Annotated in this window: 63 protein-coding genes and 2 tRNA genes (2 of these 65 cut by a window edge); 35 read left to right on the top strand and 30 right to left on the bottom strand. The window is 39.3% G+C overall.

Features of this window, described 5'->3' with window-relative positions; all coding sequences use genetic code 11:
- The 8 genes from F7B60_07320 to F7B60_07285 all read right to left on the bottom strand — a co-directional run.
- Positions 1 to 184: the 5' portion of a DNA-directed RNA polymerase subunit L gene (locus F7B60_07320; GenBank protein ID MCE4615318.1), read on the bottom strand. The gene continues 98 nt to the left of window position 1, outside the view; 184 of the gene's 282 nt are visible here — the first part of the coding sequence; the start codon lies at positions 182 to 184; its stop codon lies beyond the left edge, outside the window.
- Positions 185 to 186: 2 nt separating this feature from the next.
- Positions 187 to 840, bottom strand: coding sequence for a DUF2067 domain-containing protein (locus F7B60_07315; protein ID MCE4615317.1), 654 nt, complete (start codon positions 838 to 840; stop codon positions 187 to 189).
- Between the two features lie 58 nt (positions 841 to 898).
- Positions 899 to 1,516, bottom strand: a complete 618-nt coding sequence (locus F7B60_07310; GenBank protein MCE4615316.1) for an exosome complex RNA-binding protein Csl4 — start codon at positions 1,514 to 1,516, stop codon at positions 899 to 901.
- 2 nt (positions 1,517 to 1,518) lie between these two features.
- Positions 1,519 to 1,719, bottom strand: coding sequence for an RNA-protein complex protein Nop10 (locus tag F7B60_07305; protein ID MCE4615315.1), 201 nt, complete (start codon positions 1,717 to 1,719; stop codon positions 1,519 to 1,521).
- A gap of 21 nt (positions 1,720 to 1,740) precedes the next feature.
- On the bottom strand, positions 1,741 to 2,550 hold the full coding sequence (locus F7B60_07300; GenBank protein ID MCE4615314.1) for a translation initiation factor IF-2 subunit alpha: 810 nt from the start codon (positions 2,548 to 2,550) through the stop codon (positions 1,741 to 1,743).
- A gap of 56 nt (positions 2,551 to 2,606) precedes the next feature.
- A complete protein-coding gene (locus tag F7B60_07295) occupies positions 2,607 to 3,119 on the bottom strand; it encodes a CDP-2,3-bis-(O-geranylgeranyl)-sn-glycerol synthase (protein ID MCE4615313.1) in 513 nt (170 codons plus the stop codon).
- Complete coding sequence (locus F7B60_07290; GenBank protein MCE4615312.1) at positions 3,101 to 3,487, bottom strand: hypothetical protein; 387 nt, start codon at positions 3,485 to 3,487, stop codon at positions 3,101 to 3,103. The genes F7B60_07295 and F7B60_07290 overlap by 19 nt, the downstream gene beginning before the upstream one ends.
- Positions 3,488 to 3,678: 191 nt before the next feature.
- Positions 3,679 to 4,161: a hypothetical protein gene (locus F7B60_07285; GenBank protein ID MCE4615311.1), complete on the bottom strand. Its 483-nt coding sequence runs from the start codon at positions 4,159 to 4,161 to the stop codon at positions 3,679 to 3,681.
- A 98-nt stretch (positions 4,162 to 4,259) separates the two neighbouring features.
- Here F7B60_07285 and F7B60_07280 point away from each other — a divergent pair, with 98 nt between their 5' ends.
- Positions 4,260 to 6,131, top strand: a complete 1,872-nt coding sequence (locus F7B60_07280; GenBank protein MCE4615310.1) for a hypothetical protein — start codon at positions 4,260 to 4,262, stop codon at positions 6,129 to 6,131.
- 9 nt (positions 6,132 to 6,140) lie between these two features.
- On the opposite strand, the gene F7B60_07275 is transcribed toward F7B60_07280, so the two are convergent.
- From F7B60_07275 to F7B60_07265, 3 genes are read right to left on the bottom strand one after another with little or no spacing between them, the layout of a single operon-like run.
- Positions 6,141 to 6,785, bottom strand: a complete 645-nt coding sequence (locus tag F7B60_07275; GenBank protein ID MCE4615309.1) for a uracil-DNA glycosylase — start codon at positions 6,783 to 6,785, stop codon at positions 6,141 to 6,143.
- Positions 6,772 to 7,854: a glycosyltransferase family 2 protein gene (locus tag F7B60_07270; protein ID MCE4615308.1), complete on the bottom strand. Its 1,083-nt coding sequence runs from the start codon at positions 7,852 to 7,854 to the stop codon at positions 6,772 to 6,774. The genes F7B60_07275 and F7B60_07270 overlap by 14 nt, the downstream gene beginning before the upstream one ends.
- 18 nt (positions 7,855 to 7,872) lie before the next feature.
- On the bottom strand, positions 7,873 to 8,121 hold the full coding sequence (locus tag F7B60_07265; GenBank protein MCE4615307.1) for a DUF5622 domain-containing protein: 249 nt from the start codon (positions 8,119 to 8,121) through the stop codon (positions 7,873 to 7,875).
- A 120-nt stretch (positions 8,122 to 8,241) separates the two neighbouring features.
- Between F7B60_07265 and F7B60_07260 the strand changes: the two genes are divergently transcribed.
- From F7B60_07260 to F7B60_07250, 3 genes are all read left to right on the top strand, one after another.
- The gene (locus F7B60_07260) at positions 8,242 to 9,603 is read left to right on the top strand and encodes a RuvB-like domain-containing protein (protein ID MCE4615306.1); all 1,362 of its coding nucleotides are present in this window, start codon (positions 8,242 to 8,244) and stop codon (positions 9,601 to 9,603) included.
- 48 nt (positions 9,604 to 9,651) lie between these two features.
- A tRNA-Lys gene (locus F7B60_07255) sits at positions 9,652 to 9,760 on the top strand.
- A gap of 99 nt (positions 9,761 to 9,859) precedes the next feature.
- Complete coding sequence (locus F7B60_07250; GenBank protein ID MCE4615305.1) at positions 9,860 to 10,618, top strand: metallophosphoesterase; 759 nt, start codon at positions 9,860 to 9,862, stop codon at positions 10,616 to 10,618.
- Here the strand turns inward: F7B60_07250 and F7B60_07245 are convergent.
- Both F7B60_07245 and F7B60_07240 read right to left on the bottom strand, forming a co-directional pair.
- On the bottom strand, positions 10,615 to 11,205 hold the full coding sequence (locus tag F7B60_07245) for a TATA-box-binding protein (GenBank protein MCE4615304.1): 591 nt from the start codon (positions 11,203 to 11,205) through the stop codon (positions 10,615 to 10,617). The two genes, F7B60_07250 and F7B60_07245, sit on opposite strands and share 4 nt — an antisense overlap.
- Before the next feature lie 135 nt (positions 11,206 to 11,340).
- On the bottom strand, positions 11,341 to 11,934 hold the full coding sequence (locus tag F7B60_07240) for a hypothetical protein (GenBank protein ID MCE4615303.1): 594 nt from the start codon (positions 11,932 to 11,934) through the stop codon (positions 11,341 to 11,343).
- Positions 11,935 to 12,080: 146 nt separating this feature from the next.
- Here F7B60_07240 and F7B60_07235 point away from each other — a divergent pair, with 146 nt between their 5' ends.
- From F7B60_07235 to F7B60_07195, 9 genes are all read left to right on the top strand, one after another.
- Positions 12,081 to 13,103 (top strand): ABC transporter permease, encoded by a 1,023-nt coding sequence (locus tag F7B60_07235; GenBank protein ID MCE4615302.1) that lies wholly within the window; start codon positions 12,081 to 12,083, stop codon positions 13,101 to 13,103.
- Positions 13,104 to 13,113: 10 nt separating this feature from the next.
- The gene (locus tag F7B60_07230) at positions 13,114 to 14,661 is read left to right on the top strand and encodes an ABC transporter permease (GenBank protein ID MCE4615301.1); all 1,548 of its coding nucleotides are present in this window, start codon (positions 13,114 to 13,116) and stop codon (positions 14,659 to 14,661) included.
- Positions 14,662 to 14,803: 142 nt separating this feature from the next.
- Positions 14,804 to 17,455 (top strand): ABC transporter substrate-binding protein, encoded by a 2,652-nt coding sequence (locus F7B60_07225; protein MCE4615300.1) that lies wholly within the window; start codon positions 14,804 to 14,806, stop codon positions 17,453 to 17,455.
- Positions 17,456 to 17,614: 159 nt separating this feature from the next.
- Positions 17,615 to 18,580 carry an ABC transporter ATP-binding protein gene (locus F7B60_07220; protein MCE4615299.1) on the top strand — a complete coding sequence of 322 codons (966 nt, stop codon included), beginning with the start codon at positions 17,615 to 17,617 and terminating at the stop codon, positions 18,578 to 18,580.
- Positions 18,581 to 18,594: 14 nt separating this feature from the next.
- A complete protein-coding gene (locus F7B60_07215) occupies positions 18,595 to 19,704 on the top strand; it encodes an ABC transporter ATP-binding protein (GenBank protein MCE4615298.1) in 1,110 nt (369 codons plus the stop codon).
- A gap of 159 nt (positions 19,705 to 19,863) precedes the next feature.
- Positions 19,864 to 20,859, top strand: a complete 996-nt coding sequence (locus F7B60_07210; protein ID MCE4615297.1) for a hydroxymethylglutaryl-CoA synthase — start codon at positions 19,864 to 19,866, stop codon at positions 20,857 to 20,859.
- Between the two features lie 14 nt (positions 20,860 to 20,873).
- Positions 20,874 to 21,995 carry a thiolase family protein gene (locus F7B60_07205; GenBank protein ID MCE4615296.1) on the top strand — a complete coding sequence of 374 codons (1,122 nt, stop codon included), beginning with the start codon at positions 20,874 to 20,876 and terminating at the stop codon, positions 21,993 to 21,995.
- Between the two features lie 12 nt (positions 21,996 to 22,007).
- Positions 22,008 to 22,412, top strand: a complete 405-nt coding sequence (locus tag F7B60_07200; GenBank protein ID MCE4615295.1) for a Zn-ribbon domain-containing OB-fold protein — start codon at positions 22,008 to 22,010, stop codon at positions 22,410 to 22,412.
- A gap of 18 nt (positions 22,413 to 22,430) precedes the next feature.
- Positions 22,431 to 23,135, top strand: coding sequence for a hypothetical protein (locus F7B60_07195; GenBank protein MCE4615294.1), 705 nt, complete (start codon positions 22,431 to 22,433; stop codon positions 23,133 to 23,135).
- Here the strand turns inward: F7B60_07195 and F7B60_07190 are convergent.
- The 3 genes from F7B60_07190 to F7B60_07180 are packed head-to-tail and all read right to left on the bottom strand — an operon-like array spanning position 23,103 to position 25,981.
- Positions 23,103 to 24,380: a hydroxymethylglutaryl-CoA reductase, degradative gene (locus tag F7B60_07190; GenBank protein MCE4615293.1), complete on the bottom strand. Its 1,278-nt coding sequence runs from the start codon at positions 24,378 to 24,380 to the stop codon at positions 23,103 to 23,105. The two genes, F7B60_07195 and F7B60_07190, sit on opposite strands and share 33 nt — an antisense overlap.
- Positions 24,381 to 24,425: 45 nt before the next feature.
- The gene (locus tag F7B60_07185) at positions 24,426 to 24,995 is read right to left on the bottom strand and encodes a DUF429 domain-containing protein (GenBank protein ID MCE4615292.1); all 570 of its coding nucleotides are present in this window, start codon (positions 24,993 to 24,995) and stop codon (positions 24,426 to 24,428) included.
- The gene (locus F7B60_07180) at positions 24,983 to 25,981 is read right to left on the bottom strand and encodes a ThiF family adenylyltransferase (protein ID MCE4615291.1); all 999 of its coding nucleotides are present in this window, start codon (positions 25,979 to 25,981) and stop codon (positions 24,983 to 24,985) included. The genes F7B60_07185 and F7B60_07180 overlap by 13 nt, the downstream gene beginning before the upstream one ends.
- Before the next feature lie 77 nt (positions 25,982 to 26,058).
- Here F7B60_07180 and F7B60_07175 point away from each other — a divergent pair.
- Positions 26,059 to 26,163 (top strand) — tRNA-Cys (locus F7B60_07175).
- Positions 26,164 to 26,172: 9 nt separating this feature from the next.
- Here the strand turns inward: F7B60_07175 and F7B60_07170 are convergent.
- Positions 26,173 to 27,030: a D-aminoacyl-tRNA deacylase gene (locus F7B60_07170; GenBank protein MCE4615290.1), complete on the bottom strand. Its 858-nt coding sequence runs from the start codon at positions 27,028 to 27,030 to the stop codon at positions 26,173 to 26,175.
- A 54-nt stretch (positions 27,031 to 27,084) separates the two neighbouring features.
- Between F7B60_07170 and F7B60_07165 the strand changes: the two genes are divergently transcribed.
- The 3 genes from F7B60_07165 to F7B60_07155 all read left to right on the top strand — a co-directional run bounded on the left by F7B60_07165 (position 27,085) and on the right by F7B60_07155 (position 29,096).
- Positions 27,085 to 27,531 (top strand): hypothetical protein, encoded by a 447-nt coding sequence (locus F7B60_07165; protein MCE4615289.1) that lies wholly within the window; start codon positions 27,085 to 27,087, stop codon positions 27,529 to 27,531.
- Positions 27,532 to 27,670: 139 nt separating this feature from the next.
- Complete coding sequence (locus tag F7B60_07160) at positions 27,671 to 28,588, top strand: deoxyribonuclease IV (protein MCE4615288.1); 918 nt, start codon at positions 27,671 to 27,673, stop codon at positions 28,586 to 28,588.
- Positions 28,518 to 29,096, top strand: coding sequence for a CDP-alcohol phosphatidyltransferase family protein (locus F7B60_07155; GenBank protein MCE4615287.1), 579 nt, complete (start codon positions 28,518 to 28,520; stop codon positions 29,094 to 29,096). Before F7B60_07160 ends, F7B60_07155 begins: the two co-directional genes overlap by 71 nt.
- Here F7B60_07155 and F7B60_07150 read toward each other — a convergent pair.
- Positions 29,074 to 29,631: a hypothetical protein gene (locus F7B60_07150; GenBank protein MCE4615286.1), complete on the bottom strand. Its 558-nt coding sequence runs from the start codon at positions 29,629 to 29,631 to the stop codon at positions 29,074 to 29,076. The two genes, F7B60_07155 and F7B60_07150, sit on opposite strands and share 23 nt — an antisense overlap.
- A 146-nt stretch (positions 29,632 to 29,777) precedes the next feature.
- Between F7B60_07150 and proS the strand changes: the two genes are divergently transcribed.
- Both proS and F7B60_07140 read left to right on the top strand, forming a co-directional pair.
- The gene (proS, locus tag F7B60_07145) at positions 29,778 to 31,229 is read left to right on the top strand and encodes a proline--tRNA ligase (GenBank protein ID MCE4615285.1); all 1,452 of its coding nucleotides are present in this window, start codon (positions 29,778 to 29,780) and stop codon (positions 31,227 to 31,229) included.
- Positions 31,230 to 31,281: 52 nt separating this feature from the next.
- Positions 31,282 to 31,569: a 30S ribosomal protein S26e gene (locus F7B60_07140; GenBank protein MCE4615284.1), complete on the top strand. Its 288-nt coding sequence runs from the start codon at positions 31,282 to 31,284 to the stop codon at positions 31,567 to 31,569.
- Between the two features lie 112 nt (positions 31,570 to 31,681).
- Here F7B60_07140 and F7B60_07135 read toward each other — a convergent pair whose 3' ends face one another.
- Complete coding sequence (locus F7B60_07135; protein MCE4615283.1) at positions 31,682 to 32,008, bottom strand: ATP synthase subunit C; 327 nt, start codon at positions 32,006 to 32,008, stop codon at positions 31,682 to 31,684.
- A gap of 163 nt (positions 32,009 to 32,171) precedes the next feature.
- On the opposite strand from F7B60_07135, the gene F7B60_07130 reads away from it, so the two are divergent.
- Complete coding sequence (locus tag F7B60_07130) at positions 32,172 to 33,329, top strand: RNA ligase (protein MCE4615282.1); 1,158 nt, start codon at positions 32,172 to 32,174, stop codon at positions 33,327 to 33,329.
- On the opposite strand, the gene F7B60_07125 is transcribed toward F7B60_07130, so the two are convergent.
- Together F7B60_07125 and F7B60_07120 are read right to left on the bottom strand one after the other, a co-directional pair.
- The gene (locus F7B60_07125; protein MCE4615281.1) at positions 33,326 to 34,213 is read right to left on the bottom strand and encodes a triphosphoribosyl-dephospho-CoA synthase; all 888 of its coding nucleotides are present in this window, start codon (positions 34,211 to 34,213) and stop codon (positions 33,326 to 33,328) included. The genes F7B60_07130 and F7B60_07125 overlap by 4 nt on opposite strands.
- Entirely contained in the window at positions 34,200 to 35,495 is a 1,296-nt protein-coding gene (locus F7B60_07120) for a tRNA (N(6)-L-threonylcarbamoyladenosine(37)-C(2))-methylthiotransferase (GenBank protein ID MCE4615280.1), read from the bottom strand. Before F7B60_07120 ends, F7B60_07125 begins: the two co-directional genes overlap by 14 nt.
- A 73-nt stretch (positions 35,496 to 35,568) precedes the next feature.
- Here F7B60_07120 and F7B60_07115 point away from each other — a divergent pair, with 73 nt between their 5' ends.
- The 6 genes from F7B60_07115 to F7B60_07090 all read left to right on the top strand — a co-directional run bounded on the left by F7B60_07115 (position 35,569) and on the right by F7B60_07090 (position 39,237).
- Positions 35,569 to 35,994, top strand: coding sequence for a translation initiation factor IF-2 subunit beta (locus tag F7B60_07115; GenBank protein MCE4615279.1), 426 nt, complete (start codon positions 35,569 to 35,571; stop codon positions 35,992 to 35,994).
- A gap of 34 nt (positions 35,995 to 36,028) precedes the next feature.
- Positions 36,029 to 36,349, top strand: a complete 321-nt coding sequence (locus tag F7B60_07110; GenBank protein ID MCE4615278.1) for a DUF424 family protein — start codon at positions 36,029 to 36,031, stop codon at positions 36,347 to 36,349.
- The gene (locus tag F7B60_07105; protein MCE4615277.1) at positions 36,321 to 37,451 is read left to right on the top strand and encodes a hypothetical protein; all 1,131 of its coding nucleotides are present in this window, start codon (positions 36,321 to 36,323) and stop codon (positions 37,449 to 37,451) included. Before F7B60_07110 ends, F7B60_07105 begins: the two co-directional genes overlap by 29 nt.
- A 25-nt stretch (positions 37,452 to 37,476) precedes the next feature.
- Positions 37,477 to 37,803, top strand: coding sequence for a translation initiation factor aIF-1A (locus tag F7B60_07100; GenBank protein MCE4615276.1), 327 nt, complete (start codon positions 37,477 to 37,479; stop codon positions 37,801 to 37,803).
- 215 nt (positions 37,804 to 38,018) lie between these two features.
- Positions 38,019 to 38,591: a serine protein kinase RIO gene (locus tag F7B60_07095; GenBank protein MCE4615275.1), complete on the top strand. Its 573-nt coding sequence runs from the start codon at positions 38,019 to 38,021 to the stop codon at positions 38,589 to 38,591.
- A gap of 49 nt (positions 38,592 to 38,640) precedes the next feature.
- On the top strand, positions 38,641 to 39,237 hold the full coding sequence (locus F7B60_07090) for a KH domain-containing protein (protein MCE4615274.1): 597 nt from the start codon (positions 38,641 to 38,643) through the stop codon (positions 39,235 to 39,237).
- Positions 39,238 to 39,241: 4 nt separating this feature from the next.
- On the opposite strand, the gene F7B60_07085 is transcribed toward F7B60_07090, so the two are convergent.
- On the bottom strand, positions 39,242 to 39,817 hold the full coding sequence (locus F7B60_07085; GenBank protein MCE4615273.1) for a hypothetical protein: 576 nt from the start codon (positions 39,815 to 39,817) through the stop codon (positions 39,242 to 39,244).
- A 175-nt stretch (positions 39,818 to 39,992) separates the two neighbouring features.
- Between F7B60_07085 and F7B60_07080 the strand changes: the two genes are divergently transcribed.
- Positions 39,993 to 40,409 carry a hypothetical protein gene (locus F7B60_07080; GenBank protein MCE4615272.1) on the top strand — a complete coding sequence of 139 codons (417 nt, stop codon included), beginning with the start codon at positions 39,993 to 39,995 and terminating at the stop codon, positions 40,407 to 40,409.
- Here the strand turns inward: F7B60_07080 and F7B60_07075 are convergent.
- A complete protein-coding gene (locus F7B60_07075; GenBank protein ID MCE4615271.1) occupies positions 40,406 to 41,245 on the bottom strand; it encodes an SAM-dependent chlorinase/fluorinase in 840 nt (279 codons plus the stop codon). The two genes, F7B60_07080 and F7B60_07075, sit on opposite strands and share 4 nt — an antisense overlap.
- 173 nt (positions 41,246 to 41,418) lie before the next feature.
- On the opposite strand from F7B60_07075, the gene F7B60_07070 reads away from it, so the two are divergent.
- Together F7B60_07070 and F7B60_07065 are read left to right on the top strand one after the other, a co-directional pair.
- The gene (locus tag F7B60_07070) at positions 41,419 to 42,684 is read left to right on the top strand and encodes a Glu/Leu/Phe/Val dehydrogenase (GenBank protein MCE4615270.1); all 1,266 of its coding nucleotides are present in this window, start codon (positions 41,419 to 41,421) and stop codon (positions 42,682 to 42,684) included.
- 224 nt (positions 42,685 to 42,908) lie between these two features.
- Complete coding sequence (locus tag F7B60_07065) at positions 42,909 to 44,183, top strand: DNA primase (protein ID MCE4615269.1); 1,275 nt, start codon at positions 42,909 to 42,911, stop codon at positions 44,181 to 44,183.
- Here F7B60_07065 and F7B60_07060 read toward each other — a convergent pair.
- From F7B60_07060 to F7B60_07045, 4 genes are read right to left on the bottom strand one after another with little or no spacing between them, the layout of a single operon-like run.
- Entirely contained in the window at positions 44,176 to 46,563 is a 2,388-nt protein-coding gene (locus F7B60_07060) for a DNA polymerase II (protein MCE4615268.1), read from the bottom strand. The genes F7B60_07065 and F7B60_07060 overlap by 8 nt on opposite strands.
- Before the next feature lie 53 nt (positions 46,564 to 46,616).
- Positions 46,617 to 47,705, bottom strand: coding sequence for a tyrosine--tRNA ligase (locus F7B60_07055; GenBank protein MCE4615267.1), 1,089 nt, complete (start codon positions 47,703 to 47,705; stop codon positions 46,617 to 46,619).
- 1 nt (position 47,706) lies between these two features.
- Positions 47,707 to 49,047, bottom strand: coding sequence for a phosphoadenosine phosphosulfate reductase family protein (locus F7B60_07050; GenBank protein MCE4615266.1), 1,341 nt, complete (start codon positions 49,045 to 49,047; stop codon positions 47,707 to 47,709).
- 7 nt (positions 49,048 to 49,054) lie between these two features.
- The gene (locus F7B60_07045; GenBank protein MCE4615265.1) at positions 49,055 to 49,258 is read right to left on the bottom strand and encodes a hypothetical protein; all 204 of its coding nucleotides are present in this window, start codon (positions 49,256 to 49,258) and stop codon (positions 49,055 to 49,057) included.
- Between the two features lie 57 nt (positions 49,259 to 49,315).
- On the opposite strand from F7B60_07045, the gene udp reads away from it, so the two are divergent.
- Complete coding sequence (gene udp / locus F7B60_07040; protein ID MCE4615264.1) at positions 49,316 to 50,110, top strand: uridine phosphorylase; 795 nt, start codon at positions 49,316 to 49,318, stop codon at positions 50,108 to 50,110.
- 11 nt (positions 50,111 to 50,121) lie between these two features.
- Positions 50,122 to 51,048, top strand: a complete 927-nt coding sequence (locus F7B60_07035; protein ID MCE4615263.1) for a PfkB family carbohydrate kinase — start codon at positions 50,122 to 50,124, stop codon at positions 51,046 to 51,048.
- On the opposite strand, the gene F7B60_07030 is transcribed toward F7B60_07035, so the two are convergent.
- Genes F7B60_07030 through F7B60_07020 form a run of 3 tightly spaced genes read right to left on the bottom strand, consistent with a single transcriptional unit; the run spans position 51,028 to position 53,311 of the window.
- Positions 51,028 to 52,071, bottom strand: a complete 1,044-nt coding sequence (locus F7B60_07030) for a radical SAM protein (protein ID MCE4615262.1) — start codon at positions 52,069 to 52,071, stop codon at positions 51,028 to 51,030. The genes F7B60_07035 and F7B60_07030 overlap by 21 nt on opposite strands.
- The gene (locus F7B60_07025) at positions 52,072 to 52,779 is read right to left on the bottom strand and encodes a nucleotidyltransferase domain-containing protein (GenBank protein MCE4615261.1); all 708 of its coding nucleotides are present in this window, start codon (positions 52,777 to 52,779) and stop codon (positions 52,072 to 52,074) included.
- A gap of 7 nt (positions 52,780 to 52,786) precedes the next feature.
- The gene (locus F7B60_07020) at positions 52,787 to 53,311 is read right to left on the bottom strand and encodes a GNAT family N-acetyltransferase (protein ID MCE4615260.1); all 525 of its coding nucleotides are present in this window, start codon (positions 53,309 to 53,311) and stop codon (positions 52,787 to 52,789) included.
- A 66-nt stretch (positions 53,312 to 53,377) separates the two neighbouring features.
- Here F7B60_07020 and F7B60_07015 point away from each other — a divergent pair, with 66 nt between their 5' ends.
- From F7B60_07015 to F7B60_07000, 4 genes are all read left to right on the top strand, one after another.
- Positions 53,378 to 54,709 carry a hypothetical protein gene (locus F7B60_07015; GenBank protein MCE4615259.1) on the top strand — a complete coding sequence of 444 codons (1,332 nt, stop codon included), beginning with the start codon at positions 53,378 to 53,380 and terminating at the stop codon, positions 54,707 to 54,709.
- A gap of 94 nt (positions 54,710 to 54,803) precedes the next feature.
- Entirely contained in the window at positions 54,804 to 55,115 is a 312-nt protein-coding gene (locus tag F7B60_07010) for a hypothetical protein (GenBank protein MCE4615258.1), read from the top strand.
- A 3-nt stretch (positions 55,116 to 55,118) separates the two neighbouring features.
- Positions 55,119 to 57,044: a 2-oxoacid:acceptor oxidoreductase subunit alpha gene (locus F7B60_07005; GenBank protein MCE4615257.1), complete on the top strand. Its 1,926-nt coding sequence runs from the start codon at positions 55,119 to 55,121 to the stop codon at positions 57,042 to 57,044.
- Positions 57,034 to 57,671, top strand: the 5' portion of a protein-coding gene (locus tag F7B60_07000; protein MCE4615256.1) for a thiamine pyrophosphate-dependent enzyme. 289 nt of this gene lie beyond the right edge of the window; 638 of the gene's 927 nt are visible here — the first part of the coding sequence; its start codon is at positions 57,034 to 57,036; the stop codon falls past the right edge of the window. The genes F7B60_07005 and F7B60_07000 overlap by 11 nt, the downstream gene beginning before the upstream one ends.

Genomic DNA, 57,671 nt, shown 5'->3' with positions numbered 1-57,671 from the left:
AACCGTCTGTTAGAACAGTAATTTCGGGAACACCAGTTAGTGGGTGGGGTACATTATAATATGCTCTTTCAACAGCCTTTACCCTTTTCAAGTAGCCTACTAGTAAGTTAGCAATAGTGTGATCTTCTCCTTTAAGCCTGAATATAAGTTTATTATTATCTTTCTCTACCACTTCGATTTCCATTTTTAATCACACACCCTCGGAGATTTACTGCTTGTTTGAGGCATTAAATATAGTTTGCATAATATCTTCCTCCAATCTTGAGATACGGAAATCTTATTCTCCTTTTCTATCAGATACCCATTAACATGTAGTTCACATAAAATATCGTTAATACCTTTTTCCGGGAAGATATATATTAGAACTGTCAAAAGAGATCTAGCAGGTTTAGTTAGGCTTTTCAGTTTGATTATTTCCCTATACTTTTCTGCTATATTGATTAGAATTTTATTTAATATCTCCAAAGGCGTATTCGTCTCAACCCCGTTCTTAGATTTATATGCCTGAAAACCCTCGATTTTTAATAGTTCTACTAAAGGATCTATAGGTAAAGCTGATCCGGCAAGACGACTTATTTCGGTGGTTGAATATTGTTTTAAGTTTTCATCTATCTTTTTAGTATATTGAAATAAAATGTTTCTAATAGAATGAATCACTTCCTTTCTCAGGTAGTCATTGGTATGGAATTCTATTCGTAGAAGACTTTTATCGTACTTAATCGAAGTAAACTTTGTCTTTGAACTACTCAGTATTTTATCTATGAGTTCTGACTCACTAAGTCCTATTCCTTTTGGAATCTTGACGTATAGAACTGTTTTCTTCATTTTATCTTGAGGCAACTCGCATCACGCATATGAAACCTATTTATAAGATAGCTAGCTTGAAATACAAATTGTACTAGTATATGTAGAAGCTGAGTATTCGCTTCATTTTATGGTAAATTTTATCTCTATTCTTAATTAGTGCAACCTTTTTCTTAACTGTTCTTCCACAATTCGGACATTTCATTGTTCTTTCATTAACGATGTCTAGAGGAGTATTGCATTCTGGGCATAATGAATGAACAACTCCATGCATCAGTTTTTTTGTTGATAGCTGGAAGGGGTTTCGCGAGCCAGTCACTTGAGCAATAATGATATCTCCAATATAGAAGTAATCATGTACATCCTTTACATACTCATGTGCTACTAAATTGATAGGAATTAATCCTGTAAGTGTACCTGAGAATTCTTCGACAATAATTGTTCTCCCAGACAGAATTACTTTACCATAAACATCTAGTATAACCATATCAGGCTTTATTGTGGTCACAACACCAATAACCGTATCTCCTGGTCTTGGAAACTTAGCTTTCCTAGCAGGTATAACATTGGCTGTCCTCTTAACCATATCGTAAAAAGCTTTTCCAGTATACATACTCCTCAGATATCCGTTTCCATTCTCATAGATACCTTCTCCCTCTAGATATTCTTCAACTACTCCGAGTTCATCCCCTGGTGTTACAATGCTTTTCAATATTAGCACCTCCCACTAATGCAACTAGACTGCTTTACTGTACCAGCTTGTTTTTTCGCGTTATACCTGTAAGAAACATACCTATCCTCAGGCGAAAACCTTGGAGGATGCGGTACGTAGAGTTCTCCTCCACATACTGGGCACATATCTCTTCTAAGTGTGTATCTGCCACATTTTCTACATCGTCTGAGAAGCCATTTCAATGCTAGTCACCATCGCTCCAGTTATTTTTCTTTTATTCTGGTGAAACTGAACTCAAACTCTAGTTTCTTTGCCTCCTTCTCTGCTTTCTTTAAAGCTTTAGATAATGCAACTTCAAGGATCTTGTAATCGTATCCTATTAAATCTATTCTATATTTAGGTGCTCCTATAGTGAAAACTTTGACGTTGACTGATTCATCTTTTCTTGAAACATACCTAATTATATTAGTGAGTAATTTCTTTATTCTCTCTACTCCTTCTGGTGCTAATGATCTAATCTCAAACATGCCCGAAATCTTCACTTGCTTTACTTCCACATGCTTCACAGCTGTTTCGTATAAGGGTTTGATCCAGTGTTCAGGGATGCCTGCCTGTTTGAGTGCTTCAGGGCCTTCAATGACAGTATATTCTAGAGCGGTCATGAGATCACCGTAATGGTTTTCTAGTGGCCAGATAACTTCTTGGTAAGCATTATTGATACTGGCCCCTATTTTTTCGGCTACCATAGTTACTAAGGTGGTAGCTTTTACCCTTCTCTTGAATTGCATCATTTTTCTTCTTTTCTCACCTTCCATAACTTTCTTTAAACTAACATCAACCTGCATTTTCTTTCTATTAACACGGATAACCTTCACAACAATCTTGTCTCCTACATGGTATAGATTGTTGAAGTTTCTCATCAGTCTAGCTCCAATCTCGCTCCAAGGCAGAAATGCGGGTAAATTATCATATTCATCGAGCTTTAGGTATGCTCCATAATCTTTGATATTCGTTATTGTACCTATGACTAATTCTCCTACTGAAGGTAATGGATTCCTTGGTTTTAACGGCATCACACTGCACCCTGCTTAGAAGAACAGTCTGTTAATGCTAAATAACTTATGTTGTCTCAGTAGGGGACGTCTTTAAGTTTGAGGTCATATGCTATTCTATTTGTTCCAACATGTAGGATGAAAATAGTTAAGTAAATTAGTAAGAGAGCATAGAAATTCATTTCTACCCTAATTAAATAGTAAAATATCGTGGCACATAAAGCAAAATCTAACTGATCAACAAATAACAGAGGCTCTCCTCTCTCATAGCCTATTCTTCTTTTAAAGAATGATCCTGTGATGTCACCTAGCATTGCCCCTAAACCGCCTAAGAATCCTACGTATAAAAATTTGCAATTAAATGCAACTAATGCTTCTAATAAACCGAAAACCAATCCTGCCAGCACTCCCACAAGGAATCCTTCAATTGTTTTACCATCACCAAAAATTCTCTTTCCATCAATGAATTCTCTACCCATATCAAGAGGAGTTCTACCCTTAAATACAACAGGGGCCCCGTTTGCAACCATGGCTGGTAAAAAAATTACCAGCAAGTCGATGTACTCTCTTATTAGTCCAGAAACGTCCATAACATCCCCCCATCCTTTGTGAATGTCACTAATAGTTTCCGAGGTTTTCGACTACTCGTATAGAGGCTTTCAACTTTAAACTCTTTTCCACCCGGCTCTTTTCCGATTCTGCAAATACAGTCACTGTAAAATGAAGCGTATTTGAATGCGGAAACACGGTCTGGCTGTTCACTAGTTTCGATAGTGCCTACTGAAGCATATTTATCAGCATGATATCTAAGTAATGCAAGCTGAAACACTGTTAGCCTAGATACTGCTGGTTCAAGGGGGTTCTCTCTGTAAAAGTAAGTTAGATCGACAAGAATTACAAGAGTCTGTTTCCTCAAGTTTTCGAGTAATTTTATAGTTTGTTCATGTATATCTAGCACCTTGTAGAGGGACACACCTTTTATTCTTTCCTTGAATTTATAGGATGGTGGTGCTATTATGGTAACCTTCGTACCAGTATAAATGTAGTGTAATGCTATGTTTTCTATAAAGTCTACTAGAACGGATTTTTTATCCGTGAAAAATATGGGAAAAGTGAATTCTCCAAATAATGGATAGATATTATTATCTTTTAAAACCTACGACCCCTCCTACGGTTTTTTCTGAGGGTCATCTCCAGATCTACTTCGTTATCTAGAACCATGATTTTCTTTTTGATCTCCTCTAGTATGTTGTCTGTTAGTGATTTTTTATCTAAAGATAATTCTTTTGTGTAGCTCTCAATAATATCTAAGCCGTGACCGGTCAGTTTGACTTTCTTGGTTCGCGGCTCTGCTTCTACTAGATCAACATACATTAATGCAACTAAATCATCTTTAAGTTGTTTGCTATTCGGATGCCCACCTACTACAAAGAAATTATATCCTAGATTGAGGCCTTTCTCTTGAACTTCATGAACTAAATGGTAGATTGTTTTTTCATTTAGCTCCTTGAACTTAGATAGTAAATATAATAGGTTCATTAATCTCTCGTTTTTAAGCACTTGATCTAGCGTTATTACTTTGAATGTAACCAATTTGAAGTCTTTGGTTCCCTTCGAAGGCGACTGTGACATTTTTACACCCCTACTTCTATCTAAATGTTTAATTATACTATTGTTTATATAAAGAAGCTTTAGTAGGTAAATGTAATCACTAGAAGGGGATATGATAGTTGAAAGCAAGGCTGGTTATGTTAAGAATGGCAATAGGCTTGGGTTTAATCCTAATAATTATATCCAATACTATCCTGGTCGTACAAGCCTATCCTAGTAACAAGGCAAGTAGGACGGGCTGGTTTATAGCACCCGCGGTTAAGGATCACGAAGGTGAACTGGTGAACATATCAGTTACTGTAAAAAAAGGAGTTGGGAACGTAGATGTCCAAGCAGGTGGTAGCGTATCATCCTCTACTAAGACTAGTAGCGAACTAGCATTCTATATAGCCTGTACAGCTGCTGGTGTTGATTGGAGGAGTCTGGATGCCATAATTCAGTTTCATACAACAGATTCTGTTGAGGGGCCTAGTGCTAGTTTTGGTATAGCTCTAACAACATATCTTCTATTGAAGGGTTTCAATGTAAGCTTGGACCACGTAATTACGGGTGCAATAAGCCCTGACTTTTCTTCTGTTCCTATAGGGGGAGTAGAAATTAAACTCAAAGCAGCAGAGGCATCTGGTTATAAATTATTTCTTCCACTCGCTAACATAGGTGACGTTAATCGAACTAGTAGAAGCAAAGTAGTCTTTATTACTGGCATATTTAATGCATCAAGAATGCTCGGATATGATCCAAATACAACGTTAGGACTACAGTTAAGTAACATTAACAAATCGATTCCCAACGAATATGAAGTTCAAACAGTGAAGGACGCTGTTAATATGATTAGTATGGCTTATAGAAATCTTACAGTAATACCTAGAAATTTTACAAGTAAACACAGTGAGCTTTATCGTAATACAATGTTGCTGATTGAGGAAACCAACAAAACTATACATAATAACGCTATATACCCCTACTCTGCAGCAAGCCTTGCATTCAGAGCACTTGTGAATGCAACGGCATTTTATGAATTTTATCTTCTGTCAACTAATACGAGTACTATATCCGAAGAATTAAGTCAGCTAAAAGAATCCATGACTAGCCTTGGTGGATTGCTTAGGGAAATAAACGGCAATACCTTATGGGAGTTTGAGTTAAAATCGGTTGCTGCATCAAGGCTTGCAGAAGCTAATACTACCTTTCTGCAATTAATGGAATCATACTCCTCTATGGACAGATTGACTCAATCATGGAATTTAGGCTATCTCAAAGCAAGAATTACAAGTGTCTCTCATTGGGTCAAGTTAGCTACATTACTAGGCAATGAACCGCCTCTCATATCTAAGAGCAATGTTCATAAGGCATTGAAATCATATATAGAATATGCTCAGATCACTCTGAACTACCAGCTATCACTAATAAAGGAATCTAAGTTAAGCGATGAGTTGAAAAACCAACTACTCAAAAACCTAGATAGAGATAAAGAACTTCTTAGTTTATCACAGAAATATTGGTATAGTGGAAATGATACTATAGCATTCGGCTTAGCTATGGAAGTTATGGCTGATTCATTGTCAAGGTTCACTGGTATGATAGACACTGCTCTAGCAGAAGGTCTCCAATATCTACAAGGAATAAGAAGTTATACGCAGGAGCTAGAGAATACAGCCAGTCTCCTAGAAATGAGAGCCTTAGCATCCGGGTATCCCTCTATTCTTACTATGGATTATATAGAATATGGAAAACAGCTTACTATAATGGGTGATCTCGAAACAGCTCAGGGAATCACTTCATACGGAGTATCATCTGCTATATTCTGGATACTAGTATCTCACTCTACACAACTCTTACAACAGACTAATGAGACTCTAATTAGTAGCTATCAACGTCCAGAGTATAATGTGCAAACAATCTACCTAGTCTCCATGGTATTTCTAGGAGTTTCTATAGGATATCTCCTAGCAATCTACTCTTATAGAAAAGCATTACAGAACGTGAAATAATGCATCAACCTACATGAAGTCGAATAATGTCTTTCTTTCTTTATACGGTTCAGCTAAATCTCGGATAAGACTCGCAATAACTTCCTTAAAATCTTCTTCTAGGAAAGATTGAACTTCTCTTTTATAGAAAGCTGATGCAGGATGAAATGTTGCGATAAGTTTAACAGGAATTCCTTCAACTATAACCGAATATACTTTACCGTGAGAGCGATACATTCCACCCCATTTAAGACGGGCTAGGTGGAATATCGTGTATCCAGCGAAGCGACCTAAACACACAATTATCTTAGGTTCTATAATCCTAATTTGCCTCCTCAAGTAAGGCAGACAAGAAGAGATCTCCTCGGGGCTGGGATCTCTATTATTTGGCGGGCGGCATTTCACTACATTAGTTATGTAAACCTCATCACGTTTTAGGCTGGCTAAGCTTAGTAAATAGTCTAAAAGCTCGCCGGCTTTGCCCACAAAAGGTCTTCCTTGTGTATCTTCATTTCTACCTGGAGCTTCACCAATAAACATTACCTTAGCATTAAGAGGGCCTTCCCCTGGTACAGGATTGGTTCTATACTTATACAGGGGGCATTTGGTACAGTTTTTAATTTCATTAATGATTTTAACTATTTCACTAGTTTTTTCATTTTCAGGGTTTTTCAAGCCATATCACCCGTGAGCTTAGTAGGTAGTTTGCAGCAAAACCCAATAATATACCTATAAACTGTCCCAAGACAGGGTGTATCCCAAGATACTCTGTTGTCAATAGCATTGTTAAGAATGTTGTTATTGCAGAAACCGAGGATGATAGGTGATAAAATAAAAGCCTTGCAAGGAACCCATACTTCTTTTCTTCTCTTCCCTGGAAAGTAAAACTATCATTCAGGAGGAAATTACTTATTATACTTGCTTCTATACCTGCAAGGCTGGATAACTCCTTAGACAACCCATAGTATAAGAAAAACCACATTATACCAAGGTTAACTAGTACGCCCGAGGCACCTACAGCTGCAAATTTTAGGGGTTCTGACACGTTGAAAATATGAACCAAAAAGTTGACTAGGGTGTTTGTGCTTATTTTGCTTTCTCCAGCCAGTCTATTTTTAAAGATATACGGTATCTCTGTAATTTTTATATCCCTATGTCTTCCTAAGATCTCTAAAAGGATCTTGTATCCTCTCGGGTTTAACCGGTCGATATCTATAGATGATTTTCTAACAATGAAGTAACCTGACATATTATCTCTCACGCCTCGGGCTCCTCTAACTAGCATCCTAGCTATAAGGCATCCAGCTTTGCTAGCCAGTAGCCTGATTACACTCCATCCTTCTACTCCTCCTCCACGAATATACCGCGAGGCGACAACGATATCATATCCTTCTAAGGCTGTCTGGTAAAGTTCGGGAATCAATTCTGGAGGATGCTGGAAATCTGCATCCATAACTATTACATATTTTCTTGTTGCTTGCTTCAACCCTTCTTTTACAGCGGTAGCTAGGCCCTTTTCGTTAGTTCTGACTATGAGTTTAATTCTATTGTCCTCATTAGATAACTCTTTAACTATATCTGATGTTCCATCAGGGCTGTTATCGTCTACAATAATTATTTCAAAATCCTTGCAACTATAATCTTCAAGTACTTCTATTATCCTAGGTAGAAGTAATTTTATATTCTCTTTCTCATTATATGTAGGTATAACTACAGATAAGTTACAGTTAGATTTTTCTGTCAATATTATTTCAACCAATTACTAGGATTCTTTGGGTTCTTCCTCGGGTTCCTCTGCAGTGGAAGTTTTGCCAAGAAGTTTATCCTGTATCTCTACGGGTAAATCATCAATGTCTATGATGGAATAAGTTATGGGAGCACTACTCCTTTTAGGGCCTGTCACCAAGTATTTATCTGGATCGTCATCTGCTTTGTTTTTGAAAACTCTTGCTTTTACATACCCATCTTCTCTAATTTTTATGTAGATATACTTCCCCTGTTTTCCTCCCATTATATCATCACCTGATCCACAAAGGATACCAATATATTGTATAAAAAGGATTATGATTGGATAACAAGGTAACATTGATTTCCTTACTATGGCAATTATGCTTTTACTCGGTGAAGGTCTATGGTTGAGATAAAAATAGAGAAGCCTGTTTCGAGATTACAGAGAATCAGTATACACAGTCACATAAGGGGTTTAGGGCTTGAAGAGAATGGGAAGGCTGTTAAAGTAAAAGACGGGCTTGTAGGCCAAGCAAAGGCGAGAGAAGCGGCTGGTATAGTAGTAGAAATGGTTAAGGAAGGTAGAATGACAGGTAGAGGAGTACTATTCATAGGCCCCTCCGGCACTGGTAAAACTGCAATTGCAATAGGTATAGCTAGAGAATTGGGGGAAGACACACCTTTTGTAGGTATCAGCGGATCAGAAATTTATAGCAGTGAAATAAAGAAAACGGAATTCCTAATGCAGGCAATAAGGAGAGCTATAGGTGTCAGGATAAGGGAAACAAGAAAAGTCTATGAGGGAGCCGTCAAGGAAATATCTTATCAATACGAGAAGAATCCATTTATGCCATATGCTCAGATTCCTGTGGGAGCGGTAGTCGCTTTAGAAACTGAGGACGACGAAGCTAAACTCAGAGTTCCCGAGGAGGTAGCTCAACAGTTACTTCGGGTTAGTGTGAAAGAGGGGGATTATATAGAAATAGACGAGGAAACAGGGCATGTTAGAAGGCTGGGAAGGGTACAGTCAAAGTCAAAGGAGGACTACGATATAGGCGGTCCAAGACTCGTTGAAATGCCTAAAGGTTCTGTTAAAAAGGTTAAGGAAACCGTACATACTGTGACTTTAAACGACTTGGACGTAATAGCGGTAATGCAAAGAGCAGCATATACTAGCTTCTTTGGTTTTCTTGAAGCAGAAAAAGAAGTTAGCCCTGAAGTAAGGAAAAATGTTGATGAACAGGTTAAGAAAATGGTTGAGAGCGGACAGGCAGAAATAGTTCCAGGCGTTTTATTCGTTGATGATGCTCATATGCTAGATTTAGAAGCGTTTAGTTTCCTCACAAGGGCTATTGAAGGGGAACTAGCCCCAATACTAATATTAGCTACAAATAGAGGTCTCACTAAAATAAGAGGAACAGATATAGAAGCTCCTCATGGAATTCCTCTTGATCTCCTTGACAGGCTCTTGATAATTCCAACAGAGCCGTACTCTAGGAAGGATGTAAGAGAGATTATCAAAATACGGTCTGATGAGGAAGGTATACCTCTAACCGATGAAGCCCTTGAATTACTAACTAGAATAGGAGTAGAGAAAAGTCTGAGATATGCAGTCCAACTAATGGAGCCAGCTAGAATATTAGCTAAGAGGGAGAACAGGGTCAAAGTAGAACCAATTGATGTAGAAAAAGCGGCTGGGTTATTTGCAGATACTAGCATAAGCCTAGAACTCACTGAAAAATACTCAGAGAAGCTCTTGAAATAATAGGAGTATATTTTTAAAGCATCCAAACTTTAACCTAACAGACTGGTTGGGCCCGTAGCTCAGCCAGGTAGAGCGGCGGGCTCTTAACCCGTAGACCAGTAGGTCGGGTTAGCCCTCTGGGCGGAGGTCCCGGGTTCGAATCCCGGCGGGCCCGCCACATCACCCGCCGCCCACAAGGCTCCTAACTTTTCATCACCCATGCTTGGACGGCAATCACTTTACTTTTCGATTAATCAATAAGTCAAGGGGGAGGAATATGAATTTAAATAACGTGTTTATAATTCCAAGGGGAAAGAAAGCTCTAATCTATGACACGATTCTAATGATAGCAGATGTCCATTTAGGATATGAAAGCGAAGCTGAGGAAGAAGGTGTTTATCTCCCTAGAGTTCAATTAAAGGAGGCTCTTAAGGATATCAAAGAAGTTATTGAGGAATATAGTTTAAACCAAATTGTCATAGCCGGAGATCTGAAACATAAGTTTGAAGCCTTGACTTGGCAAGAGAGAGTCGAGATCGAAGAATTTGTTAAAACAATAAGAGACTATGGTGTCGAAGGCATTGTTCTCGTTCGTGGTAATCACGATACGTTCATTAAGAGGTTACTTACTAATCTTGGCATAAAAACAGTTGACGGGGTATACGAAATAGAAGACTCTATAGCTGTTGTACATGGGCACGTTTTCCCTGGCGAAAAGGTAATAAGCCATTATAAATATTTAGTTATGGGTCATGAGCATCCTGTTGCTGTCATCAGGCTTGGTGGAATGGTTGCAGCCAGATTCCCTGCATTCCTGTTTATGCCTCTAAGTTGTTGTGATACGAAAGTGATCGTACTACCTGCTTTCGGCGTGTATCAGTCAGGTAATCCTGTTTCCTTGAATAATGACGCATATCTTTCACCAATAATAAGAAAGTTCGGTATACCAGATCGTGCTAGGCTTTTCATATCTGATTCTGGTATGACTCTAGAAATGCCTGAAATGAGATATATAAAGGAGTATATTGTAGCTTAAAGAAATTCCTCTTCTTCAAACTCGTATTCTCTAATACAACCTCTTTCCTTAAGTGTCTGGAAGACCTTTTCAACAGCCCGGTATACTTCTTCTTCTCGCTTTGCTCCAGTAATTACCATTCTACCACTACTGAATATCAGGAGTACAACATAGGGATCCTTCATCCTATATATTAATCCTGGGAACTGTTCCGGTTCATACATGGTATTCTCTATGAGAAGCGCAGTCTTCTCTAAGTCTACTTCTACACCTAGGTTTGCAGATGCAACTATGTTTTGAACCTGAATTCTTGGCCTCCCATGAAGCGGTATTCCACGTTCTTTAAGGTTCTTCATTATTATCTTTACAGCATTCACAAGCTGATTGACGCTTTTGGCACCTGTTACAACCATTTTACCTGACTTGAATATTAATGCAGTGACTTTGGGTACATGTAGTCTATAAATAAGCCCTGGGAATCTATCAGGGTTGTACTCTACATCTTCTATTTTTGACTCTATCTGCTGTAGATCAAGTTCGTGTTCGAGTATAACAGTAGCAACTATATTTTCGATTTGAACTTGAGGCTCGAATTCCGCTTCTCCCACGCCAATACACCAACTCTAACTAAAATACGCTTCCTATTTAAAAAAGACTATTAAAATCTCTTATCTCTAGTATAATAAGTTGGGGATGAAGAGGCGGGCAGCCTGTAATGTTAAAAATGAAGACAACCAACTCACTCAGACCCTTTTACTAACTAGTTTGGCTAAGTAGCCTCTCAGAGTGGTGTTCTGAATATAAAGTAGCTCTAGAACTCTATATTCATTCTTCCTCTTATTCCCAGTTATATTAGCATGGAATTCATTGTTATCTAGGGTTAATTCGAGATTTAACCATTTCATACTTAATATTCTAAAACTGTTTTCTGGATCCAGTTTTAGAACATCTTTAACATAGTAAATTGCATTAAAGAGTTCTGCATCACGTTTATTCACTTTTGCCCTGGGAGTTTTCTTACCAAACCCTATGATTACTGCCAGAACATATCTGAGTGTTTCCTTGAAAGAGGGAAACGAAACCACTTGTTCACTATAGTTTTTGTATAGGTTAGATATCTCTTTAACTAAAAGCTGCAGGTATGATGAACTATCATATACTGGTTTAAGAGGCTGGGATTGTGGTAGGGGCTTGTTAGTAAAGCCTAAATCCTTTGTATAAATAAGAGTAAAGAGTTTAGGAGAGTTGTTTAAGTAAGATATGAAATGGTTTTCCCCATAGATTCTAGTTCTATCTGATTCCAACTCATAGAAGGGAGTAGCTATTGTTATTTCCATGTAGGCAATCACCTTTTCATCTATAAGTATTCTATATTGTGATGTATTCTTTGCACGTAGATTTAATAAGACCTCTATTCATAAAACAAACAAAGGAATCCCTGGCAGTGCTTTAGAATGGTATGCTCGATTAACGGTGAGAGGCATTGCGCTGGTTAGTGATTAAAGTAGTTAATCTATTAATAGTATTGGTGGCGGTGACCTTTATAGTTGCTGCTATGACATCAGGTCCTATGGCTCAAATACAAATTAACCAGTATAAACAGTCATTGCAACAACAGGTAAAAAACCAGTTAGGATTAACTCCGCAAGAAAGAATGGAGTGGGTTAATGAAAGACTGCAAACATACGTAGAATCTCAAGGACTAAATAAACCATGGTATATTTTATCGCTAAAGTATACTGTAGACCTGCTTAAATTTACAGACCTAAACTCGACAACATTAACATCCATGTATTGGCATCAAGGAAGTAGAAAAGTGCTATATATAATAGGGGAAAGAATACCATTTTCTATACTTCTATTTACTACATCCTCTATTCTAACACTACTATTTGCATTACCACTAGCGTTATATGCAGCTAGAAGCCCTGGCGGGAAGATAGATAACACTGTTATAACTTGGAGTGTATTTGGTGTTAGCATGCCTTGGTGGTGGCTTGCAATGGTATTCATATACTTATTTGCCTATAAATGGCATGTATTTGCCGGGCCAGGTGCTCAAACGGACTGGACGAATATCGTTGATGTATTAAGAAGAATGGCTTTACCTGTCATAACAGTAACAATTTTAAGCATAGGGGATTCAGCATTCAGAATGCGCAACATACTTCTTGACACATTTAATGAAGATTTCGTTACAGTAGCCCGAGCTAAGGGCGTCCCTGAGCATGATGTGTTAATGAAGCACGTCTTACGGGCAGCTGCACCCCCGATAGTTACCATAGTACTTTTCAGCCTTGTTCTCAGCGTAGTAAATGGAGCCATAATCACAGAACTGGTGTTCAATTGGTTCGGTATGGGGCGATTATATTGGGATGCAATAGAAAGTAATGATGTGCCAGTACTTGTAGAGCTCACATATATTACAACATTACTTTACCTTTTGACAAGGTTCGCCCTTGACATTCTATATACCTATTTAGATCCTAGGGTGAAAAGAGCATAGGTGATGGAAAATGCCTAAACTAAAGCACTGGAGGGAATCATTTTCTATGAATGCTCGGATAATATGGATGAGTTTCTCAGGAAAAACAGGCGTTATTTTACTTATACTATTTCTAATAATGGCCGGGTACGTTGTAGCATTTTACTATCCTACTATTACAACAGAGTATGCCCAGGGAGTAACAGCGTTATGGCCTTATAAATATCCCGTAAATGCTCCTCCTTGCTGGTCGGTTTCAAGCAAGTTTAATCAAAAGATTGATGTTCATTATGGCGATCTCAATAAAACGGGGATAAAGAAAACTTTGATTACAGTACAAGGATTATTTGGACCAACGAAAATCGCGGGGTATAAGACGGAATACTCCTATAAATTTAACTATAAATCTAATGCATTTCCGAGTGATGTTCTTGTATCAACCGCTGTTAGAGTAGGTGCAAACGTTTCATTTGTAAAGCTATACTACACACTTGATCGGCCTGACGGATCTAGGGTAACTTTTTATAATTCGACGCTTCAAACTGGTAAAGTAACTGCTTTATATGGTGCGCTTGAAAGAAAAGGAAACAGTATAAAGGTCTTACCGTTAGGATTAACATATATTTCCCAAAGCAATACAATATATCCGTTTCTAATGGGAAGCCTGCAAAAACTATACGCGAATACCTCTATTGTAGTAAACCCGATAATAAACAATGAACTCCTATTCGCCAGTGTTGTGAACGGAAGTAAAGGAGAAACGCTTACACCACTGAAAGGAGATTATACCATTAATATAACCGCTGTTTTCCTTACAGAAAAAGGAGTATCCCCAACTAGTAACAGCGGTTCGGTTAACTTAACTTCATTTGAATGGAAATTCATGCCAAATTGCTATGGTTTATTTGGTACTGATAATCAGGCAAGACCAGTAGGTTTAGGCCTTCTACTAGGTGTTCCTTTTGCCTTCGTAATAGGATTCACTGTAACATTCGTCTCAACCTTCGTGGGAGCTATCTATGGAACATTAGCTGGTTTCTGGAAGGATATGAGGGGAGAAGCTTTGATGAGGGTAGCGGACATAGTTAATTCTCTTCCATTCCTACCCATACTAATAGTACTTTCCTACATATTCCGTCAATCTATAACATTAATGGTACTAGCAGGATTAATGATAATATTGTTCTGGGCTGGACCTGTAATAGTTATAAGAAGTGCAGCTCTACAAATAAGCGAGCAATTATATGTAGAAGCTGCACGTGCTTCTGGGGCAGGTGCGTCAAGAATAATATTTAGACATATATTTCCTCAGGTACTTCCATATACTATAGCAATAGCAGTTCTAAGCATCCCGGGAATAATAGTTACCGAAGCAGGCTTAGCATTACTAGGATTCGGTGATCCAACTGCTCCTACGTGGGGTAAGATGCTTCAAAACGCCTATGGTTCTCAGGCAATACTAAATGGTTGGTGGTGGACTTATTTATTCCCAGGTTTGGCGCTAGTCGTATTCTCAGCGACTTTTCTGCTATTGGGAAGAGCTATAGAACCCATAGTTGCTCCTAAGCTACAAAAATAATCCGTGTTTCTCAAACATTTATTTGTGAACCATTATTCATATTCTTATCCCACTATATGTTGAGAATAATTTTAAATAGAGCTAGTCATTAATACAAGAACTAGACCACTAAACATTTAATATGTTAGAGGTGAGTCTAATAGTGAAAAAGTATTTCTCGATACTGTTAATAGTCATTATGTTACTACCACTCATTCCGCTATACCAAGCAAACGCTCAACAAGGTGTTCTTGTCAATAAGATAACGATCGAGAAGATAGTTGATGACGCAACAGCAGTTCAATCACTTCAAAATGGTGAAACCCAAGGCAGGTTGTTTGGAATAAGGAGTGCTGAAACAGCTCAAACCCTTAAGACGAAAGGATTTACTGTTATGGCACCACTCGCGGGTTTAACAGATATTCTAGTAAACCCAGCGAACGAGTGTAGCAATGGCATGTTTAACCTGTTCGCTGATAGGGAGGCAAGATTTGCACTTGAATTCCTGATACCAAGGGAACAAATTGTAACCAATATATACAAGGGATACGCGTTACCGATAGTTAATTCTTATACTCCACTTGACCCTGATTATCCTCATTTAATATCTACCAACACAAAGTGGATGAGTATAGTTGAGGCTAAAGGGAAATCCTACGGCCTTCACCTTCTCGCTGACGCCCTAAAGAGAGACGGTGCCGTTCTCCAAAACGGTAAGTGGTATAAGGATGGGAAGCCAGTTACTGTAAACTTCGTCATTAGAACTGAAGACGAGCGTAGGAATATTGGTGATATGCTTGCTAACGTTCTAGAACAGGAAGCCAATCTTACGGTTAACAGGATGTACAAGGACTTCAGTGCTGCTTTCCAAATAGTCTATTCAGGAAACCCAGGCGACTGTCAGTGGAGCTTATACACTGAAGGATGGGGCATAACAGGTATGACAAAGTACAACTATGGTGATGCGGTATACTTCTATAGTAGCATATGGGGCGGTATGCCGGGATGGTTAGAAAGCGGATACTGGAACTATCAGAATGCTACAATAGATAAAATAGCAACTGCATTAGACAATGGTGAATATAATTCATCAGCTCAGTTCTACCAGATGATCAACAAGATATTAGATCTAGGATTCCAGGAATCCGTACGTATATGGGTAGCTGCGACTAGAGACTTCTATATTGCAGCACCGGGTCTAACAGGCTTTATAACCAGCCCCAAGGCATGGCCCTGGAATACATACACTTACCTTAACCTCCATTACACGACAGATATTGTGAAGTTAAGTGACAGGTATGTATATAAATCCGGTTGGGGATGGAACCCTGTGGCCGGATGGCAGGACATGTATAGCCAATCAGTATATCAGGCAGTTATATGGCCTGAAGTAACCAGTAGGATAACGGATGGTGCCACGGGTTGGAGCCCTGCTAACACTGCAACATGGAGCGTACAGAAAGGCAACCCTACATTACAAGTTCCAGGCAACGCTTTGATCTATGATTATAAAGCTCATCAGTGGAAGCATGTGAGTGACGAGGGAACGCTATATGCTAAGGATGCTATAACTTATAACTTCAAGTTGCTAGGTAAGCTGAAGTTCCATGATGGAACTACAGAAACGATTGCTGATTTACTGGCTCCTATATACGTTATAGAGGAATACAGCCATGATACTAGTACTAATACAACAAAAGATAATAGAGCAGAAACATCACTACTAGGATATTACTATACGTTCCTTACTAACTTTGTAGCCATAAAGGTCATAAACAGTACTGCAGTGACGGTATACTCTAACTACACATCGGTTGATGACGGTCTAACAGCACAAACTATGAATCCATGGTCAGCATTCCCACTGGAACTTTATGCTGCAATGGATCAGGCTACAAGGAACCACCAGCTAGTTTATACTATGGAGGCCTCTGGTAGTACAGGATTACCACAAGTTCACTTAATCTCGACAGACCAGGATAAGATGATGATAAACTATATTAATAACACAATAAACACTCCACCGGACTGGGTTCAACAACTTATAAACTTAGGTGTGCTCTCGCTAAGCGACTGGCAGGCACGTGTACATAATCTAATAAGCTTCTATAATGAGTACCGTAACCTTGTGATAGGAAACGGTCCCTTCAAACTGACAAGCTATGATAATATTAATGATGTAGCTACTTTAGAGAGAATACAAGACTTCCCAGTTCAACCCAGCCTTGTAGCAGCAGAGCTTTCACCAAGGAGTCTATCTATGAATGTAAAGACTGTTGATATAGCTTACAACACGAAGGGGACTCCGATAGCTTTAATTGATGCTACTGTTAACGGTAATCCTGCAACCCAGCAGAATTCAATGGTTTATGTCCTTCTCATTGATTTAAGCAACTACAAGTCAGCATTCCTAGATGTTATTCAAGTAAAGCCTGGGGAATTTAAAGTGCAACTGCCGTCTAACTTACCAGAAGGTCAGTATTCGATGGCTATTCTAGCATACCCTGTCGGCTACAGTATACCAGCTACTTTCCAGAAAGTACTAACATTACAGGCTCCTCCTCAGACCTCAACAAGTACTACGACGACATCATCAACAACTACGACCACGAGTACAACAAGCACTACTAGCACAAGTACTACGACGACATCATCAACAACTACGACCACGAGTACAACAACGAGCTCTGCAACATCTACATCGCCCACACAAACAACAACTACCCAGAAGAAGAGCAATGCAGCACTATGGGCTAGTGTGATAATCATTATCATCATAATAATAGCGGCAGCTTGGTATGCTATGAGAAAGTAATGACTATAAAAATATTCTCCCATTTTTATGTTTTCTTTTTTTGAAATTAATAGCTGCAAAGTTGATATTCGTATGGGTATTAGTAGAATTTGATTTTATTTTGTAAAATTAAAAATCTAGTAAGCGCAAGTATTTTGCTCCGGTAGTTTCGCTGGTGGAATGGTGTTTGCCTTGCCATTGCTTGAAATTAAAGGGTTAAAGACTTATTTTTATACTTTAAGGGGCATAGTGAAAGCTGTTGACAATGTATCACTTACGCTAGAAAAGGGAGAGACCTTAGGCATTGTGGGCGAGAGTGGTTGTGGAAAATCTACGTTGGCATGGAGCATAATAGGCCTCGTCCCTCCTCCAGGTAGAATTGTCAGCGGTTCCGTTGTGATTGATGGTATGGATATAACTAAGATGACTGAGGGGGGAATAAGAGAAAAGATTAGATGGAAGAGAGTTAGTATGATATTCCAGGGTGCGATGAACGCACTCAATCCTGTTTATAAGATTCGCGAGCAGATTGCGGAGCCAATGCTATTAGCAGGTTATTCCGGAGAAAAGGCTTTCAAGAGAGTGGATGAACTCCTAGATAGCGTTGGTTTAACAACAACTATAGCCGATAGATATCCCCATGAACTATCAGGAGGGATGAAGCAAAGAGTAGTCATTGCCATGGCATTAACTCTCGAACCAGACATAGTTATAGCCGATGAGCCTACTACTGCATTAGATGTAGTAGTTCAGTCACAGATACTCAATCTTTTGAAGGAATTGCAAAGGAAAAAGAAACGCAGTATCATTATAATAAGTCACGACTTAGGAGCTGTTACTGAATTGGCAGAGAAAATCGCTGTTATGTATGCTGGTAAAATTGTAGAGTTCGGTACTGCAGAACAGATATTCAATAATCCACTTCACCCTTATACGCAGGCTTTAATAAGGGCTATACCTAGGCTTACAGGACCAGTTACAAAACTGGAGTATATACCTGGAGCTCCACCCGACCTAAGATTCCCTCCACCGGGATGTAGGTTTGCACCTAGGTGTAATAAGGTAATGGACATCTGCCATAAGGAAGAACCGCCTTTGAAGGAATTAGAGAAGGGGCATTATACAGCCTGCCATCTCTACGATTGAAGAGGTGTAAACGTATGTATACCACAAATATAGGAGAAAAAATCCTTGAAGTTAATGATCTTAAAGTATGGTTTCCTGTTTCACAAGGCTTTATTGATAATCTGAGGGGCAAGGCAAAGTTATATGTTCATGCAGTAGACGGTATCTCGTTTGAAGTCCATGAAAGAGAGACTTTCTGTCTTGTGGGCGAGAGTGGTTGTGGAAAAACAACTACAGGAAAAGCTATACTTAGATTAGTCCCAGTTACAGACGGTTCTATAAAATTCAAACCTAGTAAATCTGTCCTAGACGATCTTAGAGAAGACAGAGTTGACATAGATTCTGGTGAGACAGTCGATTTAGTAACTATTCCTCAGAAAAAATTCAAGCCTCTAAGAAGGGATCTACAAATAGTTTACCAAGACCCCTATGGAAGCATGAACCCACGCTATAGGATTCGAAACGTTATTGCTGAAGCGATAGATGTCCACAAGGTAGCTTCGACTCGAGAAGAAAAAGAAGAGATGATAATTAGAGTTCTTGAGAAGGTTAGGTTGACACCGGCTGAAGATTTTATTGATAGATACCCACATCAGCTTAGTGGAGGTCAAAGGCAAAGAGTTGCGATTGCACGCGCTATTATTCTAAACCCACGTCTGGTAATTGCAGACGAGCCTGTTTCAATGTTAGATGTATCAATTAGAGCCGAAGTACTTGAATTGTTCAATGAGTTAAAGCATGATATAGGGCTTTCATATATTTTTATCACTCACGACTTGGCTGTTGCTAGATACGTATGTAATAGAATAGCCGTCATGTATCTAGGTAAAATAGTTGAATTAGGTGAGGCTAGGGAAATAATTTCAGATCCCTTACACCCATATACTAAGGCTCTAGTTGCCGCTATACCTGATCCCAACCCTGAGAATAGGAAGAAAATAAGAGAAGTGCCAATTATAGGTGAAGTACCGAGTGCTATTCATATACCTCCCGGTTGCAGGTTCCATCCAAGATGCGTCTACTATAATAGATCAGTTGGTGGCCAAGAAGGTAGGTCTAAGTTGGCTGAAAAATGCCCGAAAGACAAACCTCCCTTTAAGGAGGTAAAGCCTGGAAGAAAAGTCGCTTGCTGGTTATACGATTAATCCATATAAGCGATTATACTCTTTTCCGTCAAGTTTAAGTTTTTATGTAGGTTTCTGTCTAATGAATTTTAGACAACTGCATAAAGGGTGGACAGCTTGCTACACGATCCTGCCGCAATCTACGGTTGGGGAGCATATATCCCCCGATACAGGCTTCCTATGAGTGAAATAACTCGAATATGGGGTTGGCATAAAGGCGTCTCAGCCAGCCTAAATGTTAGAGAAAAAAGTGTTGATGGACCGGATGAGGATTCACTTACCATAGGACTTGAAGCTGCTTATAATGCGTTGAAAAGATCAATGATTGATTCGAAGGAGATTGGCGCCGTCATGTTTGGAAGCGAGTCAAAACCCTATGCTGTGAAACCCAGTGCTACTATAATAGCAGAAGCATTAGGTATAACCCCATCGACAATGGCCTCGGATTTAGAATTTGCCTGTAGAGCGGGAAGCGAAGCTTTCAGGGCTGTAATAGGCATGGCACTAGGAGGCCTCATAAAATATGGCCTAGCAATAGGTAGTGATACAGCACAAGCAAATCCAGGGGATGTTCTCGAATTCACTGCAAGCAGCGGAGGAGCAGCTTTTGTTATAGGAAAACCTGATGGAACTGAGGCAGCTATCATTGAAGGATCCTATACATATGTAACAGACACCCCTGACTTTTGGAGAAGGGCACTACAACCCTATCCTCTGCATGGAGAAGGCTTTACAGGAGAGCCTGCATATTTCCATCATATTGTAAATTCTGTTAGAATATTAATGGAAACTCTTGACTTGAAGCAAGAAGACTTCGACTATGCAATCTTCCATCAACCTAACGGAAGGTTCCCTCTTAAGGTAGGTAAAATGTTAGGATTCCCTAAGGAAAAAATTACTCCAGGCTTAGTAACACCATTCATAGGAAATACGTATAACGGAAGTGCTCTACTAGGCCTAGCTAGGGTTCTCGACCAAGCAAAACCAGGTCAACGAATACTTGTAGCTCCATTTGGTAGTGGAGCGGGAAGCGATGCCTACAGCATAGTCGTTAGTGAAGGCGTAGTGAATAGAAAAGATAAAGCCCTAACAGTCGATGACTACCTAGTTAGAAAGAAGACGGTGGATTACGCTTTGTATACTAAGTATAGGAACATAATTACACGCATAGTCTAACATGGTGATATGGAATGGGAGTTTATGTTAAGTCGTATGGAATGACTAAACTTGGAAGATCGTACTATAAGAGTATATATAATCTCGTCTCAGATGCTTTGAATGATATGGAAGGCTTAGTTAAGCCCGATATGATTATAGTTTCATCATTGTTCTCTGCAAGTTCGATAGGCCAACTTGACCTTGCTTCTAAGGTAACTGAAATATCAGGTTTCACTGGAGTTCCAGCAATAAGAGTAGAAACTGGTGAGACTTCTGGCCATAACTCTGTACTAATAGCGTTCAGATTACTGGCAGGAGGCATGTATGACAACATTCTAGTCATAGGAGCCGAGAAGACTACAGAATTCATTGCAGCTAGAATGTACAAGGAAATAAGTAAAGTATTTGATAGCGAATATGAGGCGTATATGGGCGTTGGCCATGCATCACTACACGCGTTGGCCATGAAAGAGTATATGAAGAGATATGATAAGACGCATAAAGAACTAGCGTACTGGCCTGCTCTTATGCATAAAAACGCGGCAGATAACCCATATGCTGCTCTACGATTCCCAGTAGATCAGGACTCTGTTGTTAAGGCTAACATAATAAGCGAACCAATAACACTGCTAGATAGTTACCCACTAGTAGATGGAGCTAGTGCGGTTCTAATAACTAGAAACCCGAACTCTGCACTCGCAGAAATAAAATACGCCTACAGTTCAACCGATGCGATGCCGGTGACCCACAAAGAGGATTTACTAGATTTCCCTGCTGTCCGCCGGGTATACTCTAAGATAAAGAATGAAAATGGATGCGATCTATCAATAGATATCTATGATGTAACAGATCAATTCACAATAACTCCCTATCTAATGATAGAATCAATCGGATTAGCTGAGAAAGGCAAATCCGTAGATTTAGCCAACCAAGGTTTTTTCGACAGAGACGGTGATATCCCTATGAATATTACTGGCGGCTTGAAAGCTAGAGGTCATCCATTTGGTGCAACAGGTATATATCAAGTTGCTGAACTTTCAGGAATCCTTTCAGGAACATTCCAAATACAAATGCCTGAAGCTAAAGAAGCTATGATACTAGGAATTAACGGATTAGGATCTAATGCCTCCGGAATACTTATAGGTAGGAGGTGAAGTCCCTTGTCAATGGAGTATTCTGTCCCAATATATTGGAGGAATAGAATAAGTTACTACAGACTAATAGGAGGAAAATGCAAGAGTTGCGGGAAAATCTTCTTCCCTCCGCAAAACACATGTCCTTATTGCGGCTCTGGCAACATAGAGCCAGTAAACCTTCCAAGGAAAGGTAGACTGTTAACCTATACAGTATCATATAATCCGCCTGAAGGCTACAAACTTCAAACACCTCTAATAATAGGACTAATAGACTTGAGAGGCACGAAGATTATAGCTCAAGTAACTGATATCTCACCTGGGGAAATCAGTGAAGGAATGGAAGTTGAAGCAGTCGTGAGGAAAATCAGGGAAGACCGGACTGCCGGACTAATTCAGTATGGATACAAGTTTAGGCCAGCTATAAGTCAAAGATGAAATAAGAGTGCGTTAAATATGAAGTCTGTCAATATTAACAGCATTCTCTCTAAACACTTTTCCACAAGTAAAAGAGAAATGTATTTTTTAGAGGCCAATAATGGAAATGCAGAAGTCCTCATCAGAAGGGCAATAATAGAGAAAATAGAAGATGTAAATCTATCCTCAGTAGCGTCTGGTATAATAGATTTTGAAGTCATCCCACAGGATATAAGGCGTGGAATAATTGGGACACTTCAGATTCCCTTAATAGTTGTTGGACCTTTTCATTACCGGGTAGGTGGCAATAACAAGAAAACATATATCCCGCTAGCCTATGTAACAAGTATGATAAGCAATATTGCCATGAAATTAGCAGAGGCAAAGTATGATTCTGAAAAAATGAATATAGAGAACATCAGTACGGGTGATCTTTTACAATATGCAATTAATCTCCCAGCTTTCAAAATATTTCTATTCTCATTTGCAATTGCCTCTGCATTGAAGGTAGAAAGAATAATTGTATGTATGAACGGTTCAAATGTTCACTGCATATCTCAGGGCATACAAGAACTATTAGAAGTGGATGACGTTTTATTCAAAATAAACCCAACGATACTTGATATTGCAAAAATAATCACTAGCAAAGAAAACCCGCAGCTCTACTGTTATGAAAAGAAGTTAAGAGAGACTATGATATTCGCATTGAAATTAACTAGAGCTATGCCCCATCTCTTCCAATAATTCTTTAGCCCTATCAAACCTAACTTTTCCCTCAGAAACCATTATGTTTGCTATCTTATCAGCAAGCTCAGGAGAGGCACCAGCCATAATTGCAATATTTTTAGCGTGAAGCTTCATATGTCCCTTTTGAATACCTTCGGTTGCTAAAGCTTTCAACGCTGCAAAATTCTGGGCTAGTCCGACAGCTGCCATTATTTCAGATAGTTCTTGTGATGTTTCAACTCCAAGTATTTTTATGGCTAATCTAACTGCTGGATGAACTTTCACAGCTCCTCCTACTAAACCTACAGCTATAGGAAGTTCTAGGCTTCCAACAAGATTTCCGTATTCGTCTTTTTCCCATATTGAAAGCGGCATATATACCCCATTTCTTGCGGCATAAGCATGTGCCCCTGCCTCGAGAGCCCTGTGATCTTGTCCAGTGGCAAGTGCAACAGCTATTACCCCATTCATAATACCCTTATTGTGGGTTGCTGCTCTATACGGATCTGCCCAAGCAAAGTTTGACGCCGTTACGATACCGTCAACAACCTCTTCTCCGCCTATGTCTTCTCTATAAACTTTAACCCAAGCCCGAGCTAATCTTTTCTCTGCAAGATTAGTTAGTATCCTAAGATATACCTTACCGCCAGTTATTTTCTCGATCAACGGAGCAACCTTCTCAGCCATAGTGTTTACAGCATTGGCTCCCATAGCATCTCTAACATCTACAATAAGATGGGTTATAACCATTGGTCCTTGAGGACTGTCAATAACCCTAACCTCTATATCCTTAGCTCCACCGCCATGCTTTACTAAAACGGGATCTTGGTCATTGGCTAACTTGAGGATTTCATCTTTATGTTCAATGATCTTCATTTTAGCGTAGTATGGAGCTTTAACATTGACAAGTTGTATTTGACTAATCATAACAGACCCTGTTGTAACAGCTTTTATTCCCCCATCTCTTCTCATGACTCGAGCAGCGTTACTTGCTGCTGCTACAACAGATGATTCCTCTATCACCATGGGAATGAGGTAATCCTTGGTATTTACTTTGAAATTGGTTACAATCGCGAAAGGATAAGTCATAGCCCCTATCACATTTTCTATCATGGCATCAGCTATTTTAGGATCTAGGTTTCCCCAAGAATGAAGGATTTTAACTTCCTCTTCGGAGAGTCCTATAAGGTCTTTCACTATCTTAGTTCTATCTTTGATAGTTTTCTTATAGAAGCCGGATATACGTGAATTCTTAACAGGCACTTCTATGTGCACCTCTCAATACTATATAACTTGACATCGTCATTTTCATATTTTCGTGTTCAGTCTAGGCAATAAATAGATAGAATCCCCAGAGGACTTATAGGCCAGCGTCTTTTTATTCAGGTACATCCAAGCAACACAAGCTGCGATTGCTGCATCTCGAATATCCTTGTTTTTCAGGTTTAGGTTACTTTCTAGCTTAACGTACCTTGCAAGGCAGCCGGTGAAACTAATATTTTCCCAGTAGCACCCAGCTGAGATAAATGCACTTCTAGGGTGGGTTTCTAGGGCTGTAATCCCTTCTTTCTCGAATATATTTTTCAAACGAATCGCACGTTCAGCTAGTCTCTTCATTCCTTCTAACCCTAAGGGTAAGAGTTTGAATCCGTCTTTGATCAAAAGCCGTTCTACGTCCCGAAAGCCTTTATCAACTATAGATAAAGGAGCATCTATAGCTACTACCCTTGGCTTCCCCATAGAGTATATAAAATCTATTATCTCGGAATCTTTTGGTTTCTTAATACAAGATGATAAAACTCCATTAGCTATAATACATATGCCACTCCTCTTCCTCGGGTTAGCTGATAAATCGATACCGCTAACTATAACAGGCATCCTAGCTTCCCAGCAATATAATTCAAACTTTGGCTGCAATTGCCTTTTTCACATATTACAGTACTGTCTCTATAGATTGAGAGAATTTCAGGCCCGCAGGTTAGTAATGAAACCCACTTATCGTTATTGATTACTGTACATTCATTTCTTAATAAATGTCTTAGGTTAAAGGGGTGTATTCCACTCGTAAATAAGGCTAGTTTGTCTCCAATATTCTCTATGATACAGGATCTAGAATTCTTGATAGGAAAATTGCACTCACACTGGTCCATTGAAACTGCAATTTTGTCTACGGAAAAATTGAAGGCATCGCCTATAATCATATTAGGCTCCACGATACCTTTTACTATACTGAGTAAGATCATCACTGCTGTCGCAGCAGCAGTATATACCGTAGGTGCAAGTACAGGAATACCTCCTTCCTCTCTTTCGGGTACAGTAAATATACAATCAAAACACGGGGTTTTCCCCGGTATCAGTGGAATAACATTGTAATAATAGTCAGATACGCCAGAGTAAATGTAAGGCACATCCTTAACCCATGCAGCTCTAGATATAAATGATCTAGTTTTCAAATTGTCAAGACCGTCCATAACTATATCTATTCCATCAACCAAAGACTCCGCGTTCAAAGGTGATATCCACCCGTAGATAGATTCGATTTCTACGAATGGATTTATTCTTCTTAGGAGAGACTCGCACGCAATAACTTTAGGAATTCTACCTAACGAATCCAGTAGACCTATACTTTGAGTTCTAGGATAGTTAGATGGCTCGATAAAATCAAAGTCGATAATTCTAAATTTACGCACACCAAGCCTTACTAATATTTCGCTTATAACGGATCCTAGTGCACCGCAACCAGGTATGAGAACTTTCAGATCCTCTATTTTACTTTGAACACACTTGTCAATTAGACTACTCTTGAGTTGTCTGTCATAAACCTCTTTTCCTATACTATTCAATATATCTATAATAAGTACCATGGAATCTCTCCAAGCCATAATGGTAGATTGGAGGTAAATAAAATAAAGACCAGGAGCAAAGCCTAAAGAAGGTGGAAGCCGGGGTGGCCGAGCGGTCCAAGGCGGCGGGCTGCAGAGCTTCCGGCTATTAACCCATCGCGGAGACCCGTTTTCCCCGGGTTCGAATCCCGGCCCCGGCTCCATCCACACATTTAAACATACTTGTACTTGATATCTAGTTCTTCAAAAATAGAGACGAGGTCTTTCCTGATCTGCGATTTAAGCGATTTTTTCTCTATAATAGCTAGCTCTACAGGTCTTGGATGATTTTTCAGTATACTTTGACGTATTACATCAGGGTTGACACCGTTAGAAAAAGCGTATTTAGCGAGAATATGACCATAACAGTAATGTTCCTGCAAATGAATTCTTGTGTGTTTAATTGGATAATGACCGCCCCCATATCCTGCTACAGGTACACAGTAATCAGGTTTGATTATATCTTGTAAGGCTTGAATCACTGTCTCAGCTATAACCCTCCTAGCACGAGGGTCTCTCCATTCATCATCTGTGCTACCTATTTCAATAAATGTTAACGGTGTGGATAAACTGGTCGGGCCATGATGAGTGGCTTCTAGAGTAACTTCATACTCGTCTGAAAGTCCTGCTTCCCTGGTTTTTCTGAAGAGTATGGATAACAGTTTCTTTGCCATATGGGAACTTGAAATAGAAAGCTCTAACGGGTTTCCTCCATGGCTGGCTTGGGGTAGAGGGTTTCCAGTGTGATGCACTGTTAAGCTCTTCCTTCCCGTTTCAGCTTTATGTCTTGAGAGAAATACATAGCTTTCTACATCGAAGAATTTGTCGAGAAAATCAAAGTATATCACATCCTGGGAGAAACCTACAAGATAGGAGTTGATGCTAGGAATAAAGTATGCCTCCGAGCAAGGATCGCTTTGGCATTCAACAGACTCTACATCACCAAGAAGCTTAGATAAACTACTTGCTATACCTTTACCAGCTAAATCAAGTATAGAATAGACTAGCCCGTATCTCGCCTTCCATACCAATTTATACACCATCCCTAAATTAAGTGTTGAAGATAAAAATATGAAACCGGTGGAGTGAGGACGAATCCGGGAACCGAGCTTCCGACTTTATATGAAGAAGCAGTGATGACACATGCTCTCCGACCACCTACTAATACTTATTTACCCCTAGTATCCCAGCATTCTTTTGGTGTGAAATCGATGGCTAACCCTGTCGAGATAATACTGGATACGGCTAAGCATCATCCATATAGTAAGATGTGGGAGAATATAGCTAGAGCGGTAGCTGAGAAACTTGGCCTCGAACTTGATATACTTGAGGAAGATTACATGTTTGCTATAGATCATGGAATAACTGATGACCTCGGAATGGCGGCTCTACCGCAGATTATGGTCAAAATGAACGACGGCAGTATAAAACCGCTCTTGGCACAGCTTCCACTTGGAAGTAACTATAAACCTGACCCGGAGAAAGCTGTAGAAATAGCTATTGAGAAGGTAGAAGAATTTTCTTCTAACTAATCCTTCCTTTTACTAATATCAATAATATCTTCTACCAAATTCACATTTATAGTATCTATCGTTTGATATCCATTGTATGTAGAGGAAGACAATAGAAAAATCCTTCATGGAGTATATAGTGATTACTGGTGAGTTTTGTATGCCAAGACTTAGATTTGGTCCTGCGGGTAAACCAGTGAGTTCCAAAGGACCTATGGAAAAAGTACCTGAATACCTATATAAAATAGGTTTGGATGCCTTGGAGTACGAAGCTGTTAGGGGTGTTCGAATATCTGAAGAGAAGGCTAATTTACTAGGAAAGGAGGCTGCCAAATATGATATAACACTTTCCATGCATGCCCCGTACTATATCAATCTAGCATCAAAGGAAAAGGAGAAGGTGGAAGCTAGCAGGAGGAGACTTTTTGAAGCTATAAGGGCTTCACACTGGATGAATGCTTATGCCGTAGTCTTCCATCCAGGCTACTACAAAGGCTGGCCTTCTAAGGAGTATGCAGTCAAAAAGATTATAGACCAATTGCAGAAGCTTGAAGAGGAGGTAAAAAGTCAAGGATATACTAGGCCTTGGGTAGCTCCTGAGACTACTGGAAAAGATACTCAAGTTGGTAGTGTTGATGATACTATAGAAATTTGTAAGAGCATCGAGAAATGCAGGCCAGCTGTTGATTGGGCCCATCTATATGCGAGAAATCAAGGTAAAGCGGTCTTAAGCATAGATGATGTAATTAATGTTATAGATAAAATAGAGAAAGAATTAGGTTTGTATGCTGTTAAACCATTGCACGCTCATTTCTCTAAGATTGAGTATGGAAAAGGTGGAGAGAAAATGCATCATACTTTAAGAGAAGAAGAATATGGTCCTGACTGGGTTATAGTGTGCAAAGCATATCTTATGACCGGAATAGATGGTGTTATAATATCAGAGAGCCCTATCCTAGAAAAGGATGCTCAGTATATGATCGGGTTATGCAAGGAGGTTTTAGAGGATGGTTCTTTCAAAGCTAAGACCTCAAGTTCAAAAGTCATTATCGCTTCTCGCTCGAAGATTGGGGAGTAAAGTTAAAGCTGATTATATAACCCTTGCCAGCCCCATAGTTGCTCTTTTCGTTCCTATATCAGTTTATTATGATCACTTATTTCTATCTGTGATACTACTCTTGGTTGCAAGCTTCTTTGATATATTAGACGGAGCTGTTGCTCGAGAAACAGGCAAGGCTCGTCCGGCTGGAGCGTTCTTGGATTCTATGATAGACAGGTTTGTTGATACAATATACTATGTATCATTAATATTGGCTGGATATGACCCATTGCTTGTAACTTTATCCCTAGGATTTACTATAACGATAACATATTCTAAAGCAAGGGCTGCAAGCCTTGGAAAACCTATCGAACATAGGTTGCTTGAAAGAAGTGATAGGATCATAATAATTTTGGTGTTATTAATAATAACTGATATTGCCCCGTCGTACGTGATGAACATCATTATGCTTACATATATGCTTGGCTTACTTGCCGCTGCATTGTATGCTGTAATTCTTGGAGTCAAAACATTGGACAGGGAGTGATTTGACCGGTTAATCTTCGAATTATGGTTGATAGATATGCGATAACGTGACTTGTATGAAGTGATACTGGGCCTATGGAAATTTTAATGCTATATCTCTTAAAGACTTCAAAAGACTCTGAGGGTATATCCTCATGTGCTCCCATTATGAATATATTTCTTCCTGAGAGTATTTTCCTAGAATGTTTACAATAATCTTCCCCGTTTTCATCTAGCAAGAAAAACTCATAGCCTGTTTTTCTCAGGTTATTAATTAAAAACGGAAAGTCAGCTTCATCTATTATAATGTCTTTACAGGTGTGTTTACTCTTGAAGCACTTGTAAATCGACATGAAAATGGATTTCTCGCTGAAAGATTCAAGTTGGAGCATGTTAGAAATGATTATTGCCTGTATGCTGGTTTCCTTATATTGCCCTCCTAAGAAACCAATAAAGCAAGTATTCTCATTGATCATTGAAGCTGAAATACTTCTTACTATAACGTCGAGTCTTCCACTATGTCCTGCATAGCCTTTATGAGGGAGATTTCCCTTGATAATAGCCGTTGGCGAATATACTAAGAAGATATTATTACAGTTTTCAGTTTCATGGGTGTAAAATGTTTTTCACCACCTAGAAAACCACATCTGAAATTAACGTTTAAAAAAGCATGCTATACTGCAATAACAAGGCGGGGAAAGATATGAACAAAGTTATTAGATGTAAATGGCAGAAAGAGTTCTCAAAATGGTTTGACAACATCCTGGAAAATGGGGAATTCTATGATTATGGGCGTTATCCTGTCAAGGGAATGGGGATTTGGATGCCATACGGGTTTCAATTGCGGAGAAGGATAATTGAGCTAATAAGAAAGGAACTAGACGAAACAGGACATGAAGAAATATTGCTTCCCCTTCTTATATCCGATACTCTATTACGTAAAGAAAAGGAGCATATTAGGGGATTTGAAGATGAAGTATACTGGGTTACACAAGGAGGCTTGGAACCTCTCGACGTAAAACTTGCTCTTAGACCAACGAGTGAGACAAGTATAACTTACATGGAAAGCTTGTGGATCAAGAGCTATAAACAGTTGCCTAAGAAGTATTATCAGGTAGTTAGTATATTCAGGTATGAAACCAAGTCTACCAAGCCAATGATAAGATTACGTGAAGTCACAACCTTCAAAGAAGCCCATACTGTTCATGTATCTAAAGAAGATGCTGATAGGCAAGTCCAAGAAGCTATAAGCATATATAAGAGAATATTTGATGAGCTCAGTATTCCATACATTATATCGAAAAGACCGGAGTGGGATAAATTTGCAGGAGCACTCTATACAATAGCTTTCGATACTGTTTTCCCTGACGGGAGAGTCCTACAAATCGGAACAGCCCATAATCTTGGCCAGAACTTTCCGAAAACTTTTGACTTCAAGATACAACTAGAAGACGAGTCGCTTGATTATCCTTGGCAAACTAGCTATGGGTTAAGTGACAGAGTAGTGGCGTCAGTAATAGCTATGCACGGCGACGATAAAGGAGCTATTCTACCGGTGAATGTAGCTCCGACGCAGATAGTAATCGTCCCCATTCCTAGTAGAAGTACTGAGTTTGGAAAAATACTAAAGTATTCCGGGGAAATCAAGGCTTTGCTATCCCAAAAAGGGTTGAGGGTGAAAATAGATGATAGGGAACAGTTAAGACCAGGTGCAAAGTTCTATTACTGGGAAACGAGAGGAGTACCGGTAAGGCTCGAGATAGGTGAAAACGAACTTAACGGTAGTACAGTAACCTTATCTAGAAGAGATACGGGCACTAAAATGGCAATTAATCTCGACGAATTGGCTGGGAAAATTATTGAAGTCATGAATAGCATTATGGAGAACCTAGCAAATAGAGCATGGAGTTTTCTAAAGGAGAACGTTAAGAGGATGACATCTCTAGATGAAGCTAAAGACTATATAGCTTCAAATCGTGGGATAGTAGAGGTTCCATGGTGCGGTGATCAAAAATGTGCTTATGAACTGATGGAATATATTGATGCCAAAGCTTTAGGGACGCCTTACCCTGAAAATGATATTCCAGTGAATGAGAAATGCCCTGTATGTGGTAGGAAAGCGAAGCATTGGCTTAGAATAGCTAAAACATATTAATACGATGAAGTGCTTGGGTTATCAGTTAGTGAGATAAGGAGGTATTAAGGAGATGCCCAAGAAAAGAGAGAGTAGAGGTAGGAGAAAAGGATCTAAAGGATATGTAGAGCGGGTACAGTGTGATAACTGTGGGAGGTTGGTTCCTAAAGACAAAGCAATCTGTGTGACACGTATGTATAGCCCAGTTGACCCTCAATTAGCTAGGGAGCTTGAAAAAAAAGGTGCTATTATAACTAGGTATCCAGTGACTAAGTGTTATTGTATAAGTTGTGCTGTTCACATGGGTTTAGTGAAAATAAGACCCGAGCAGGAACGGAAGAGGAAAGGCCTTTCGATATAATTACTTTTATAATGTGCTTTCATTTTTATATTGTTGAATTTAAATTGGAAAACTAATTTATTTTATAAGACTTTTTTATAAAAAAGGTTATAGTTAGATAAACAGTTTTCCATTAATGTGTAAACATAATTAGCAGTGAGATAACGAAACCGTATATTGCTATACCTTCACCGAGCGCTACAATCAATATTGCTATACCACTCATTTCAGGTTTTTCAGCTATAGCACTTATAGCACTGGCACCAGCAATACCTACGGCAATCCCCCCTCCAACTCCTGCTAAACCAACAGCTAATCCAGCGCCAAGCATTTTAGTTGAGACTCCCGTTGCTTGAGTCACTGGTTGGGTTTGAGCTGCGAATGTAGGAGCGGTCTCTACCGCTATTACTAATGCGAAAACAGCTATCATTCCCAGAAAGAGTATTTTTTTCATGTCCATCTTATATGCACCAGTTTTTCAAGTATAATTAGCTGTCTCTTCTGTTTTTATATATAAATTCCAGGTTGAATGGCATAGTTGAAAATTACTACTCCGAAGTGGTAAGATAAGGGTGTATCTTGAAAACCCTTAACTCTAATTAATACATAAACAGGTTCCAATGATGCCAAGTGAATGGGTTATTGAAGCTCTAACTAAAGGATTAGATTTCAGTTTAAAGAGAGCTGAGAGATTATCGAAAACGAGAAGTATACGTGCAATGGCTTATGGGGAGTTGAAATATCTAGTTCTTAGAAGAGATATAGGTAGGTATTACGAGGGCACTGCAATAATCAAAACAGATACTGAATACAAAGTTATACCAGGATACCCTCATATGAAAAGGATTGTTCTGGCTAAGAGAGCGCTGAACCATTACTTTATTGATAAAATAGTTGTGGAGGAGAAGATGAACGGATACAATGTAAGGCTATTCAAAATAGGAGATAAAATTTATGCGGCTACCAGAGGGGGATATATCTGCCCATATACAACGCATAGGATAAGGAGAAAATATAGGGAAAATATTCAGCACCTCTTAAGTATGCTGGGAGAAAGCACCATAATTGTCGGTGAGGTTGTTGGTCTAGAGAATCCGTATATCAGGTATAAATACCCAGAAGCGCCTCAATGGGATATCTTCATTTTTGATATCTTTTTAGGTAAAAATCCTCTGAGTGCTAATGAAAGAGTAAACTTAGTATCTGATTGTGGATTGCGTAATGTTAGAAGATTAGGTGTCATATGGAAGCATGAAAGTAAGAAGCTTTTCGAAATAATAGATGAGCTGGAAAAAGAGAAGAGAGAGGGTGTTGTTCTAAAGGACCCGTTCTATAGGGTCGAACCACTGAAATATACTACTAGCTATATCAATATCGATGATATCAGTATAGGAATGAGATCTCCATTTGATGAGGGTAGATATTTCGTTTTCCCAAGGCTCGTCAGGGAACTCTTTATGTACTACGAACGAGGCTATGACAGTGAATTAATCGGGAATAAAGCTCTAGAACTAGGCAAGGCACTCATCAATCCGGCGTTAAATTCCATTAAAAAATATGTGAAAGAAAATGGTATAGGTGAAACGTTTGAATTAAGATTTCATAATTATTCTTTTCTCGAAGACTTTATAGAGTACATGTTTAGACTAGATGTCGATTTTTCAGTTATTTCTATAGAAAAGAAGCAGTCTGAAATCATATTCAGAGGAATAAAGTGGATGAAAGAAACACAAGCACAGTTCGAGAGGATACTAAAAACGGGGATATCACCGATGGATTAGCCGGTTAGGATTCTTTCATCGAAGTCTGATTCTAGGTTTTCTATAAAGTAGAAAGTTATACCCATGGAAACTATGTCTAATATACTACCTGGATTAAGGTTGTTTGATCGCATAAAAGATTCCATTTCCTGGTAGCGTAGTTTATTCTCTAAAACAAGCTTCGCTGACTTTAAGACTCTTAGTGCAATTCTTATTCCATACTTCCTTGCAATTAAGGTGTCAAGATATTTTGACATCAAACGTAAAACCGTCTGATAGACTGATTCCTCAAAATTTAAACCCTTTTTGACTAGCAAGCTAATAGACTTGGACGCTTCTAAGCTCACTGGATACCCTTGAATAAGTTCTTTATGAACGATATCTCCTTGCCCAGCTCGTTTGACGATGTTATAGAAGCTAGGTAAATCTATTCCCTCCATTTCCTTGGCATCTATTCCTCCCTTCCTTAGTTTTCCTAGGTGACTGGGGGAATAGTATCTCAGTAACTCGAAATATCCCTTAGCGTCACAGGAACTTGCTGATTTAATCAGTTCAATGGAACTATTAACTATTGCTTCAATATTTGGGCGCCTGCTTTCTCCAAGAATTTTAGCAGATAATATGATTGGAGTGTGGAGAACCCAGGATCCCATAGAAGTGTTGATTTCCAACCTATATTTTCTAAGTAGAAATATGATATTCTCGAATGTCCTTCCTATCATACAATCATCCGATTTATCCCAGGATATATGAAGGATTGAATCGCAGAATACAAGGCTGTTTAGCATAAAATTATATATGGATTTATCAGGGTGGCTGATAACTCTAGTGACACCGCCTGGTTTAGGGTGGATTAGGGGTTCGATAAAAACCCCAGAACAGTATAGTGAGTTACCTATGGACAATAGGTACACCTCTCAGATCAAAAAATGTATAGCCGGTAACTAGAATTTGGGTTTTCTCACCTAACAAGTATTCATATCCACTCGAAATAACTACAGGCTTATAGTTTTCCGTTCTAGCTATGAGTGATTGATGCTTAAAACCTTCATCCAATATTATGGCTTCAATCTTTTTCCCTAGGAACACCTTATTTTTCCTAAAACCGATATCCTCAACAATGTGGGCTAGTATACTACTTCTCTTCTTTTTCTCCGGCTCAGGTATTTGTCTCAGTTTACCTGAAAGCGTCCTTGGCCGGTAAGTGTACCTTGCTATATGAACTTTATCAAACTCTAGGATTTTTACCAGTTCTATTGTCTGAGAAAAATCCTCAAAGTCTTCTCCAGGATGACCAACTATGATATCTGTTGCAAGATAAGCATTGGGGATTTTCCCCCGAATCTCTTTAACTAGGTCGATATACTCATCAACAGTATATTCCCTGTTCATTAGTCTAAGAATTTTATCGCTTCCAGACTGAACGGGAATATGGAAAAACTTGAATAAGTGTTGGTCTCTGTATAGAGGAACAACCTCGTCAAGTATGTCAATGAGATGTTGAGGGGACATCATACCGATTCTTATGTAATACTCCCCCTTTACTTCCTCGAGAATAGAGCTGATTAATTCGGGTAGCATTTTTCTACCAGAGATATCATACCCGTAAACACCTGTATCCTGGGCAGTCAACCTAATTTCTTTCACACCTTTATTTACTAACATCTTAATTGCCTCTACAATAGTAGTAACGGGATAGCTTGAGACTCTTCTTCGGGCTATTTTAGTTATACAAAAACTACAGTTTGACAAGCAACCCTCGCTCACTGCTATTGTTGCTATTGTTTTGCTGTTAGTTATAGTGGGTAAATATCCTCTTTCTTTATCACCATCTAGTAGTATTACTCTGCGAGGTTTTTCTAAGACTTCAGTGATTTTGTGGATGTTTTGTGGAGAAACCATACTTGCGTGAGGTGCTACTTTACAAACTAAATAAGGTCTAGACTTAACTAGGCATCCAGCGACGACTAGTTTCTTTTCAGGGAACTTATTATGAATTTCTCGCAGTCTTTTTTCCATCTTTCTCTCAGTGTCGAGCCTAACAGCACAAGTGTTCAAGATTATTGCATCTGCTTCCTCTAAACTTCTAACTACTTTATAACCCTTCCGAGCGATATAGCTCTCCATCACTATAGTATCATGGACGTTCAATGCACACCCGTATGTCTCTATATAGACTCTCATCATGCATCAATTCACACATCTTACAGCTAGCAGTTATTAAGCCTCGACCAATAACAACGTTCTAAGGGTGAGTTAAGTGGGAGAAATTGAAGACGATTACAATAAGCTATTGGAGAGGCTTTACTCTAAAGTACCGTCTAAAAAACATGGATATGAAAGGTTTGAGATGCCAAAGGTAGAGGTGATCCATATGGGTAGCCAGACAATAATAAGGAATTTTAGGGAAATAGTAGATAAACTTAGAAGAAACCCAGACATCTTGTCAAGATACTTTCTGAAAGAATTGGCTACTGCTGGAAACTATGATCCGGAGAGCGGTATACTGAAAGTAAACATTAGGGTGTCAAGTAAAAGTTTGAATATGATCTTGGAGAAGTTCGTTAAATCATATGTTATATGCCCAACTTGTGGCAGGCCTGATACCATACTTGTCAAAAGAGGAAAGACATGGGTTCTTATATGCGAAGCATGTGGAGCAGAACAACCAGTCAAACCTATTTAACCTTAATTCATACCTTCCCTGAGGATGATTCCCTTTGGTCGAGGAATCAGATCTCTTTCATTATAAAGTTCACAGAATATCTGGTCATCCTCCAATGTTAGCTGTAGCTGACTACGGTTTATTGAGAAGGAAATTTGTTAGTAACGAGCTTACCATAGAGGTAAACAAAGAGCTCTATGAAGGTGAAATAGCCAACAAGGATCAAGTGGCAAGTTTGATGGCTTTATATGATATAATAATTCTGGTAGGAGAGCATTCCGTGGATTTAGCTAAGGAACTCGGCTTGGTGACAGAGGATTCAGTGCTAAGAATAGGTGATATTCCACATGTCCAAATCTACAAGTTCAAGTACTGAACCTAATAGAAACGGTATAGTATGCCCTGTTTGCGGTAGAAAGAAATCTCCAAACCTACCGTTTGTAGGTAATCTCTGTAAAGACTGTTTTCTAGAAAAATACGGAGTTGCTCAAGTCCCAGATAATCTCAGCATAACCATTTGCAATTCATGCGGAGCCTATAGGATAGGGAAACAATGGATATACTCATACCCCAGTACATTAGAGGAAGCAGTGTACGAAGCCGTCTACACAGCGCTTGTTTCAAAAATTAAACCGGTAATGGGAATAGCTTTTGTATCTATTAAGAGCCTGGAATCTCAAACACCTATAAACACTTATGGAGAATACTACTTCAAGGTAATGGTAGAAGGTAAAAGTATAGAGGGCGTCGTTCTAGAAAAAGACTATATGGTTAAAGTTAGGGTGTCAGCAGGACTCTGTCCTAGGTGTATCCGTAAGAAGGTAGGTTATCATGAAGCTCTAATTCAAGTCAGAGGAATAGGAGGTAAACTAAGTGAGTATGAGAAAAACTTGGTTTTAGACTATCTGGATACTCTTTCTATGAAACTGAAGGAACAAATAGTTGATATTATAGATAAGAAGGAAGGTCTTGACTTACTTATCACGGATGCTACCTCGGCAAGAATTATTGCTTCAAAGATATCAGGAAGATTTCTCGGTAAAAGAATAGAAACCTACAGTTTATCAGGCAGAAGAAATGATGGTAGGAGACTGGGGCATCTAACAGTATCTCTTAGAGTAGCATCTGTCAAAAATGGGGACATAATAAGTATAGACGGGTCCCCAAATTACGTTTTAGACATTACTGGAACAAGGATCAAATTGATGGATTTAGAATCAGGTAGAGAGTCAAGTTTAAACCCGGATCAATTCTGGTCACATAAAATAGAAGAGTATATACATACTAGTAAGAGCAAGAAAGTGATGCTGGTATCCAGGGATCCTTACAGTACTATCTTCTTGGATATAGAAAGCGGGTATACTAGTACAATAGAGTATCCTCCCGAGAAGGTGGTAAACCTAACCAATAAAGAGCTCCGAGAAGGAGAGGAATATATCGTGTATTTAACTGAAAAAGCACTCTACATTATATCATAGATGTAGAGTAAAGGGTGGATGATAGTTGGCGAGAGGCAGAGGAAGGCAGAGGAATCGAAGAGGTGAAACACCCTTCCCGGATGAGGAGACAATCATTTGTGTAGCACATAAAATATTAGGTGGAAGCTTCATAGAAGTTCTCTGTACCAACGGAAAGACCTTCAAGGCTAGAATTCCGGGTAAGATGAGGAGAAGGATATGGATAAGAGAGGGGGACATCCTGCTGGTAGCTCCCTGGTCCGAGGAGAGTGATAAAGCTGACATTGTATACAAGTACTGGAGAGATGAAATTAAGAAGCTAATAAATGGAGGATATCTCAGCGAGGAATTCCTCGAAGAGGTGGGCTTCTAATAGGTAAGAACCGTTGGCTGAGGAGGCAAAGAGAAAAACGTATAAAGGATAGTGATCTTCTCGAAACCGTCGAAGAAGTCTTTGATATTTTCACGGAACAACATTTATTTTACCTGTACAGGAAGAAGGTTCTTGACAAGCTTTATGGTGTTGTTAGTAGTGGGAAAGAATCAAGGATTTACTGGGGAAAGACTCCTGAAGGAAACGATCTTGCAGTGAAGATTTACTTAACTATGACAGCAGAGTTCAGGAAGGGCATTGCCAAATATATTACCGGAGATTCTCGATTCAAGGAAATTCCCAAGAACGATTATAGAAGATTGATTTATGAATGGGCTAGAAAAGAATTCAGAAATATGAAAAGAATGTATAAGCATCATGTCAAGGTTCCCCGCCCTCATGCACTCAAGGGAAATGTTATTGTAATGGAGTTTATTGGGGAGGAAGGCAAACGGGCTCCTCTCGTGAAAGAGTTAGTCCCCGAACTCAAAGCAAACCTTGGGCTTGCAAAAGAAATCTATAGACAAACTCGGGTGAACTTAGAGAGAATAGTATGTTACACGAAATTAGTTCACGCGGATTTATCCGAGTTCAACTTAATGTTTTGGAGAAAAAGAGTTTATATTATTGATGTTAGTCAATCGATTTCACTTGATCATCCTATGGCAAAAGAGTTTCTTGTAAGAGACTTGAACAACATTTTCAGATTTTTCAGAGGTTTCATTGGGGAGGAAGATCTACAGGAAGATGCAATTAAGCAAAAGCTTTTCTCATGTATATATTCTTAGGAAAATATGATAAGCCTTAAGAGAGACTCCATAGAATGGGTGGACTTATTTGACTAGCAATCCGTGGGCTTCAAATAGGATGCATGTGAAGATACCACTGGATAGAATTCCCATAGTAATAGGTAAAGAGGGAGAGACTAAAAACGAGATTATGAGTAAAACTGGTACCTTAATAACAGTCGACACAGAGAATTCCATGGTAGTAATTGAATCTGAAACACCTAGTGTACCTCCTATAAATGTGATGAAAGCGTCTGAAATAGTCAAAGCTATAGGACTAGGATTTACACCTGAGGAAGCCTCCGCTCTTCTTGACGATGATAATGTTCTTCTAGTCATTGACTTGAAGAACCTTATAGGGGATAATCAGAATACTTTGAAAAGGATTAAGGGTAGAATTATAGGAGAAAAGGGTAGAGCAAGGCGGACTATTGAAGAAATGACAGGCACTACAATCGTTGTAGGTAAATACCATGTAGCTATAATAGGTAGTTATGAAAGAGCAATGGCGGCAAAGAGAGCCGTTGAAATGCTAGCTGAGGGTAGGCAACACGGAACCGTCTATAGACATATTAACACTATGATGAGAGGGATAAAGAGAAGGGAAGCAGTCGGCCTTTGGAGAACTGGAAAAGAAGAACTCTAAATTTTTAGTATTTAATTATAAGTTCCTCCATAAGATTCTCTAAGGTTCCTGTTGTAGGAAGATCTTCTAAGGTTTTACCTCTCGTTTTCAGGATAACAGCTTTTTCGTCCCTATCGAAAACAGGTTCGAATCCTTCGGGCAGTTCTTTGAGTTCCCATTCCTCGTTATCCCTTAAGAAATGAATGGCATATAATGATGTTCCTTCACAGCTTAGATCTAAGGTAATCTCATCAATTAATCCCTTACTTCCTTCTGTTCTCGTGAAAACTAGTATTATGCTTGAATCTATGTGATCAAACATCAAATCATCTAGAACTACTTGCCTGTCGATGTGAAGAACATCAAGGATCATTGAAACTATTTCATCCCAAAGTATTACACCATAATCCATGAGCTCTGATACAGCAGTGTCACAATCTATGGAATTCTCATTGGCATAGCTTTCTATTTCTTCTAAATAATTTGTAATTCCCTTAAATAGATCACCAGCTAGTTTTTTAAGGCTTATTCCTTTCTTATTGGCTAGACCTTTGAGAAATGAGAGCGTTTCCTCGTTAACAGGAATTTTTATGTATTCCATTATCGAATTCCCTCAACTATTAATTATTTCATCTACTCCAAAATATAGGGACACTTAGCCTTTTTAGTGGCCATACGCTATAAAAATAAGATTTCTAATATTCCAAGATAGTACTATATGGTATTATTAGGCGTGATGAGGCAGCCTGCGACGATACGACCCGGAGGGGGATGAATTGGAAGAGCCGACTGAACGCCAAAATTGCGAGAAAATAGCACTACAAGGATGCATGGGGATCTTAGAGAAGCTTCTCGATGATTACAGAACATCCATCTATGCTTATAATTCTATGATAAAGAAGACAGGGTTCTACTTAAAACCTGTTCACAAGGTTTACTATAAAAATTCTCATGGTACAAAAATAATATATGAGTACCACGGGATGTATTGGTGGAAAAAGCAGAAAAAGGGTTACAAGGTATACCTCAAATACTATGGAAAACAGAAACCGGAAGGATTACCAGATCCTCCTGTAAATCCCCTCTCAGGTGTTATAATCGACAAAACGGAAGGGTTGATAATCGTTCCAAAAAGCCTGTTCGGTAACATGAAGACTGAAACATCTAGATGTAAGATAAGATGCATTAGCTAGTTCTTAAAACAAATCAATTCAGGCTTTCCAATAAGCTTGGCTGCAGATCCTTTGTTAATGGCTATTTCAAGGAACCCGAAACTGTTAGGATACAATACTATGCTACCTGATGGTACGTCAGAAAATGTAGATCCTATTACTCCGGTAAACTTATCACCCTCACTTGTAATAAACAACACTTTACCAGACATCTTGTGACGTGAAACAAAATCCTTAAACACCGTACTTAATGCCACATTACCAAATCTATCTGCATAGATTGGTCTAAAGCAAATTAAACCGTCTTTTTCTATATTGTAAATCAATTCATATTTCACGATATCACTGAGGCTAATAGATGTGGGTGCGAATTCGGTTATTTCCTCTCCCATAGAGACAAGTGCAGCTGCTGGTGCGAATAAGTCTCTTCCATGAAACGTATTGGATAAATGCAAGTCAAAGTACCCTGCAAGCATGGAGACTTTGTTTAACAACATGCCGGAATTTATCACCTTAATAAAGTCAAGCGACTTGTTGTTATAACAAGAACGAATAACAGAATAAAGAACGCCATTATCTGGTCCAACAAAATATCGTTTACATGCCTTTGCCAAAATGGGTTTTCTACTTGAACCTACTCCCGGATCAATGACTACTGTAAATATCGAGTTCTCCGGAAAAAACTTGTAGGATGTATAGAGAACATATGCACCTGCATTTATATCGAAGGGCGGAATTCCTTGAGTTAGATCAATGATTTCTGCATTAGAATTGATAGTCTTTATAACTCCCTTCATTATACCTGTGTATGGGTCATCATATCCAAAATCCGTTTCAAGGATTATCGGGTTGTGCACATGATAACACCAGTGTATCACACAGTAATTACTAGTTTATATGGAATTCCATTACACGTGGAACACGGGATTTTCCCCTCATATCTTCATGGTTCTAAATATACAAACGGAAAGGCTTAAATAACAACCCTACCAAATAGGGTTATCCGAAACCATAACTATGGTGAATACACATGAGTCACGTAACTCGAGATCCCTATGAAGAAGCAAAGAAAGAGTTAAAGCAGGCTGTAGAAATACTCGGATTATCAGATGAGGTATATGAAATCCTCTCAGTACCTGAGCGACTTGTTAGGGTAAGTATACCTGTCAAAATGGACAATGGATCCATTAAGATCTTCACTGGATGGAGAAGCCAGCACAATAGTGCACTTGGACCTTATAAAGGAGGCGTTAGATATCACCCTGATGTGCATGAACACGAGGTAATAGCTCTCTCAATGTGGATGTCATGGAAAAACAGTCTTGCACAATTGCCATATGGTGGAAGCAAGGGCGGTATTAAAGTAGATCCTCATAAACTTAGCCCTGGCGAACTAGAAAGATTGAGTAGGAAGTATTTTGAAATGATAGCAAAGGTAGTGGGAATAGATGAGGACATACCGGCACCTGATGTATATACAAATCCTCAGACTATGGCTTGGTATATGGATGAGTATAGCAGGCTGAAAGGATTTCACGCATTCGGTGTAGTCACAGGTAAACCACTTGTTCTAGGAGGACTTCAGACTAGGGTTATAAGCACAGGTCACGGTACAGCTGTAGTAGCTGCAGAGGCTGCAAAGAAAGTGCTAGGTGGAATTGAGGGTAAAAAGGTATCTATACAAGGATTTGGTAACGCTGGACAATTTGCAGCAAAGTCCCTCGCCGAGATGGGTGCAGTAATTATTGCTGTAAGCGATAGTAAGGGTGGAATATTCGATTCAAATGGACTAGACGTAGAAAAACTACTTGAGGTCAAACAAAAGACAGGTTCAGTTATAAATTATCCTGAGGTAGAGAAAAAGATTGGAACAAAAGATCCTTTATACATTGATGCGGATATACTGATTCCTGCAGCTCTCGAAAACCAGATAACATCTGAGAATGCTGACAAGGTTAAGGCTAAAATCATAGCTGAAGCTGCTAACGGTCCTACGACGCCTGATGGCGAAGCAATACTCACAAAGAAAGGTATAGTGGTAGTTCCTGACATTCTAGCAAATGCTGGAGGAGTAATTGTAAGTCATATCGAATGGGTTAACAATAGAATGGGCGGATGGCTGAAAGAAGAAGAGGTTAAGGCTAGACTAGAGGAGAAGATGATGAATAACTTCAATGCGGTCTGGGACTTCTGGCAGAACAAACTTGACACATCCAAGTACAACATGAGAACGGCTGCATATGCCTTAGCAGTCAAGAGGGTCTATGATGCTATGAAGCTGAGGGGAAGAATCTAACCCCTCAGCTTTCCACTCCATTCTATACTAATAATCTAGTTTTTACTATATTCCTTCTATCTTCATGATTTCAACTCCGCTAACTTGAGAAATACGGCAAACAATAAAATATCTGGTACATATCCATTCTAACAAAATAGAGCGCGGAGTATGGGAAAAATAACATTCAACTGCGCTGAATGACACTTAAAATAAAGTGTGCTATACATGAAAGGTGAAGATAATTGAAGTATATAGTCAAGTTCAAAATAGAAATTCACGGCCGTGTAGACAGGCATGATATTATAGGAGCAATATTCGGTCAAACAGAAGGCCTTCTCGGCCAAGAATTTGATCTAAGAGAGCTTCAAGATAAAGGTAGAGTTGGGAGAATTAAAGTAGACATAAAGCATCAGGGATCAAAAACTGTGGGAGAGATTGAAATACCTAGTAATCTAAGTAGACCGGAGACGGCTGTAATTGCGGCCATGATAGAAACTATAGATAAAGTAGGTCCTTATGACGCAAATATTCAATTGATTGAAATAAAGGATCTCAGACTCGAGAAGCTAGAAAAAATCGTTGAGAGGGCAAAAAATATACTAAATCAGTGGAGGGAATCCACACCTGATACCAAGGAAATACTAAAGAAAATAGTAACTCCCGAAAAAGCCCCTGAAGTAATCTACTATGGTGATGACCGTCTTCCAGCGGGTCCGGATGTTGATAGAAGTGATACCGTTATAATAGTAGAGGGGAGAGCAGATGTAATTAATTTAATGAAATATGGTATTAAGAATACTATAGCACTCGAGGGAGCCAAAGAAAAAATTCCAGATACAATAAAGGGGCTTGCCAAGAAAAAAACTACAATAGCTTTTGTTGATGGTGATAGAGGAGGGGAGTTAATTCTTAAAACACTGTTGAGCGAGGTTGACATAGATTATGTGGCTAGAGCTCCTCCTGGAAAAGAGGTAGAGGATCTAACGGGTAAGGAGATTTCGAGATCTTTAAAGGACATTATTCCTGCAGATCAGATGAGAAAGAAGTTAGGAATAGAGAAGGAGGAAGTGGTCACTGAGGAAAAACTTGAAGAGAAGCCTGTAGAAGAAAAGCAGTATATTGAGGCTGTTGAAGAAGAGGAGGAGGGTCCTGTAGAGCAGGAAGGAGCTAAACAGGTAGCTGAAGAGAAAGTCGAGGAGAAGAAACTTGGTATTGAAACTATTGCTATACCCAGAGAAGTTCTGGATGAAATTAATGATCTAAAAGGAACTTTAGAGGCAATACTATATGATTCTGCGTGGAATGAAATAATAAAAGTTCCAGTAAGAGACTTGTATGCTGCGCTCGAGAAAGCGGAAGATGAAATATTTGCGATAATAATGGATGGCATAATAACTCAAAGATTACTAGAGTTGGCGGATTCCAAAGGAATAAAAATCGTTGTTGGTGTTAGGACTGGTAAAATAACAGTGAGACCTCCAGGAATACAATTCTTTACATTTCAAGACCTCACATAAAGTCAAATAGAGACCTCTGACCTTTACTTCCCATTTTTAGCCTGTTCTCACCAACTCCTAGAACTTGTAGAACTCTAAGAGCTGCAGGAATCACTTGTTTATTGACATAGTATTCAGTATCGATTTCCTCTTTTAATGCTAGGATAAAAGGCTTAGCTCTATCAGCTAATTTCCCATGGTTCTTGATAATTACATAACCTATTTTCATGCCAGGAGCTATCTTGTAACCATACTTTTCTAGTAAAAGTGCAGCCCTAACGTGAGCCCCATCCATTTTATACTCACTTGGTCTTCTAGTCAAGGTTTTCCATATTACAAGTTTCTCCATAGGCATTCTACTATTCCTAAGATCATCCATGACCTTTAATACGTACTCTACAGCCTTCTCTACATTACCTTCACGGAGGACTATTTTAAGAACCTCTAGTTGTACCTCTTTTGCTAGCTCACACCAATCTCCTCTAACAGCCTCTAATCCCGTCACGTCCAATAATCCATCTACTGTTAGTCCCGCGTACCTTTTCTTTGCACCTGTAAAGAGTATTCTTCTATAGATTTTGTCAATCTTTATTTCAAAACCCATTTCTTTTTCCACAAAGTCAGTAAGTTTCTCTATGTTATCTTCATTATAGTCAACAAAGAGACTGTCAGTGTCTCCATAGTAGACTTTTAGCCCTAAACTCCTAGCGTATTTGATAGCAGATAAAATAAGGTTTCTACCCCATGCTGTAACTGCTTCAGCACATTCTTTGCAATACCATCTAGCTCCACTCCATCCCATATAACCATACGTGGCGTTACTTAGAACCTTAATGGCCCTTTGCCTTTGATCCAGCAATACATATTCAATTGAAGATGGTTCGAGCTCCTTAAGCCTAGACTTAATATCACGCCTCCACTTAAGGAACTTTTTCAAGACATCTTTAAAGAACCCGTAGGGCTCTTTTCTAAACTTGTGTCCCACAGAAGGAGCTACATAAGTATTTTCCTCAGGGTAGTCCTCTCCCTCTCTTATGAGTGTGTCAGGTCCGACGTTATACTTCACCATAATGCTAGGGTACATACTTGCAAAGTCTAGAACTGCAACCTTCTCCTTTATCCCTGGCTCTGGCTTTAAAACTAATGCTCCAATGTAAGAAGCAGTTGGGCGTTCAACTCTTTCAGGGACAAGTTCATTTCTCTTGTAAGCTTCTCTTATAAGCCTCCATTCCAACCTAAACCCTGTGCTGGCTGCCATCACATGATCCAAAGGTATTCCAGTAGTTGAACTGAGCTGTGCTCCGAACGGAAGGAACTTCTCTGACAACCTATATATAGATTCAACATCATCTGTAGCATATTGGATCAATTTATTTCTTCTATCAGCATCATCCCAGTATTCCGGGATTCTATACCAAGGGATGAGAATTCTTGCACTTTTCTTTTTCACACCAAGAAACTCCGCCACTTCCTCGAGAGTCTTGAGGGTCAAGCCAGGTATTTCTTCTGCAAAGTTATACAAATCGACGTTTAATCGGCCAGCAACGGATATATGTCCATAGACACTGGTCTCGGGTTGTGAACCTATTCTTCTTCCTACATCTAGTTTAATCCCTAACTTAGAAGCTCTCTCCCTTAGAAAAGGCCAGTCAAATTTATCCTGGTTATAACCTACGATTATATCAGGGTCGTAAGATAATATCTCTCTAGTAAACATTGATATTAGGCCTTGTTCATCACTCGAATCCCAAAGAGTATGAGTAGAAGACTCGCCCTCCTTGCTTGTGCTTATTATAATGACTTTATCCCGTAATGGGTCAGGAGAACCTTCTTTGCTGTATACTTCTATGTCAAAAGCCATAGTTCGAAGGCCTTCTAATGGATCTCTCGAGCTAGCCTCTTCGATTTCTATAATATCACTTGTTACTTCGTATACGTGATTAACTCGGTATCCCTTTTCGCTGAGCTCCTTAACCCCTGTTTCATACCATCTTAAAGGGTATAAATTGGAATCTATTAGAAACCGCATAGTATATCGGATATCAGCCTCTAAAACTCTTTCTACAAACCCTAGTTTTGCAGCAGCTTCCCTGTATATCCTAGCATACTCAGGGATTAATGTGGTGACTTTCAATGCCTTAACAGGTCTTCCAAAAAAGTTTCTATCTACTATCTCTATATTAAGAATAGGACTCTTTGGTTTAGAGAGGAGGCTAACTTGTCTTAGCTCGTCCTCGTTGATCCGAGGATCTCTAGGAACAATATAGAAATAAGGTTTAAACCCTTTGTAAATCAGTAAAATCCTTTCATCCTCTGATGTTCTACCCCACAGGAGTATTTTAGGTTCAGAACCATCTATCTCGTATGACGCGTCAAGTAATTGGAAGGAAATCAACTCCAAAACTATCCCCAAAATAATGTAATGCCTTGGAGGGTAAAATCGGTTAATGATCATTACCTAGTTATTTTCACAGAGGACAGTTCATTTATTAGTCTGACAGCCTCTTTATCTGAAAGAAGCCTTACTCTGATAGGTGTTAATAGATCAATAAGTGCTTCAGCAGTCGCCTTCTTCAGGTCGGCAGGATGAAGCTTACCCTCTAAGTAGTCTTTTAGAAGTTTATCATATCCTTCATATACTACGGTTCCTCCATATTTCTCCGGTCTTTCAACAACTAAATTGAAGTCTCCTCTATTAAATAGTACGTATCTGCTTATTTCAAGGACAGGATTAAATGCTTCCTGCCTTGGCGGGCAATATGCTTTCTTCAACTTTCTCCTTATGTCCTCAGGTTGATCATGAATGAAAATACTTGATTCGGGTTTGCTTTTACTCATTTTAAACTCGATGGCATGTTCTTCCTCTGAAACCTTTGAAGGATCCATTCTACCTAAACCCTGAAGCCCTGTCAGTAGAGGAGTATGTATGGATATCGGTTTCTTATAGCCAAGCTTCAGAGCTGTATCTCTCGCCAGCATGTGGGCTTTTCTTTGGTCCATTCCACCTAATGCTATGTCTAAATTCATATAAAAAATATCAGAAACCTGCATTGACGGGTAGATCAGTTTTGACGAGTCAATCTCAGCGTCTTCTATCTTTCTACCCATGATGGTTAATGCCCTCTTAATCCTAGCCAGACTATTTGACTTTGCTACTCTGATAACTGTAGCCCAGTATTCTTTGTCTCTGGCAAGGTTCTCGGCATCGACAAACTCTATTTTCTCGATATCTACTCCAATAGCCCACAACACTTTACGGATCAATCTCGCTGCTTTCCTAATTTTCATTATGTCTCCTCCTAACTTATCGTTGATCAAGGCGTGCCAAGTGGCTTCTAAAAGCCTCCATTTCACCCCAGCTCTAATCATATCATCTACCTTATAGCTCCATATAAGCCATCCTATGTGGAAGAAACCACTAGGTTCTATTCCTATATATCCTTTCAGTTCTCTACCCGTTTCAAGCGCTTCTCTTAGTTCATTAGAAACTATTACTTCAACAGCATTCCGCGTTATTAACTGGTACTTCTCCTCCATATCCATGTTAATCGTCCTCCTCCGCCATTCTTTCTTTCAGGAGCATGTTGAAAAATATGTTCTTTTTCTCGTCACCTAATAGCTTTCCCTTCTTCACTATGCTTAACTCCCAATGCCTTAGACTTGGGCATACATAGCAACCAACTCTATAGAAGCCTTTTTCGTACAACGGGTTTAGTGGGACACTTTTACTCTTAATGTATAACTCGACTTGTGCTCCGCTGAAAAGTTTGAGTGGAGACAAAACTAGATGTCCATTCTCTACTCTAATAGGAGAGCGTTTAACCCTAAGCTTGGACTCAGCATCTCTATCTCCGACTAATATTATATAATTCCCATAATCCCTACCTATCTTAATCATACCTTTCTTCAGAGCCTCAAGCTTTAACCCTGTACACCATCTATCATCCAGCTTAGGAAGACCTCTAAACATAATTGCCTTATCTAATCCAGCTTTTTCTACATGGAGATCAACGCCTAACTGACTTACTACTTTCTCTATATAGTTAATTGTTTCAGGGAACTCAACACCAGTATCAGAGAACAATGCAATTACCCTATCTTTACCAAATATTTTGGTTGCAGCTATAAGGACCGCAGTACTGTCTTTTCCTCCACTCCAAGGTATAATTATTTTATCTGCTTGTTCTGTAGCAGTCTTTTCTAGGAACTGTTTCAAGAAGAGATCCATTGCTTTGATAACAGTTTGGTTTGAAGCTAAAAGATCCCGGTTATCTTTGCAAACAAGTTCAAAAGGTAACTTCTCAAGAACACGCGTGGCGTTCATTTCAAATCTAGCAGTTGCTATCAGTGCTCCACAATTATAAAACTCATGTAAGCCTTCTCCATACTTGTAAACTACGATAGGGGGCCTCATCTGAACACCTGTTATTTCTGACGCTATAGACGCACCCTTCTCAGTCAGTATAAGGAAGTTATCCATTTCAGGGTGAAATTCCCGTATACTCCCATGATTCTCAGAAAAAGCGAATATGTAACTTGAATCAAAGTATGATAGTCCTGCTCTAATTATAGATCTTCCTTTATCAATAGAATGAGCTATCATTTCTAACCTCGCATTTCTAACCTCACTTCTATTAACTAAGCTATACCCCGCGAAAACAGCTAGACCTTTCCTCGAGAATGCGTCCCTAACATATTCTATATCCCTTCGACCTGTTAGAACTAGAGTAAAAGGCTTAATCTTGTCTAAAATTGCATCAGAAAGCTTAGAAGATCGGACTCCACCTAGAGTACCCACTTTTATGCCCCAGTTAGGGTAAAAGATGTTAATTGCTTTTCGAGTCGCTTCTCGATCCTTCTTTCCTCTTACGAGAATTGTGAACATTAACTATCTACTCCTTCCTGTAAAGATTGACGCCGATAGAAATCAACACCACTGAGAGGAAAATAATTACAACGGTTAGAGTGGCCTTTACAACTTCAAAAGCTACTTTCTCTCCTCTAAAATATATTAAGTAAGGATAGAGTGTCATAAGAATGAATCCTGCCAACAACATTGTTATACCTAGTAACCTTGATTTCATCTGCTTATCCAAATCCTTCACCCGACCAGGGTATTTTAGGTAATAATGTAGATATAATATAGATAGGTGGTGCTGGTCTTGGATGACTTGAAAAGCGCAGCTGTACCTGTGACTTCTCAAGGTAAGCAATATCATATCAATATAGCTCCAGGAGAAATAGCCCCTATAGTACTGTTACCTGGAGATCCCAGTAGGGCAGACTACATATCCAAGAAATGGAGTGAAAGGCGATTTATTGCAAATCACAGGGAATACCGAACCTATACTGGATCCTACAAAGGTATACCTATCTCGGTCACAAGTACTGGAATAGGTTCTCCGAGCACTGCGATTGCCATTGAAGAACTGCTAAGAATCGGAGCAAAAGCTATGATCAGAGTCGGGACTTGTGGTGCCATTCAGCATGAAATAAAACCTGGTGACTTAATTATAGCTACAGGAGCAGTTAGACTCGAGGGTACTAGTAAACAATATGCACCAATAGAATATCCTGCTATAGCTGATTATAGAGTTGTAAAAGCGTTGGTTGAAGCTGTTGATACACTAGGATATCACTATCACATAGGGATAGTAGCTAGTACTGACAGTTTCTATCTAGGCCAGGGTAGACCAGGATTCAGGGGATTTATGACCGAAGAGGCTGCATTGATTATACCAAGGCTTCAAGTGCTTGGCGTCAAAGCATTCGAAATGGAGGCCTCCCTCCTGTTCACTCTAGGTAGTATATACAACTTCCTAACCGGTTGTATCTGTGCAGCTGTGGCGAATAGAGTAACAGATGAATTTGTGATAGATGCTGGTGTTGATTACGCGATAAATGTTGCAAATGAGGCGAGTAGAATTTTATATGATATGATAGGCTGAGGTAAAAGCAATTGAACTCACCTAACTTAGTTGCTGTCGGAAACATAAACCTAGATCTAACCTTCAAACTTCCTAGGATGCCTAACCTAGATGAGAACATTAGATCCAATGAAACATGGATAGGAACAGGAGGCTCTGCAGTTAACTATAGTATAGCAGTGAAAAACATGGGGTATATGATAAGCCTTGTGGCAAAAGTAGGTCGAGATGCTGAACGCTTGGGATTACTAGATTTCCTAAGAAATGCAGGTATTAACGTTGCACACGTCTCAAAAAGTGATCTGACGGATACAGGCAAAGTAGTAGTGTTACTGTTAATGGATTCTGATTCACGTATACTGATAACGCATAGAGGAGCTAATGATCTTCTAAGTATCGATGACATTCCGTGCAGTTCTGACAAGTTATTCTATCACTTTGCTAGTGTTAATCCAGAACTTGTTCTAGCCTTCGTTGAGCGGTGTAAGGGGCATATTTATTCTTATGATCCGGGAGGTTGGGTTTTTGTTAACCCCTATGGGGTTATAGATCTAGTCGAGCATGTACATATACTTCATGTCAATAGAATCGAATTCTTGAATCTCCAGGAAAGAACTAGAATAAATATTATAGACCTCCAAAAAATCAAAGACATCCCCGAGATTATTACAGTTAAGAGGGGAGAAGAAGGAGCTTCCCTTTACTGGAATGGACGAAGATACTCTGGTCACCTTGAAACAAGCATACGTATAGTTGATACAACAGGCGCAGGAGACGCATTTGATGCAGCTTTTAATGTTATTTATATGGAAACAGGAAATCCATCAATGGCACTAAAACATGCCATTGCTGCTGGTACACTAAAAATTGCCAAGTTAGGATCTTCTAATATGCCACACACGGATGAAATAACCGATCTTGCTGGGAAAGTTTATGTTTCAAGGATAGATTCGGGTTGATTCAATAACTGGTTTCCTATTCCTCGTAGGATACGCTTCTTCAATAAAGCCTTCGCAACTATAGTTACGCGCCTTAAGCTTAATCCATTTTTCAACGGGTGGAATACGGAATTCCCTTTCTATATAATCTCCATCTTCCTGGTTTATTATGTTTCTACAATTTCTTAATACACCATATCTTAATGTTCCATCTATAGTTGGTTCTTCATATGGTTTAGCGTCGACAAATCCAGTTCTTCGGAACCTGTTTCTAGTCTGTATAGAATCTTTATAGCTTGATGGACAAAAATGCACGTTTATTCTTAATTCCTTTTTCTTAGCCCAAGCTACAAGTTTTACACCTGTCTCAAAGGCTGATTCCACTACTGGTTTTCTTAAAGAGGGTTTGAGTCCTCTTGCTTTTAATTCAGTTATATTTGCGGGAGAAACCTCCATCTCATTCAGGTTAACAAAACTAGCTCCGGCTTTGTCAGCATGCTCTATCACTTTCCTCGCCCATGAGTCTAAGTTTTTAGATATAGGAATCTCTACACCAACACTCCAACCTTCAATCTCAGCCGCCCAATCAATTCTATTTAGAAAAAGATCTCTTGTAGGATGTAATCGCATTTCATCCAAACCGCTCGAATACAGTCTCCAAAGGATTTCTGGAGTAGCATACCTTCCACTAGTGTAGAGGTGAATATGAAAACCAAATCCGAATGAGGATTTCAGCCTCCTTATTATTCCAATAGTTCTCTCAGGCACTACTAGAGGATCGCCTCCGGTCAAACTAGCCCCTTCCGCATCGGTACGCTCTATCTCCAGTTCCAACTCCCTTAGATCTATCCTTTCCTCATTTACGAAAAACACATCTTTTCCTAGTCTATCTCTACTAACCGGACAATAATAGCATCCATCATCACATAATCCGGTAACGAAGATCACTGCTTTGCATCCTGTAAAGCAGTAGTTACATCCAACGGGTAACCAGGGCTTGCTTAGCAACGCTTTTTCGGGGTCACCAAGTACGGTGTCAGCCAATTACAAAACACCTACCCTCTTCCTGAAATAAGGGTTTTTATCAGCTATCCTTTTAACTATCCCCGGCAGATCTGTCTCTCCAGGCAAAACAATCTCTAGAAACAGCCCAGTCCTTCCTTTCTCCCGCCGGCTCGATAAGACCCTAATCCGTTCATCAACGGTAGATATATCAATACCAACAGTTTTAGATGCATATCTCTCGTTCCCAATTACAGGGATTTCCATATGCCCATCTGTCACAGGTAAAACGAGTAAGAGATCTTTGTTAACACCTGCTACACGACGTTTTTCCTTTAACTCTTTGTAATCTAATTCCCCTCCCCATTTGTAAAACTCTCGTTCGCTTTTAGAAAGAGAGCCTAATGGAAACGACACAACCTCTGTTTCAAGAGGATTCATTACTAAATAAACCTTCGGAACATAAGTAGGCGTGGCTTGAATGATACGAGTTTCATAGACTCTCAAACCACAGGAGTAAAGTGCTTCAATAACTATAGGATAACCTATAGGATGAGGTATGAAGATGTCAATATCACTATCCTTATGAACATCTCCTCTGGCAATACTTCCATGGACTATTGCATAGATGTTCTTGTGAGACAAACATTCAAGGATCTCCAATGCCCTACTCCTAAGTTTGCGGAGGATTTCCCAGTGCTTTTCGGTATATACTATTCTCCTGTAATTTTTCCCTCCAGCTACACTCAATTCTTCATCATCGCTTTGATTCTGCTAGATCAAATATTATATAGGTCATACCACTGTACTTCTTCTCTATTCTTGCTCCGTATTTTAAAGCCATATTTAATGCTTTTATGTTTGACGACATTATATAAGCATACATTTTCTTTATACCCGCTCTACGAGCCTCGCTGAGAATATACTTTCCCAGAAGAGATCCTATACCCGCTCCTTGATAGTCATCTAACACGGCGATTCCGGATTCTGCCCTTCCCTCTTCATCGAAAACAGCTTCTGCAACACCAATAATTTTTCCATTCTCGGTTTCCGCCACCACAACTATAGCTCTACCTTTCAACAAACGATCAACATACGGGTCGAAATACCTAATAATGCCCATGAACCTGTTATATATACATTCTGTAGACAATCTTTGATAGAACTCAATCAGTCTTCCTCTGTCTTCCTTGCAAGCTCTTCTTATAACTATGATAGTGCCGTCTCTAGAAGGTCCCTTATACAGGATTCTACAGTCTTCCGTTTCAATATTAGGCTTCATAATAATGCTACCTAAACTTAGTATTTAACGGGAGGCTTATATAACTCATATTCCTTGGGTGAGAGATTGCTGAATAAAGAGGACTCTTCTTTGGATTGTAATTATGTAGAAATCCTGGAGAAAGATATTCCCAGAGAACATTGGTACCCACCCAACTGTAAAGATAATCCTCAAATAGAGTATTGTGTGGAAATAGATGCATTAGTATTGACTTACGGATCTGCCTGTGGAAAAAAATTCTTAGCTTCATACATCCCAACTGAACAACATGGAAGACCTATTATAATTCCAGGCGAATCTGACAAGTTATTCTATAAACTGGTAACTAGTAATATGATTCGAGGATTAAATGCAACATTTCTCGATCCCATGGGTGACGTAGAGGATGTTGATATCGAACCACCAGGTAGGAGTAGCCTAAACTTTAGAATCACAACGACAAATGGAAAGTCGTTTCATGTGAAAGCTTATCGTGTCCTCGAAGATAATAATATGGAGCCACTAGTTTTAGCATATCTCAGAGATAGCAATTCTGATTTCTCTCCCCGACTATCAGGGTTCATAGAATTCTCTGGATATTTCACGCATATAGTAACGGAAAGATTCGAAGGAGAACCTGTTGTCTCTCACTTTGTGAGGGAAGCCTTAAGAACACTAGAGACGAATAAGGTTTCAATACCCGAATCATCAGCTAAGATAGGTGACTTGATAGGGAAATTCCATTGCGTATTGTCGCAATGCAATTATGAATGGTGTACCCCCCAGCCAGTAACTGAAGACGACTTGTCTAGATGGATTTTCAGAGTAAATTGGAGGACAGAGCAGATGAAAAGACACTCTAATCCTTACGTCAAAGAGATAGCAATGAGATTATCAGATTACTCTGATGTAATGACCATTTTATCAAGATACAATATACCGTCCACTAAGATGAGAACGCATAGTGACCCTCACCTGTACCAGTTCATTATTACAGATAATGGAGATTTAATGTTGGTTGATTACGAAGGGGAACCAGATAGATTGCCGGCAACTCAAAGCGAAAAAGAACCCCCAATAAGAGACCTTGCTGTAATATATAGAAGTCTCCACTACATAGCAGTTATTTCATATTCTATTCAGAAAGGATTAGGGATAAAAGAAGCATCAGCATCACTCCCAGATATAATGTATTCATGGATAGACAGGACATATAAGAATATACTAGAAAACTATGAAACAAGGACCAGGAGTTGCCTTCTCCAATACAATTATTCTAAACAAGCATTACTGTTTTGGTCCATTGAAAGAGCCACATACGAATTCTTCTACGAGTCAATATACGGTACAGGTTTAGAGGCCATTCCTCTTTCATGGCTAGAGAAGTCTCTAGACCTTATAGATAAAGTAGAATATTAGCCTTTTAATACCGTACTAAAGGTGACAACGTTTTTATATACATATTAGTGACGAACCCGACTTGAATACCTAGATATATAAAAGGGCGATGGATTTGGGTAGAGACAGTGCTGAAACCTCTATAAAAAGGGTATGCAGTAACTGTAAATATTGGAGACCTCACTTGTTTTACGAAGGTATTGGTGTATGCACATACGCTTGGCCTTGGAAGATGACTTTCGATGATGATTCGTGTGAACACTTCGAGCAGATTAAAATAGATAAGCCAGGATTCTACTGGTGTGCAACATGCAGAACTAGAGTCACACCAGAAGACTATATAGACCATTTAAAACGAGGGCACCGTCTCTACCCAATGCCTTACCTAGAACCCGAAGTTAAAGAAGAGTTGTATTCGGTGGAGTGAAAAATGGTTGATCTAGTATTTGAAATAGGCGGCCCCCAAGGTGGGGGAATAGAATCAGCAGGCCAAATAGCGCTAAGAGTGTTCATGTTAAAGGGATATAGAGTATATGGTACCCGAGAATATCACTCTAACATTATAGGTAAGCACAGCTACTTCAATATTAGAGTAAGAGAGAACAGAGCACTAGCCCCTAATCTACCTGCTGACATCGTGGTTTCCCTTGATGCTGAGTCAGTATTCACCCACTACAATGATGTTGGAGAATTCATGATTTATGATACTGGAGTTCTGTCAAAAGACATTGATTCTATACTAAGCATGTCGAAATACCTGAAGGCTAGAGTAAAAGAAGAGCTTGATGCTAATGGAGCTCCTCATACTGTTGAAGGTGTGATAAATCTACTGGAAAAAAGAGGCAAGAAAACAGTTGGCGTTCCTCTCAAATCACTATTGAAGACAACTGCTGAAAAAGCAGGAGTATCACTAGTATCTATATCAAGAGCAATAAACATCATAGGAATGGCGGTAGGATTATCAGTGATAGGAGTGGAATTAGAGCATTTAGAGAAGGCAATAGAGTTATTCTTCGCTGGCAAACAGAAGATTATAAAACCTAATGTTATAGCTGCACAAGTAGCATACGATTATGCTAGGGAGAACTTCTCTAGTATACATAGAGAGAAAATACCGGATGGTCCGCATATTAAACCTGTTAAATCTAGACTGGTAGTCTCTGGTAACGATATAGTTGCTATGGGTAAAATAGCAGGAGGCCTCAGAGTCCAGACATACTATCCTATTACACCAGCAGCTGATGAAAGCTTATACCTAGAGAAATTCGAAGACTTCCCCCTAACACCTGAAGCAGCAGAAAAACTAGGCTTGGAGAGAGGGGGGATAGTGGTAGTCCAGACAGAAGACGAAATATCAGCTTTAAATATGGCTATAGGAGCCTCGCTGGCTGGAGCACGATCAGCAACGAGCACGAGTGGACCAGGAGTAAGTCTGATGGCTGAGGCACTAGGTTATTCTGGAATAATTGAAGCACCTGTAGTAGTAACACTATACATGAGAGGTGGTCCAAGTACAGGGATGCCTACTAGAAACAGTCAAAGTGATCTCTTCACTGCTTTGTTCCAAGGGCACGGAGATCTACCTAGAATAGTGATTGCAAGCGGAGACCATGAAGAAGCATTTTATGATGCAATAAAAGCATTGAATTGGGCTGAAAAATATCAGACGCCAGTAATACATTTACTGGAAAAGGCTATAGCGAATGCTATGAAAGACGTGTTCAACCCCGATTTATCTAATGTCATAATTAATAGGGGTAAAATCGTAAAGAACCCGCCTATGCCGTTCCCTAGATTCAAATATACAGATGATGGGGTATCACCTAGGGCATTCCTAGGGGACACTGTGGTATGGTATACTAGCAACGAGCACGATCAGTACGGGAGAAGAAATGAAGATCCTATAGAAAGAATAAAAATGCAGGACAAGAGGCTCAAGAAATTCGAAACAGCCGCAAAAGAGATACCTCTGGAAGATAAGGTTATTTTATACGGTAATCCGGACGCTAAGATTACGCTAGTAGGATGGGGAGCAGTTAAGGGTGCTGCACTAGACGCTATTGAGAGGCTAAAAGAAGAAGATATCAATGCAAATTACCTACACCTCAGAATGTTTATGCCATTCCCAAGCGAGTATGTAAAGAGTGTACTCAAGAAAGCTACTACAGTAATTGGGGTAGAAGGAAACGCTCTCGCGCAGGCCGCCCAGATAGTGAGGATGTTCACGGGATTCGAGATCCCTCACTTAATAATTAAGTATACTGGAAGACCCATTTTTGTACAGGAATTAGTTGACTCAGTTAAACATATTCTTAACACAGGAGATAAGAAGGTGGTGTTAAGCCTTGGTCAGTGAACAAGTTAAATATATAGCGGACACTTGGAAGGACTGGTGTCCCGGATGCGGTAACTATGGTATAATAACAGCTGTTGAGATGGCTCTCAAAGAACTAGGAATTCCTCTGCACAAAGCGGTTGATGTAGGAGGAATCGGTTGTAGCGGTAAACTGCCTGAGTTCCTTGCAATCAATGGTGTACATACATTACATGGTAGACCTATACCAGTGGCTACGGGCATAAAACTAGCTAGACCAGAATTAACCGTCCTAATAAGTGCCGGAGACGGCGATACATTAGGTATAGGTGCAGCTCACTTTGTAGCAGCCGGGAGGAGAAACGTTGACATAACATTACTCTTACATGATAATGGGGTATATGGATTAACGAAAGGACAGGCAAGCCCTACACTAGGACTTTTCATAAAAACGAAAGCTCTCAGTAAACCTAATATTAATTCTCCGGTAAACCCGGTACTTCTCGCCTTAGCCAGCGGATACACTTTCATAGCAAGGGGGTATGCCTATCATGTAAAGCAGTTAAAGGAAATAATCAAGGCTGCAATCCAGCATAAAGGCACAGCTCTTGTGGATATCCTGCAACCGTGTCCAACATACAACAACATATATACAAAGGAATGGTATGA

It is taken from the genome of Candidatus Tiamatella incendiivivens (assembly GCA_015522635.1).
In the GTDB taxonomy this organism is placed as follows: Archaea; Thermoproteota; Thermoprotei_A; order Sulfolobales; family Acidilobaceae; genus Tiamatella; species Tiamatella incendiivivens.
Note: the sequence above shows the minus strand (reverse complement) of the source record. Positions and strands in the feature narration are given on the sequence as shown.

Bases quoted from the DNA above. Each gene is read 5' to 3' on its own strand.
- F7B60_07300 (MCE4615314.1), bottom strand. From the start codon at position 2,550: ATGCCGTTAAAACCAAGGAATCCATTACCTTCAGTAGGAGAATTAGTC.
- F7B60_07295 (MCE4615313.1), bottom strand. From the start codon at position 3,119: ATGGACGTTTCTGGACTAATAAGAGAGTACATCGACTTGCTGGTAATT.
- F7B60_07285 (MCE4615311.1), bottom strand. From the start codon at position 4,161: ATGTCACAGTCGCCTTCGAAGGGAACCAAAGACTTCAAATTGGTTACA.
- F7B60_07265 (MCE4615307.1), bottom strand. From the start codon at position 8,121: ATGGGAGGAAAACAGGGGAAGTATATCTACATAAAAATTAGAGAAGAT.
- F7B60_07260 (MCE4615306.1), top strand. From the start codon at position 8,242: ATGGTTGAGATAAAAATAGAGAAGCCTGTTTCGAGATTACAGAGAATC.
- F7B60_07250 (MCE4615305.1), top strand. From the start codon at position 9,860: ATGAATTTAAATAACGTGTTTATAATTCCAAGGGGAAAGAAAGCTCTA.
- F7B60_07240 (MCE4615303.1), bottom strand. From the start codon at position 11,934: ATGGAAATAACAATAGCTACTCCCTTCTATGAGTTGGAATCAGATAGA.
- F7B60_07230 (MCE4615301.1), top strand. From the start codon at position 13,114: ATGCCTAAACTAAAGCACTGGAGGGAATCATTTTCTATGAATGCTCGG.
- F7B60_07220 (MCE4615299.1), top strand. From the start codon at position 17,615: ATGGTGTTTGCCTTGCCATTGCTTGAAATTAAAGGGTTAAAGACTTAT.
- F7B60_07215 (MCE4615298.1), top strand. From the start codon at position 18,595: ATGTATACCACAAATATAGGAGAAAAAATCCTTGAAGTTAATGATCTT.
- F7B60_07210 (MCE4615297.1), top strand. From the start codon at position 19,864: ATGAGTGAAATAACTCGAATATGGGGTTGGCATAAAGGCGTCTCAGCC.
- F7B60_07205 (MCE4615296.1), top strand. From the start codon at position 20,874: ATGGGAGTTTATGTTAAGTCGTATGGAATGACTAAACTTGGAAGATCG.
- F7B60_07200 (MCE4615295.1), top strand. From the start codon at position 22,008: ATGGAGTATTCTGTCCCAATATATTGGAGGAATAGAATAAGTTACTAC.
- F7B60_07195 (MCE4615294.1), top strand. From the start codon at position 22,431: ATGAAGTCTGTCAATATTAACAGCATTCTCTCTAAACACTTTTCCACA.
- F7B60_07185 (MCE4615292.1), bottom strand. From the start codon at position 24,995: ATGCCTGTTATAGTTAGCGGTATCGATTTATCAGCTAACCCGAGGAAG.
- F7B60_07180 (MCE4615291.1), bottom strand. From the start codon at position 25,981: ATGGTACTTATTATAGATATATTGAATAGTATAGGAAAAGAGGTTTAT.
- F7B60_07160 (MCE4615288.1), top strand. From the start codon at position 27,671: ATGCCAAGACTTAGATTTGGTCCTGCGGGTAAACCAGTGAGTTCCAAA.
- F7B60_07155 (MCE4615287.1), top strand. From the start codon at position 28,518: ATGGTTCTTTCAAAGCTAAGACCTCAAGTTCAAAAGTCATTATCGCTT.
- proS (MCE4615285.1), top strand. From the start codon at position 29,778: ATGAACAAAGTTATTAGATGTAAATGGCAGAAAGAGTTCTCAAAATGG.
- F7B60_07140 (MCE4615284.1), top strand. From the start codon at position 31,282: ATGCCCAAGAAAAGAGAGAGTAGAGGTAGGAGAAAAGGATCTAAAGGA.
- F7B60_07135 (MCE4615283.1), bottom strand. From the start codon at position 32,008: ATGGACATGAAAAAAATACTCTTTCTGGGAATGATAGCTGTTTTCGCA.
- F7B60_07130 (MCE4615282.1), top strand. From the start codon at position 32,172: ATGCCAAGTGAATGGGTTATTGAAGCTCTAACTAAAGGATTAGATTTC.
- F7B60_07120 (MCE4615280.1), bottom strand. From the start codon at position 35,495: ATGATGAGAGTCTATATAGAGACATACGGGTGTGCATTGAACGTCCAT.
- F7B60_07105 (MCE4615277.1), top strand. From the start codon at position 36,321: ATGTCCAAATCTACAAGTTCAAGTACTGAACCTAATAGAAACGGTATA.
- F7B60_07085 (MCE4615273.1), bottom strand. From the start codon at position 39,817: ATGGAATACATAAAAATTCCTGTTAACGAGGAAACGCTCTCATTTCTC.
- F7B60_07070 (MCE4615270.1), top strand. From the start codon at position 41,419: ATGAGTCACGTAACTCGAGATCCCTATGAAGAAGCAAAGAAAGAGTTA.
- F7B60_07055 (MCE4615267.1), bottom strand. From the start codon at position 47,705: ATGGATATGGAGGAGAAGTACCAGTTAATAACGCGGAATGCTGTTGAA.
- F7B60_07050 (MCE4615266.1), bottom strand. From the start codon at position 49,047: ATGTTCACAATTCTCGTAAGAGGAAAGAAGGATCGAGAAGCGACTCGA.
- F7B60_07020 (MCE4615260.1), bottom strand. From the start codon at position 53,311: ATGAAGCCTAATATTGAAACGGAAGACTGTAGAATCCTGTATAAGGGA.
- F7B60_07005 (MCE4615257.1), top strand. From the start codon at position 55,119: ATGGTTGATCTAGTATTTGAAATAGGCGGCCCCCAAGGTGGGGGAATA.